Source organism: Sphaerisporangium sp. B11E5 (assembly GCF_039871875.1).
Lineage (GTDB): Bacteria > Actinomycetota > Actinomycetes > Streptosporangiales > Streptosporangiaceae > Sphaerisporangium.
Window position 1 is genome coordinate 56,292 of record NZ_JBDPMD010000019.1, and the last position, 57,671, is coordinate 113,962.

45 protein-coding genes (1 of these 45 only partly in view) are annotated in these 57,671 nt (G+C 71.6%); 30 read left to right on the top strand and 15 right to left on the bottom strand.

The window, feature by feature from the left end; all coding sequences use genetic code 11:
- The first annotated feature begins 94 nt into the window (after positions 1-94).
- Positions 95-3,328: a BTAD domain-containing putative transcriptional regulator gene (locus ABGB17_RS18760; RefSeq protein ID WP_347631175.1), complete on the top strand. Its 3,234-nt coding sequence runs from the start codon at positions 95-97 to the stop codon at positions 3,326-3,328.
- A 55-nt stretch (positions 3,329-3,383) separates the two neighbouring features.
- Entirely contained in the window at positions 3,384-4,535 is a 1,152-nt protein-coding gene (locus ABGB17_RS18765) for an FAD-dependent monooxygenase (RefSeq protein WP_347631177.1), read from the top strand.
- Between the two features lie 69 nt (positions 4,536-4,604).
- Here the strand turns inward: ABGB17_RS18765 and ABGB17_RS18770 are convergent, their stop codons facing one another.
- Positions 4,605-4,937: an RICIN domain-containing protein gene (locus ABGB17_RS18770; protein WP_347631179.1), complete on the bottom strand. Its 333-nt coding sequence runs from the start codon at positions 4,935-4,937 to the stop codon at positions 4,605-4,607.
- 714 nt (positions 4,938-5,651) lie between these two features.
- Here ABGB17_RS18770 and ABGB17_RS18775 point away from each other — a divergent pair.
- The 10 genes from ABGB17_RS18775 (at position 5,652) to ABGB17_RS18820 (ending at position 21,153) form a co-directional block, all read left to right on the top strand.
- Positions 5,652-6,869: a PHB depolymerase family esterase gene (locus ABGB17_RS18775; protein WP_347631181.1), complete on the top strand. Its 1,218-nt coding sequence runs from the start codon at positions 5,652-5,654 to the stop codon at positions 6,867-6,869.
- 75 nt (positions 6,870-6,944) lie between these two features.
- Positions 6,945-7,154, top strand: a complete 210-nt coding sequence (locus tag ABGB17_RS18780) for an acyl-CoA carboxylase subunit epsilon (RefSeq protein WP_347631183.1) — start codon at positions 6,945-6,947, stop codon at positions 7,152-7,154.
- 606 nt (positions 7,155-7,760) lie between these two features.
- A complete protein-coding gene (locus tag ABGB17_RS18785; protein ID WP_347631285.1) occupies positions 7,761-8,765 on the top strand; it encodes a DUF1702 family protein in 1,005 nt (334 codons plus the stop codon).
- 235 nt (positions 8,766-9,000) lie between these two features.
- The gene (locus ABGB17_RS18790; RefSeq protein WP_347631185.1) at positions 9,001-9,960 is read left to right on the top strand and encodes a DUF1702 family protein; all 960 of its coding nucleotides are present in this window, start codon (positions 9,001-9,003) and stop codon (positions 9,958-9,960) included.
- Entirely contained in the window at positions 9,957-11,915 is a 1,959-nt protein-coding gene (locus tag ABGB17_RS18795; protein WP_347631187.1) for a VCBS repeat-containing protein, read from the top strand. Before ABGB17_RS18790 ends, ABGB17_RS18795 begins: the two co-directional genes overlap by 4 nt.
- A gap of 5 nt (positions 11,916-11,920) precedes the next feature.
- On the top strand, positions 11,921-12,904 hold the full coding sequence (locus ABGB17_RS18800) for an enediyne biosynthesis protein (protein ID WP_347631287.1): 984 nt from the start codon (positions 11,921-11,923) through the stop codon (positions 12,902-12,904).
- The gene (locus ABGB17_RS18805) at positions 12,901-18,708 is read left to right on the top strand and encodes a type I polyketide synthase (protein ID WP_347631189.1); all 5,808 of its coding nucleotides are present in this window, start codon (positions 12,901-12,903) and stop codon (positions 18,706-18,708) included. Before ABGB17_RS18800 ends, ABGB17_RS18805 begins: the two co-directional genes overlap by 4 nt.
- 3 nt (positions 18,709-18,711) lie before the next feature.
- The gene (locus tag ABGB17_RS18810) at positions 18,712-19,152 is read left to right on the top strand and encodes an acyl-CoA thioesterase (protein ID WP_347631191.1); all 441 of its coding nucleotides are present in this window, start codon (positions 18,712-18,714) and stop codon (positions 19,150-19,152) included.
- A 34-nt stretch (positions 19,153-19,186) separates the two neighbouring features.
- Entirely contained in the window at positions 19,187-19,726 is a 540-nt protein-coding gene (locus ABGB17_RS18815) for a flavin reductase family protein (RefSeq protein WP_347631193.1), read from the top strand.
- Complete coding sequence (locus ABGB17_RS18820; protein WP_347631195.1) at positions 19,723-21,153, top strand: cytochrome P450; 1,431 nt, start codon at positions 19,723-19,725, stop codon at positions 21,151-21,153. The genes ABGB17_RS18815 and ABGB17_RS18820 overlap by 4 nt, the downstream gene beginning before the upstream one ends.
- A gap of 99 nt (positions 21,154-21,252) precedes the next feature.
- Here the strand turns inward: ABGB17_RS18820 and ABGB17_RS18825 are convergent, their stop codons facing one another.
- Entirely contained in the window at positions 21,253-22,020 is a 768-nt protein-coding gene (locus ABGB17_RS18825) for an AraC family transcriptional regulator (RefSeq protein ID WP_347631197.1), read from the bottom strand.
- 371 nt (positions 22,021-22,391) lie between these two features.
- On the opposite strand from ABGB17_RS18825, the gene ABGB17_RS18830 reads away from it, so the two are divergent.
- The 6 genes from ABGB17_RS18830 (at position 22,392) to ABGB17_RS18855 (ending at position 28,991) form a co-directional block, all read left to right on the top strand.
- Positions 22,392-22,952 (top strand): DUF5987 family protein, encoded by a 561-nt coding sequence (locus tag ABGB17_RS18830; RefSeq protein ID WP_347631199.1) that lies wholly within the window; start codon positions 22,392-22,394, stop codon positions 22,950-22,952.
- Positions 22,949-24,604, top strand: a complete 1,656-nt coding sequence (locus tag ABGB17_RS18835; RefSeq protein WP_347631201.1) for a GMC family oxidoreductase — start codon at positions 22,949-22,951, stop codon at positions 24,602-24,604. Before ABGB17_RS18830 ends, ABGB17_RS18835 begins: the two co-directional genes overlap by 4 nt.
- 10 nt (positions 24,605-24,614) lie before the next feature.
- Positions 24,615-25,655: a carboxymuconolactone decarboxylase family protein gene (locus ABGB17_RS18840; RefSeq protein WP_347631203.1), complete on the top strand. Its 1,041-nt coding sequence runs from the start codon at positions 24,615-24,617 to the stop codon at positions 25,653-25,655.
- A gap of 378 nt (positions 25,656-26,033) precedes the next feature.
- Positions 26,034-26,837 (top strand): TIGR03084 family metal-binding protein, encoded by an 804-nt coding sequence (locus ABGB17_RS18845; protein ID WP_347631205.1) that lies wholly within the window; start codon positions 26,034-26,036, stop codon positions 26,835-26,837.
- Between the two features lie 231 nt (positions 26,838-27,068).
- Entirely contained in the window at positions 27,069-28,106 is a 1,038-nt protein-coding gene (gene aroF / locus ABGB17_RS18850) for a 3-deoxy-7-phosphoheptulonate synthase (RefSeq protein WP_347631207.1), read from the top strand.
- Between the two features lie 12 nt (positions 28,107-28,118).
- Positions 28,119-28,991, top strand: coding sequence for a prephenate dehydrogenase (locus tag ABGB17_RS18855; protein WP_347631209.1), 873 nt, complete (start codon positions 28,119-28,121; stop codon positions 28,989-28,991).
- A gap of 14 nt (positions 28,992-29,005) precedes the next feature.
- On the opposite strand, the gene ABGB17_RS18860 is transcribed toward ABGB17_RS18855, so the two are convergent.
- Genes ABGB17_RS18860 through ABGB17_RS18870 form a run of 3 tightly spaced genes read right to left on the bottom strand, consistent with a single transcriptional unit; the run spans position 29,006 to position 30,629 of the window.
- Positions 29,006-29,980, bottom strand: coding sequence for an NAD(P)-dependent alcohol dehydrogenase (locus ABGB17_RS18860; protein WP_347631211.1), 975 nt, complete (start codon positions 29,978-29,980; stop codon positions 29,006-29,008).
- Entirely contained in the window at positions 29,980-30,180 is a 201-nt protein-coding gene (locus tag ABGB17_RS18865; RefSeq protein WP_347631289.1) for a helix-turn-helix transcriptional regulator, read from the bottom strand. Before ABGB17_RS18865 ends, ABGB17_RS18860 begins: the two co-directional genes overlap by 1 nt.
- Positions 30,181-30,203: 23 nt before the next feature.
- On the bottom strand, positions 30,204-30,629 hold the full coding sequence (locus tag ABGB17_RS18870; RefSeq protein WP_347631213.1) for a hypothetical protein: 426 nt from the start codon (positions 30,627-30,629) through the stop codon (positions 30,204-30,206).
- 160 nt (positions 30,630-30,789) lie between these two features.
- Between ABGB17_RS18870 and ABGB17_RS18875 the strand changes: the two genes are divergently transcribed.
- Positions 30,790-31,377 (top strand): hypothetical protein, encoded by a 588-nt coding sequence (locus ABGB17_RS18875; protein ID WP_347631215.1) that lies wholly within the window; start codon positions 30,790-30,792, stop codon positions 31,375-31,377.
- Between the two features lie 313 nt (positions 31,378-31,690).
- Here the strand turns inward: ABGB17_RS18875 and ABGB17_RS18880 are convergent, their stop codons facing one another.
- On the bottom strand, positions 31,691-32,938 hold the full coding sequence (locus tag ABGB17_RS18880; protein WP_347631217.1) for a cytochrome P450: 1,248 nt from the start codon (positions 32,936-32,938) through the stop codon (positions 31,691-31,693).
- Positions 32,939-33,180: 242 nt separating this feature from the next.
- Positions 33,181-34,782, bottom strand: coding sequence for an MFS transporter (locus ABGB17_RS18885; protein ID WP_347631219.1), 1,602 nt, complete (start codon positions 34,780-34,782; stop codon positions 33,181-33,183).
- Between the two features lie 304 nt (positions 34,783-35,086).
- Here ABGB17_RS18885 and ABGB17_RS18890 point away from each other — a divergent pair, with 304 nt between their 5' ends.
- A complete protein-coding gene (locus ABGB17_RS18890; protein ID WP_347631221.1) occupies positions 35,087-35,770 on the top strand; it encodes an HAD family phosphatase in 684 nt (227 codons plus the stop codon).
- 60 nt (positions 35,771-35,830) lie between these two features.
- On the opposite strand, the gene ABGB17_RS18895 is transcribed toward ABGB17_RS18890, so the two are convergent.
- Complete coding sequence (locus ABGB17_RS18895) at positions 35,831-36,943, bottom strand: DegT/DnrJ/EryC1/StrS family aminotransferase (RefSeq protein WP_347631223.1); 1,113 nt, start codon at positions 36,941-36,943, stop codon at positions 35,831-35,833.
- Positions 36,940-37,698 (bottom strand): class I SAM-dependent methyltransferase, encoded by a 759-nt coding sequence (locus ABGB17_RS18900; protein ID WP_347631225.1) that lies wholly within the window; start codon positions 37,696-37,698, stop codon positions 36,940-36,942. The genes ABGB17_RS18895 and ABGB17_RS18900 overlap by 4 nt, the downstream gene beginning before the upstream one ends.
- A 185-nt stretch (positions 37,699-37,883) precedes the next feature.
- Here ABGB17_RS18900 and ABGB17_RS18905 point away from each other — a divergent pair, with 185 nt between their 5' ends.
- Both ABGB17_RS18905 and ABGB17_RS18910 read left to right on the top strand, forming a co-directional pair.
- Positions 37,884-39,104: a class I SAM-dependent methyltransferase gene (locus ABGB17_RS18905; protein ID WP_347631227.1), complete on the top strand. Its 1,221-nt coding sequence runs from the start codon at positions 37,884-37,886 to the stop codon at positions 39,102-39,104.
- Between the two features lie 205 nt (positions 39,105-39,309).
- Positions 39,310-40,476, top strand: coding sequence for an acyltransferase (locus ABGB17_RS18910; RefSeq protein ID WP_347631229.1), 1,167 nt, complete (start codon positions 39,310-39,312; stop codon positions 40,474-40,476).
- Positions 40,477-40,540: 64 nt separating this feature from the next.
- Here the strand turns inward: ABGB17_RS18910 and ABGB17_RS18915 are convergent, their stop codons facing one another.
- Both ABGB17_RS18915 and ABGB17_RS18920 read right to left on the bottom strand, forming a co-directional pair.
- Positions 40,541-41,527: an NAD-dependent epimerase/dehydratase family protein gene (locus tag ABGB17_RS18915; RefSeq protein WP_347631231.1), complete on the bottom strand. Its 987-nt coding sequence runs from the start codon at positions 41,525-41,527 to the stop codon at positions 40,541-40,543.
- Positions 41,524-42,837 (bottom strand): nucleotide sugar dehydrogenase, encoded by a 1,314-nt coding sequence (locus tag ABGB17_RS18920; RefSeq protein ID WP_347631235.1) that lies wholly within the window; start codon positions 42,835-42,837, stop codon positions 41,524-41,526. The genes ABGB17_RS18915 and ABGB17_RS18920 overlap by 4 nt, the downstream gene beginning before the upstream one ends.
- Positions 42,838-43,254: 417 nt before the next feature.
- Here ABGB17_RS18920 and rfbH point away from each other — a divergent pair, with 417 nt between their 5' ends.
- The 3 genes from rfbH (at position 43,255) to ABGB17_RS18935 (ending at position 47,105) form a co-directional block, all read left to right on the top strand.
- Positions 43,255-44,559 carry a lipopolysaccharide biosynthesis protein RfbH gene (gene rfbH / locus ABGB17_RS18925; protein ID WP_347631237.1) on the top strand — a complete coding sequence of 435 codons (1,305 nt, stop codon included), beginning with the start codon at positions 43,255-43,257 and terminating at the stop codon, positions 44,557-44,559.
- Between the two features lie 104 nt (positions 44,560-44,663).
- Entirely contained in the window at positions 44,664-45,998 is a 1,335-nt protein-coding gene (locus tag ABGB17_RS18930) for a nucleotide disphospho-sugar-binding domain-containing protein (RefSeq protein WP_347631239.1), read from the top strand.
- Between the two features lie 39 nt (positions 45,999-46,037).
- Positions 46,038-47,105 carry a glucose-1-phosphate thymidylyltransferase gene (locus ABGB17_RS18935; RefSeq protein WP_347631242.1) on the top strand — a complete coding sequence of 356 codons (1,068 nt, stop codon included), beginning with the start codon at positions 46,038-46,040 and terminating at the stop codon, positions 47,103-47,105.
- A 198-nt stretch (positions 47,106-47,303) separates the two neighbouring features.
- Here ABGB17_RS18935 and ABGB17_RS18940 read toward each other — a convergent pair whose 3' ends face one another.
- Positions 47,304-47,873: a dihydrofolate reductase family protein gene (locus ABGB17_RS18940; protein ID WP_347631245.1), complete on the bottom strand. Its 570-nt coding sequence runs from the start codon at positions 47,871-47,873 to the stop codon at positions 47,304-47,306.
- Between the two features lie 93 nt (positions 47,874-47,966).
- Complete coding sequence (locus tag ABGB17_RS18945) at positions 47,967-49,079, bottom strand: serine hydrolase domain-containing protein (RefSeq protein ID WP_347631248.1); 1,113 nt, start codon at positions 49,077-49,079, stop codon at positions 47,967-47,969.
- A 537-nt stretch (positions 49,080-49,616) separates the two neighbouring features.
- Here ABGB17_RS18945 and ABGB17_RS18950 point away from each other — a divergent pair.
- From ABGB17_RS18950 to ABGB17_RS18960, 3 genes are all read left to right on the top strand, one after another.
- Positions 49,617-50,768 (top strand): epoxide hydrolase family protein, encoded by a 1,152-nt coding sequence (locus tag ABGB17_RS18950; protein WP_347631250.1) that lies wholly within the window; start codon positions 49,617-49,619, stop codon positions 50,766-50,768.
- A 128-nt stretch (positions 50,769-50,896) separates the two neighbouring features.
- Complete coding sequence (locus tag ABGB17_RS18955; protein ID WP_347631252.1) at positions 50,897-52,285, top strand: FAD-dependent monooxygenase; 1,389 nt, start codon at positions 50,897-50,899, stop codon at positions 52,283-52,285.
- A 114-nt stretch (positions 52,286-52,399) separates the two neighbouring features.
- Positions 52,400-54,709: an excinuclease ABC subunit UvrA gene (locus ABGB17_RS18960; protein ID WP_347631255.1), complete on the top strand. Its 2,310-nt coding sequence runs from the start codon at positions 52,400-52,402 to the stop codon at positions 54,707-54,709.
- A 115-nt stretch (positions 54,710-54,824) separates the two neighbouring features.
- On the opposite strand, the gene ABGB17_RS18965 is transcribed toward ABGB17_RS18960, so the two are convergent.
- Both ABGB17_RS18965 and ABGB17_RS18970 read right to left on the bottom strand, forming a co-directional pair.
- Positions 54,825-55,382 (bottom strand): hypothetical protein, encoded by a 558-nt coding sequence (locus ABGB17_RS18965; RefSeq protein ID WP_347631257.1) that lies wholly within the window; start codon positions 55,380-55,382, stop codon positions 54,825-54,827.
- Between the two features lie 350 nt (positions 55,383-55,732).
- Positions 55,733-56,290: a hypothetical protein gene (locus tag ABGB17_RS18970; protein ID WP_347631259.1), complete on the bottom strand. Its 558-nt coding sequence runs from the start codon at positions 56,288-56,290 to the stop codon at positions 55,733-55,735.
- Positions 56,291-56,414: 124 nt separating this feature from the next.
- Here ABGB17_RS18970 and ABGB17_RS18975 point away from each other — a divergent pair, with 124 nt between their 5' ends.
- Positions 56,415-56,987: a TetR/AcrR family transcriptional regulator gene (locus tag ABGB17_RS18975; RefSeq protein ID WP_347631261.1), complete on the top strand. Its 573-nt coding sequence runs from the start codon at positions 56,415-56,417 to the stop codon at positions 56,985-56,987.
- A 221-nt stretch (positions 56,988-57,208) separates the two neighbouring features.
- Positions 57,209-57,671 carry the beginning of a galactose oxidase early set domain-containing protein gene (locus ABGB17_RS18980; protein ID WP_347631263.1) on the top strand. It continues 2,063 nt past the right edge of the window, so the window shows 463 of its 2,526 coding nt (coding positions 1-463); it begins with the start codon at positions 57,209-57,211; its stop codon lies beyond the right edge, outside the window.

Genomic DNA, 57,671 nt, shown 5'->3' on the forward strand with positions numbered 1-57,671 from the left:
TGCCTTGCGCCGTGCGGCACCGGATGCCGGTGCCGCAGGCCGGCTCACCGGCCCTCGGCACCGGGGCCGGCCGTGATGGGTGAGAATCGTCGGCATGTGGTTCCGCGTACTCGGGCCGCTGGAGGTGCGGTCCGGTACGGGGGCGGTGGTCCCGGTGGAGGGGCATCGGCCGCGGGCCCTGCTGGTGATGCTGGCGCTGGAAGCGGGGCGGGTCGTCCCCGTGCCGCGGCTGATCGACGGGCAGTACGGTGACGATCCTCCCGCCGGCGCCGCCAACGCGCTGCAGGCCCACGTCTCCCGGCTGCGCCGCCGCCTGCCCGCGGGACTGATCGAGACGCACCCCGCCGGGTACCGCCTGGCGGCCGACCCCGGCGACGTGGACGCCCACCGGTTCGAACGCCTCGCCGCCGAGGGCCGCCGCCTGCTGTCCGAGGGCCGCCCCGCCGACGCGGCGGTGTCGCTGCGCGCGGCCCTCGCCCTGTGGCACGGCCCCGCCCTGCCCGACCTGCCCACCGCCCAGGCGCAGGCGGCACGCCTGGACGAACTGCGCCTGTCCGCCGCCGAGCACCTCGCCGAGGCCGAGCTGATCCTCCCCGGCGCCGACCCGGTACCGGAGCTGCGCCGCCTGGTGGCCGCCCACCCTCTGCGCGAGCGCCTCCACGGCCAGCTCATGCGGGCCCTGCATGCCCGGGGCCGCCCCGCCGAGGCGCTCGCGGTGTACGAACACGTCCGCCACCTGCTCGCCGACGAACTCGGCGCCGACCCCTCGCCCGAGCTGGCGGACATCCACCTGACGATCCTGCGCGGCGGCGCCCCGTCCCCCCGGCGGCCTGGGGCGCCGTCCGCCCAGGGGGACGTGGCGCCGTCCGCCCAGGGGGACGTGGCGCCGTCCGCCCAGGGGGACGTGGCGCCGTCCGCCCAGAGGGACGCGGCGTCTTCCACCCAGGGAGACGCGGCATCGTCCGTCCAAGGGGACGCGGTGCGCCGGCAAGGGATCGCGGCGCAGGTGAGCAGCTTCGTGGGGCGGGAGGAGGAGCTGGCCCGGCTGCGCGGCCTGCGGCACGCGCGGCTGGTCACGATCACCGGGCCGGGGGGCACCGGCAAGACCCGGCTGGCCGTCGAGGCCGCCGGCGGTGTCCCGGGAGACGTCTGTTTCGCCGACCTCGCCGGGGTGGAGCCCGGGGACGAGGTGGTGTGGGCGGTGCTCGGGGCCCTCGGCGCCAGGGAGGCCGGGTTCGCCCCGGGGGAGGCGGCCGCCCCGGTGGAGCGGCTGGTGGCGGCCCTGCGGGAGCGGGACCTCACGCTGGTGCTGGACAACTGCGAGCACGTGATCGGCCCGTCGGCGGCGCTGGTCCGGCGGCTGCTCGGCGAGTGCCCCCGGCTGCGTGTGCTGGCGACCAGCCGGGAGCCCCTCGGCATCACCGGTGAGACGCTGGTGCCGCTCGGCCCCCTGGCGGTGCCGCCCCCGGGCCGCCCGCCGGAGGAGGCGGTCGCGTACCCGGCGATACGCCTGTTCGCGGACCGCGCGGCGGCGGTGCGCCCCGGCTTCGACATCGCCGCCGACGTGGAGACGGTCGCGAACGTGTGCGCGGCCCTGGACGGGCTGCCGCTGGCCATCGAGCTGGCGGCGGCGCGGGTGCGGTCGTTCACCGTGGCCGAGATCGCCGGCCGGCTGGCCGAGCACGGCCGGTTCCGGCTGCTGTCCCGGGGGGACCGCACCGCGGCGGCCCGGCACCGCACGCTGCGGGCGGTCGTGGCGTGGAGCTGGGACCTGCTCACCGCCGAGGAGCGGGCGCTGGCCCGGCGGTTCGCGGTCTTCACCGCCGGCGCGTCGCTCGCGGCCGTCGAGGCGGTGTGCGACGTCGAGGACGCGGCCGGGGCGCTCGAAGGCCTGGTGGACAAGTCGCTGGCCGAGGCGTCCGGCGGCCGGTACCGGATGCTGGACACCATCCGGCTGTACTGCGCGGAGCGTCTCGCCGAGGCCGGCGAGGAGGAGGCGCTGCGGGCCAGGCACGCCCGCCACTTCCTCGCCCTGGCGCGGCGCGCCGACCCGCACCTGAGGCGGGCCGAGCAGGTGGAGTGGCTGGCCCGGCTGGCCGCCGACCACGGCAACCTGATGGCGGCGCTGCGCTGGGCCGCGCGCCACGACACAGAGACGGGCCTGCGGCTGGTGGCGGCGCTCGGGGCGTACTGGTGGCTGAGCGGGCGGCGCACCCAGGCCGGCGAGTCCGCCGCCGAGTTGCTGCGCGCCGTCGGGGAGCCGCCGCCCGGCCTGGTGGAGGAGTACGTGATGTGCGTCGTGCACGCCGTGCCCCGGGCCGCCGACGAGCACTGGGCACGTGCCGGGACGGCCCTCATGGAGCTCGGCCCGCCGCTGCGGCACTCCTTCACCCTGGCGCTGTGGGGCATGGCGGCCGGGCCGCCGGAGACGGTGGAGGCCGGGGTCACCGAGCGGTGGCTCGGCGACGACCCGTGGAACGCCGCGCTGATCCGGCTCAGCCTGGCGCTGCTGGCGATGTTCGACGGCCGTGCGGCCGAGGCCGAGGACGGGCTGCTGGACGTGCTCGCCGTGTTCCGGTCCCTCGGGGAGCGCTGGGGCACGGCGCAGGCGCTCGACGCGCTGGCGGTGCTCGCGGCACGCCGCGGCGTGTGGGACCGCGCCCGTGAGACGTGGGAGGAGGCGCTGCGCCTGCTGGAGGAGCTCGGCGCCCTGGAGGAGAGCGCCGACGTGCTGACGCACCGGGGGGAGGCGGCGGTCCGCGCCGGCGACCTCGCCCTCGCCGCCGACGACTTCCAGCGGGCCGCGGGCCTGGCCCGCCGCGCCGGGCGCCCCGACCCGCCCGCCCTGGCGCACCTCGGCCTCGGGGAGGTGGCCCGGTTGTCCGGCGACCTCGCGGCGGCGCGCGAGCACCTGTCGTCCGCGTCGCGTTCCACCGAGCCCGGCCTGTTCGGCGCGGACGGCACCCGCGCCCTGGCGTACGTCGCCCTGGCCCGCCTCGCCGAGGCCGAGGGCGACCTCGCCGCCTCCCGCCGCCACCTCGCGGCGGCACTGCGCGCCGTCCGCCGTTCACCGATCGTCACCGACCTCGCCGCCGTCGCCGAGGGCCACGCCGGGGCGGCCCTGGCGTCCGGCCGTCCCGGCCGGGCCGCGCTGCTGCTCGGCGCCGCCCTGTCCCTGCGGGACGGCCCCCTGGCCGGCGACCCCGACGTCACCCGCGTCACGGCCCGTACCCGCGATCTGCTCGGTCCCGCCGCGTTCACCGTCCTCGCGGCCCGGGGCGCCGCGCTCGGCCGCGACGCGGTGCCCGCCCTCCTCGGCGCGCCCTGACGCCGGAGCGGCCCCGTGTCAGCGGCCTGTCAGCGCCGGGCGGGACCGTCGAGGCATGGAAGAAATCTCTGTACTCGTCTCAGGGGCCGGTGTCGCCGGCCCGTCGGCGGCGTTGTGGCTGGCCAGGTACGGGTGCGCGGTGACCGTCGTGGAACGGGCGCCCGCCCCTCGCGAGGGCGGGCAGGCCCTCGACTTCAAGGGCCGGCACCAGATGACGGTGCTGGAACGGATGGGTGTGCTTGACGAGGTGCGGCGGCGCCAGACCGGCGGCACCGACCAGGTCGTGGTGGACGGGGACGGCCGGCGGCTGGCGGTCATCCCGGGGGAGTTCACCGGAGGTGAGGTCGAGATCCTGCGGGGCGATCTGGCCGGCCTGCTGCACGAGCGGACCAGGGACCGGTGCGAGTACGTCTTCGGCGACTCGGTCACCTCCCTGACCGAGGTGCCTGACGGGGTGCTGGTGACCTTCGAGCGAGGGGAGCCGCGGACGTACGACCTGGTGGTGGGCGCGGACGGCATCCACTCCACGGTGCGGCGGCTGGCGTTCGGCCCCGAGGAGGAGTGCGTGCGTTTCCTCGGGTACCACTACGCCCTCGCCGACCTCGGGGGTGAGGGCGGGGGCGCGATGTACAACGAGCCCGGACGCATGATCGCGGCCGGTGGCGCGGGCCCCGCCCTCTTCGTGTTCGCCTCCGAGGACCCTGAGCTCGCCCGCCGCGACGCCGCCACGCAGAAACGCGCGCTCCTGGACGTCTACGCGGGCATGGGCTGGCGCACCCGCGAGCTGATCGCCCGCCTCCCCGACGCGCCAGGCTTCTACCTGGACTCGATCAGCCGCGTGGAGATCCCGCGCTACACCAAGGGCCGCGTGGCACTTCTCGGCGACGCCGCCCACGGCAACACCCTGGGCGGCTTCGGCAACGGCCTGGCCGTGGTGGGCGCGTACGTCCTGGCCGGCGAGCTGGCCGCGGCGGGCGGCGACCACCGGGTGGCGTTCCCCGCCTACGACCGCACGATGCACGGCTACGCCAAGATCGCGAGGAGCGGCAACGCGGGCCCGTTCCTCGCCCCGCCGACCCGGTGGCGCATCCGCATGCGCAACGCCATGTTCAACCGCCGCCTGATGCTCCGCCTGATGCTGACGCTCACCGACCGTTTCGCGACAGACATCGTCCTGAAGGACTACCCGCTGCCCCGGCACGCCTAGCGTCCTTGTTCGGGGCACGGCACAGCACGGCCGGGTACGGCCCGGCCGCCGTGGCCGGGCCGCCCTGGGTCAGGCCCGGACGAACTGCCATTGCTGGTTGGTGCCGCCGTTGGCTGACCATTGCACGACTTGGGCCCCGTCGGCGGTCGACGCGCCGTACACGTCGGCCAGCAGCCCGCTGCTGTAGCTGGTGATCGTGTAGTAGCCGTCGCCGGTGGGCCGCAGGTACCACAGCTGGTTGTTGCCGTTGTTGGCGGTCCACTGCTGCAGTTGCAGGCCTTCGACCGTGCTACTGGCGTTGACGTCGAGGACCTTGCCGCTGGGGACGTAGCGCAGGGTGTACGCGCCGCCCTGGCCGGAGGTGACGGTCCAGCCGACCGGCCCGCCGGGGTGAAGCTCCACGTCCCGGCAAGATCGACCGAGGCGACCGCGGCGTTGCCCGCCGTGAAACCGTCGATGTCCCGAGTGGCGGCGGCAACCGTTGCGGTGGCCTCCGGAGGCGCGGACCGCTGTGCCGCCACAGCCGGCTGAGCCCCGATCGTCGCGACCAGTAAGGCCGCCACCACAGCCGGCCATCTGCTCACCGACCGTCGAGGGCGATGAGGAAGATCGCTGCGAGCCATGCGTAATCCTTCCGGGTGCATCCCAGTGCGATGTGCTGCGGATCGATTCGACGAATGCGCAGGGACCAGACGAAAGCGTCCCGGTTCCCCCTGTCAAGGCTCACGGTCGCCCAGAGATGGGATCACCGAGACTGTCTGACTTCATCAGGATCGATCGATGTGGCGACAAGCAGGGCAGCATGCAAGTTGCAGGGCATGCCGGCGACCTTGACATGGGATGTCTCGATGGTTCGAGGATGAGAGGCGCATGGGCGAAGATGTCCCGGTCGCGACGGATTCATCGCGAGGACCACGAATCGATTCGATAAAACCGGAAATGTCACCACCGGCGCGACACCGTCGTCCGGCGGCGGGTGAGGTGGGGGCCGCGGTGTGGAGCAAGGGGCCATGTGCGTGGGCGGAAGAGTGTGGTGCCGGGATATGTCCGGGGTGTTAACGGCGACCTACGGTGGGCGGAACGGGATGGTGAGCCAGGTCACACAAGGAGCACGCCATGGCTGTCCTTCGTCCTCGTCCTCTGCGCTTCTCGCACCCTCTCCTCCTCGCCGTGGCCGCCGCGGTGGTACTCCTCGCCGCCCTCCTGCCGGGCGGGGTGGCGCGGGCGGCGTCGCTGACGCAGGTGGGATCGTTCGGGAGCAACCCGGGGAACCTCGCGATGTACGCGTACCGGCCGGACGGGCTCGGCGCCGGGCGCCCGCTGGTGGTGTTGCTGCACGGCTGCACGCAGAACGCCACCGGGTACTTCACCAATTCCGGGTGGCGCAAGTACGCCGACCAGTGGAACTTCGCGCTGGTGTTGCCGCAGACCGGCAGCGCCAACAACTCCTCCGGTTGCTACAACTGGTTCCAGACCGGGGACACCACGCGCGGCCAGGGCGAGGCGGCCTCGGTACGGGCGATGGTGGCGTACGCCGTGGCCAACTTCGGCACCGATCCCGGCCGGGTGTACGTGAGCGGCCTGTCGGCGGGCGGGGCGATGGCGGCGGTGATGCTCGCCACCTACCCCGACGTCTTCGCGGCGGGGTCGATCGGCGCGGGACTGGCGTACCGGTGCGCGAGCAGCCTCACGCAGGCGTCCTCGTGCCAGTACGGCGCGACGAGCAGGACCCCCCGGCAGTGGGGGGACCTGGTGCGGGGGGCCTACCCGGGACACTCGGGCCCGTATCCGCGGGTGGCGATCTGGCAGGGGTCGGCCGACCACACGGTCGTGCCCGCCAACGCCGCGCAGCTGCGTGACCAGTGGACCGACGTGCGCGGCGTCTCGCAGACGGCCACGTCCACACAGAGCCTGACCGGCGGTACCACGCTGCGGACCTACGGGAACGACGACGTGCGCCTGTACGAGATCTCCGGGATGGGGCACGGCCTGCCGGTGGACCCGGGAAGCGGCGCCGACCAGTGCGGCGCCACGGCGGCGTACTTCCTGGACACGATCTGCTCGGCCTACCACGACGCCCGCTTCTTCCGCCTGGACGGCGGCGCGCCCCCACCCACCCCGACCCCTACTCCCACCCCCACGCCGACCGTTTCGCCTGTGTGCGCCACGTCGAGCAACTACGCCCACACGACCGCCGGCCGGGCGTACCAGTCCGGCGGCTACACGTACGCCCGCGGCTCCGGCGACGCGATGGGGCTGTGGAACGTGTCCGTCATCCACACGCTCAAGCGGACCGGGACCGACCACTGGGTGCTCGCCGACGGGCAGTGCTGACGCGCCGCACGACGGAAGTTGTGCCACGCCACCACCGGAGGCGACGCTCGAAGAGCCGGACTCCGGGAGGTTGGCGTGGCACATTCCCCGTACCTGAAGGTGACCCGCGGCGACCCCACCCCCGAGGAGCTCGCCGCCCTGATCGCCGTCCTCACCCTGGTGGAGGACCCCGGCGAGGCCACCCCCGAACCTCCCCGCTCCCTCTGGTCGGACGCCGCCCGCACCACCCGCCGCTCCCTCCCCACGGGCCGCGACGCCTGGCGCTCCAGCGGCTGGACGAGCTGACCGGCCCCCGGCCCCACGCCATGCTCCGCACAGGCGCCGGATCAGCCGCCCCACTTCTCACCGTCGCGGCGCCGAGCCGGGGACGACCGTAACCGGCCTGCCCGGGGCGGCCGGGGCCATTCGGGGCGGCCGGGGCTATCGGGGCGGCCGGGGGCCACCGGGGCGGCCGGGGGCCACCGGGGCGGCCGGGGGCCACCGGGCTGCCGGGGCCACCGGGCTGCCGGGGCCACCGGGCTGCCGGGGCCACCGGGCTGCCGGGGCCACCGGGGCCGCCGGGGCCGCCGGGACTGCCGGGGGCGACCGGGGCTGCCGGGGCTGCCGGGGCCGTCGGGGCTGCCGGGGCCGCCGGGGCTGCCGGGGGCGACCGGGCCGACCGAGGCGACTGCGCGGTCCCCAGCACCCCGACCCCCCGACGTACCACGGCTCGTTCACGGGCCCTGGTTCGTCTGCGTGTCCCGGGTGGGAGTGGGGTGGGGGTGGGGTTGTTCGGGGGTGGGGGCGGAATGCGGCATAGCACCGCAATACGGGAGATGTGGGATAACTATTCGGTATATGACGATGAAATGGTCTTGCTGGTGGCGCCAGGACGGCCATCGGGCCGCCGTGATGTTGAGGAGGCCCATTGTGCCGACCTTGCTGGGGTCGATTCGAAGGCTGTTGCTGACGCCCTCCATGGCGGATGTGACATTTGAGGTACGGGGATTTCCCGTGACGCCTTCTGAGGTCACGCGGCGGCTGGAGGCCATTCCGCAGTCCGTGGTGTGCGGTTTCGAATGGGGAATCGACGCGCGGGACCAGTGGGAGGTCGAGCGGCGGCTCGGGCTCGTGGAGCCGGAGTTCCGGGGATTCGCCTACGAAGGGGCCACCATGGCCTTCACCGTTCTGGACGCCATGGGCGGTGGGCGTGGGCATCGGACGCGTGACCTGCTGATGGGGCCGGGGCGGCCGCACATCTTTCTCACCTATATCGGCGTGGGGTTCGCGATGGCACGGCTGCCGCGGCCGTTGTGGAAGAAGGTCATGCCTGATCTGACCGGGTCGGACTACTACCCGGTGATGACCTGGCTGGCGGTGGACGGGTACGCGTTCGACCGCGCCTATTTCGACACCCGGCGGTACGTGGACGAGCAGCGGCCCCTGGCGCCGTACCCGTGGGAGGGGACGCCCGACTACTTCCCCCGGGCCGCCGACCAGGGCATCGGGCGCTCCTTGTGGTTCATCCACGGCGGGGACCCCCTCGCCGTCGCCGCCGCGGTGCGGCGGTTCGCCGGGCACCGGCACGCGGACCTGTGGAGCGGCGCGGGGCTGGCCGCGACGTTCGCCGGCGGCGCCACCCCGGACGGGCTGCGGGTCCTGCGCGACGAGGCCGGCGAGTACCTGCCCGAGCTCGCCCAGGGCTCGGTGTTCGCCGCCAAGGCACGCCACTACGCGGGCTTCGTGCCCGAGCACACCGAGGCCGCGGCGGCCGTGCTGGCCGGGCTCACGATCGAGGGCGCCGTCGCCCTCGCCGACACCACCGCGGTGGCGCCGCGGGACGCGGGCCAGGTCCCGGCGTACGAGATGTGGCGCGGCAACGTCCGCGGGCGTCTGGCCGCCGCGAACGTCTCCTGATTCCCCGCCGCCGTACACGGGCGGCGCTCATCTGATTTCGCGCGCCTGAAATCAAACAAATGCACAGGAGCTCATTTCGCCATGCCCGCGTGCCGGCCGTTCATCTTCTCTGGTGCGCACGTTCAAAGTGGCTGGAGAACGGCCCTCACGAGTACATCTATATAAAGAAATAACCCCATGGACAAGGGGTGAACCCCCGGGGGAGGAGAGGTACTTGGCCAGCGTTCTGCGTTCATTGAGACGCCGTATAATGACACCTGACGTCTCGGAGACGAAGCTCGCGACCCGTGGTTTCCACGTGAAGAGCGACGCGGCCCGGGAATTGCTTGAGACGGTCGGTGAGACTTTTCTCGCCGGTTTCGCGCACGCCGTCGAGGCCCGCACCACCGCCGAGGCGGAGGAGCGGCTGGAGCAGATCCCCCGGCAGTTCCGCGGGTTCGCCTACGAGGGCGCCGGCATGGGCTTCGGCATCCTCGACGCGATGCCGTTCTCCGGCGGGCGCAAGGTCGCGGACTTCCTCGCCGGCCGCGGCGACGACCACGTCTACATGGTGTACGTCGGGGTGGGCTGGGCGATGGCCCGCCTGCCCCGTTTCCTGTGGCCGAAGCTGCACGCCCCCGACCCGCTGCTGAAGTGGCTGGCGCTGGACGGCTACGGCTTCCACCAGGCGTACTTCAGGACCGCCCAGTACGTGCACGGGCAGTACCAGGACCCCGGCTTCACCTGGCCTGGCGGCGGTTCGCCCGTGTACGCCAACCGGGTCCTGGACCAGGGCATCGGGCGGGCCATGTGGTTCGTCGGCGGCACCGACCCCGACGTGGTCGCCTCGTTGATCGACAAGTTCCCCGAGCCCCGCCGCGCCGACCTGTACGCCGGCGCGGGCCTCGCCGCCAGTTACGCCTGCGGCGCCGAGGAGGAGGAGCTCCACCGCCTGGCCGAGCACGCCGGGCCGTACCGCCCCCATCTGTTCCAGGGGTCCGTGTTCGCGGCCGAAGCGAGGCTGCGCGCCGGGCTCGTCGTGCCCCACACGCTGCTCGCCACCGGCGTGTTCTGCGGCACGACCCCGGAGCACGCGGCGCGGATCAGCGCCGAGAACCGTCCCGACCAGCCGATCCAGGGTGATGTGCCCGCCTACGAGGTGTGGCGCCGGCGCATCGCCGACCAATTCGTCTCTCTTGGAGGTGTGAGCCAGTGACCGCGACAGTTGGCTGGCTGCGCAGGCAATTGCCGGGAATCGTCGCTCTGGTACTGATCACGAGCGTCTTCCTGATCGCCCGCCTGCCCACGTACTCGGCCGCGGAAACGGCGGGCATCGCGAGCAAGTACTCCTTCTCGCCGATGTCCATCGCGCTGCCCAGCGGATACACGCAGAAGACGGTCCGCGAGGTCAACAAGGACTACACGCACATCGACGCGTGGATCTCCTCGGTCGGCGCGGCCATCGCGATGAACGACCTGGACGGCGACGGCCTCTCCAACGACCTGTGCCTCGTCGACACCCGGATCGACCAGGTCGTGATCACCCCGACCCCCGGCGCCGGCTCCAACCGCTACGCGCCCTTCGCGCTGAGCCCCGGCACCCTGCCGACGAACGGCGTCATGGCCCCCATGGGCTGCGTCCCCGGTGACTTCAACGAGGACGGCCGCCGCGACCTGCTCGTCTACCTGTGGGGCCGCACCCCGATCGTGTACCTCGCGAACGCCTCGGCCACCAAGCTGGACGCCTCGGCGTACACCCCGCGCGAGCTGGTGCCCGGCGCCAACTCCTCCGGCGGCAAGTACACCGGCCCGCAGTGGAACACCAACGCCGCCACGGTGGCCGACTTCGACGGCGACGGCCACGACGACATCTTCATCGGCAACTACTTCGAGGACGGCCCCGTGCTGGACCCGAAGGTCGCCGGCGGCGTGCACATGAACCACTCGATGTCGGACGCCAGCAACGGCGGCGAGGACTACTTCTTCCGCTGGACCGGCGCGAGCGCGGACTCGGTGACGTACCAGAAGCTCGACGGCGTCCTGCCGGTGTGGGTCTCCAAGGGCTGGGAACTCGGCGCGGCGGCCAACGACCTCGACGGCGACCTGCTGCCCGAGCTGTACCTGGCCAACGACTTCGGCCCCGACCGCATGCTCTACAACCGCTCCACCCCGGGGAACATCAAGTTCTCCTTGGTGGCGGGCGTGCGGACCCCGCTGATCCCCAAGTCCAAGTCGGTGGGCCACGACTCGTTCAAGGGCATGGGCCTGGACTTCGGCGACCTCAACGGCGACGGCGTCTACGACATGTTCGTCAGCAACATCACGACCTCGTTCGGCATCCAGGAGAGCAACTTCCAGTTCGAGTCCACGGTGAAGGACAAGGCCGAGCTGCGCGCCAGGCTGCGCGACGGCAAGGCGCCCTGGGAGGACAAGAGCGCTCCGGCGGGCACCGCGTGGTCGGGCTGGGGCTGGGACGTCAAGATCGAGGACTTCAACAACAGCGGCGTCCCCGCCATCGCGCAGGCGACCGGCTTCGTGAAGGGCCAGATCGACCGGTGGCCGCAGCTCCAGGAGCTGGCCACGGCCAACGACCAGATGCTGCAGAACCCGTTCTGGTGGCCGAACGTCCGCGAGGGCGACGACATCGGCGGCAGCCAGACGCTGCACCTGTTCGCCAAGGGCCCGGACGGCCGGTACGCCAACGTGGCGCCGAGCCTCGGCCTGGCCGTGCCGGTGCCGACCCGCGGTATCGCCACCGGTGACGCCGACGGCGACGGCCGGATCGACATGGCGGTGGCCCGCCAGTGGGACGCCCCGGTCTTCTACCAGAACACCAGCCCCGGCGCGGGTTCCTTCCTCGGCCTGAAGCTGACCAAGCCCGGCGGCACCACCGCCGGTTCGTCCGAGGGCGCGGGCATCCCGGCCACCGGCGCGCAGGTCAAGGTGACGACCCCGGACGGGCGCGTGCACATCGGCCGCGTCGACGGCAGCAGCGGCCACTCCGGCCGGCGCAGCAGCGACGTGCACATCGGTCTCGGCGGCGGTGTCACCGGTGCGGTGAAGACCGAGATCAGTTGGCGCGACGCCGCAGGCAAGGTCCACCAGCAGGTTCTCCAGCTCACCCCGGGCTGGCACTCGCTCGAGCTCGGCCAGCAGGCCAAGGAGAAGTGATCGAGATGACCGACAAGAAGCCGAGCGCTCCGCCGCGGCACGACCCGAAGGTCGTCATCGCGCTGCGCAACTTCGCGATCTCCATCAGCGTCTTCAACATTCTCGGCTACATCCTCCTCGGTTTCGAGCAGCCGTGGTTGTGGCCGTTCATCGCCCTGGCCACCGGTTACTCCACCGAGATCGGCCTGGAGTGGATCGGCGCCAGGGTCGAGGGCCGCGCTCCCCGCTACGCCGGCAACGGCCTGCGCGGGCTGGTCGAGTTCCTCTACCCGGCGCACATCACCAGCCTCGCCATGAACATGCTGATCTACGTCAACGACCAAGTGCTCGTGATGATGTTCGGCGTGGTCGTGGCGGTCGGCGCCAAGTGGGTGCTGCGCGCCCCGGTGAAGGGCCGCATGCGGCACTTCATGAACCCGTCCAACTTCGGCATCGCCGTGATCCTGCTGGTGCTGCCCTGGGCGAGCATCGCGCCGCCGTACCACTTCACCGAGCACCCCGACGGCTGGGTGGACTGGCTGATCCCCGGCCTGATCATCGTCGGCGGCACCATGCTGAACGGCAAGCTCACCGGCCGCATGCCGCTGATCCTGGGCTGGGTCGGCGTGTTCGCCCTCCAGTCGATCGTCCGCGGCATCCTGTTCGACACCTCCATCTCCGGTGCCCTCGCCACCATGACCGGTGTCGCGTTCGTGCTGTTCAGCAACTACATGGTCACCGACCCGGGCACCAGCCCGTCACGGCCGGCGAACCAGGTGCTGTTCGGCGGCGGCATCGCCGCGCTGTACGGCCTGCTGATGGCGGTGCACATCCCCTACGGCCTGTTCTTCGCCACCGCGGGCGTCTGTGCCATCCGCGGTTGCTGGTTCTGGGGGCTGCACCTGGCCAACAAGGCCCGCGAGCAGCGTGAGGCCCAGGCGCTGCGCGCCGCGCAGGCGACCGTGGACAAGGCGCCGGCGACCGCCCAGAAAGAGGTCGCTGCGGTATGACAAGGATCGCGATCGTCGGCATGGCGTGCCGCTACCCGGACGCGGCCTCGCCGAAAGAGCTGTGGGAGAACGCTCTCGCAGGCCGGCGCGCCTTCCGACGGCTTCCCGACGTGCGCATGCGGTCGGAGGACTACTGGGATCCCGATCCGGGGGCCCCGGACCGTTTCTACGCGCGCACCGCGGCCGTCATCGAGGGCTACGAGTTCGACCGGATCGGTTACAAGATCGCGGGCAGCACGTACCGCTCGACCGACCTCACCCACTGGCTCGCCCTCGACATGGCGGGCCGCGCGCTCGCCGACGCCGGCTTCCCCGGCGCGGAGGGCCTGCCGCGGGAACGCACGGGCGTCGTCGTCGGCAACACCCTGACCGGGGAGTTCACCCGGGCGAACGTGATGCGGCTGCGCTGGCCGTACGTGCGGCGCACGGTCGGCGCGGCCCTGAAGGACCAGGGCTGGGACGACGACCGGCTGGCGGCGTTCCTCGCCGACCTGGAGGCGGGCTACAAGGCCCCCTTCCCGGCCATCGACGAGGACACCCTGGCCGGCGGCCTGTCCAACACCATCGCCGGGCGCATCTGCAACCACTTCGACCTCAACGGCGGCGGCTACACCGTCGACGGCGCGTGCTCCTCGTCGCTGCTGTCGGTCACCACCGCCTGCAAGGCGCTCATCGACGGTGACATCGACGTGGCCGTCGCGGGCGGGGTGGACCTGTCCATCGACCCGTTCGAGATCGTCGGCTTCGCCAAGACCGGCGCCCTGGCCAGGAGCGAGATGCGGCTGTACGACCGCAACTCCAACGGCTTCTGGCCGGGCGAGGGCTGCGGCATGGTCGTGCTGATGCGTGAGGCGGACGCCGTGGAGCAGCGGCGCCGCGTGTACGCGAGCGTGGCCGGGTACGGCATCTCCTCCGACGGCAAGGGCGGCATGACCCGCCCCGAGGTCAGCGGTTACCAGCTCGCACTCCGGCGCGCCTACGAGCGCGCCGGGTTCGGCATGGACACCGTCGAGCTGTTCGAGGGGCACGGCACCGGCACCGCGGTGGGCGACCTCACCGAGCTGACCGCGCTGTCGCGCAGCCGCGCCGCGGCGGGGCCGGCCGAGCGTCCGGCCGTGGTCACGTCCATCAAGGGCATGATCGGCCACGCCAAGGCCGCGGCCGGCGTGGCCGGCCTGATCAAGGCGGCCATGGCGGTGCACGACCAGGTGCTGCCGCCCGCCATCGGGTGCGTGGAGCCGCACCGGGTGCTCACCGAGGACGGGGCCGCGCTGCGCGTGCTGCGCAACGCCGAGCCCTGGCCGTCGGGGGCGCCGGTGCGGGCGGGTGTCACCGCGATGGGCTTCGGCGGCATCAACACCCACGTGGTGCTGGAGCGCAGCGGCCCGCGCCGCCGCGTGCCGCTGTCCACCCGCACCCGGCAACTGCTGCGTGCCGTGCAGGACTCCGAGCTGCTCGTCGCCGACGCCACCTCCCCGGAGGCGCTGCGCGAGCGGCTCACCGAGCTGGCCGCGTTCGCCGCCACCGTGTCGTACGCCCAGCTCTCCGACCTCGCGGCCACCCTGCAGTCCGAGCTGCGCGACCTGCCGTACCGGGCCGCCGTGGTGGTCACCTCGCCACAGGACGCCGAGCAGCAGTTCCAGAAGGTGATCGCGGCGCTGGACGCGGGGGAGACCCGGCTGCTCGCCCCCGGCGGCCGGGCGTTCCTCGGCCACGCCGAGGGCACCGGCCGCGTCGGCTACCTGTTCCCCGGCCAGGGCTCCGGCCGCGGCACCAGCGGCGGCGCGCTGCGCCGGCGTTTCGCCGAGGTCGAGGAGATCTACGAGGAGGCGGCGCTGCCCGCCGGCGGCGACATGGTGGCGACCGCGGTGGCGCAGCCCCGCATCGTCACCGGGTCGATGGCCGGTTTGCGTGCGTTGTCCCTGCTCGGGGTGGAGGCCGACGTGGCGCTCGGCCACAGCCTCGGCGAGTTGTCGGCCCTGCAGTGGGCCGGCGCGATGGACGAGACCACGCTGCTGCGGATCGCCGCGCTGCGCGGCCGGGCCATGACCGAGCACAGCGCCTCGGGCACCATGGCCGGGGTGCGGGCGGCGCCCGAAGTGGTCGCCGACCTGCTCATCGGCCTGCCGGTCGTCATCGCCGGGTACAACGGGCCGGACCAGACCGTGATCGCCGGGCCGGTGGACGCCGTCGAGGCCGTGGGGCGCCGCGCCGCCGAGGCGGGGCTCACCTGCACGGCCCTCGCGGTGTCGCACGCCTTCCACTCGCCGCTGGTCGCCCCCGCGGCCGAGGAGTTCGGCACGGCCCTGGTGGACGAGGAGTTCGGGCCGGTCACCCGCCGGGTCGTCTCCACGGTCACCGGGCAGGTGCTCGCGCCCGCCACCGACATCCCGGCGCTGCTGCGGCGGCAGATCACCGACCCGGTGCTGTTCAGCCAGGCGGTGCAGCTCGCGGCCAAGGACATCGACCTGTTCGTCGAGGTCGGCCCCGGCCGGGTGCTGAGCGGCCTCGCCGCCTCGGTGTCCGACGTGCCCGCCGTGGCGCTCGACACCGACGACGAGTCGCTGGCCGGGCTGCTGCGGGTCGCCGCGGCGGCGTATGTCACCGGCGTGCCCGTGGTGCTGGAGGAGCTGTTCCACGGCAGGCTCACCCGGCCGCTGGAGGTGGGGACCGAGTTCTCGTTCTTCGCCAGCCCGGTCGAGCAGGCGCCGGAGATCCGTGTCGGTGCCCGCACCGCCGCGCCGATCCCGCGGCCCGCCGCCGTCCCCGCCGGGACCTCCACGCCCGCGGGCGAGGAGACGGCCGGGGAGTCCAGCGTCGACCTGCTGCGCCGCCTCGCGGCCGAGCGGGCCGAGCTGCCGCTGGAGATGGTGCGCGAGGACAGCAGGCCGCTGGACGAGCTGCACCTCAGCTCGGTCACCGTCATGCACATCATCGCCCAGGCCACCCAGCGGCTCGGCGTGCCCGCCGGGCAGGCGCCGACCAACCTCGCCACCGCCAGCCTGCGCGAGCTCGGCGAGGCGCTGGACGAGCTGGCCAAGGGCGCCAAGCAGGGCACCGCGGTGAGCACCGCGGTGGCCGGCGCGGCGGCCTGGTCGCGTCCGTTCACCGTGGACCTCGACGAGGTGCGCCTCCCGGCGAGGACCGCGCCGCGCGAGGAGGGCCGCTGGCAGGTCTACGCGCAGGACTCCCCGATCGCCGAGCCGCTGCGGCAGGCGCTGGAGCGGGAGAACCTCGGCTCTGGCGTGCTGGTGTGCCTGCCGCAGGACTGCGCCGAGGAACACCTGGCGCAGGCGCTGCTCGGCGCGCAGAAGGCCATCGGCGGCGCCCCCGGCACACGGTTCGTGCTGGTCCAGCACGGGCACGGCGCCGCGGGCCTCGCCAAGACGCTGTCGCTGGAGGCGCCGCACCTGCGCGTCACCATCGTGCACCTGCCCGCCGCCGCCGACGCGACGGCGCGGGTGGTGGCCGAGGTCGCCGCGACCAGCGGGTACGCCGAGGTGTACTACGACGCCGCGGGCGTGCGGCGCGTGCCGACCATGCGCGCCATGCCGGTGCGCGCCGCCGTCACCGAGCAGCCGCTCGGCGACGGGGACGTGCTGCTGGTCACCGGAGGCGGCAAGGGCATCACCGCCGAGTGCGCCCTCGCCGTGGCCGCCGACACCGGCGCGGCCCTGGCCGTGCTCGGCCGCTCCGACCCCGCGGGGGACCCGGAACTGGCCGGGAACCTGCGGCGGATGGCCGGCACCGGGGTCGCCGTGCACTACGCGCGGGCCGACGTCACCGACGCCGAGGCCGTGCGCCGCGCGGTCGCCGAGGTGGAGGCGGCCCTCGGGCCCGTCACCGCGGTGCTGCACGGCGCCGGGCGCAACGAGCCCGCTGGGATCGCGAGCCTGGACACGGCCGCGTTCCGCCGCACCTTCGCCCCCAAGATCGACGGCCTGCGCAACGTGCTCGGCGCCGTGGACGAGGGCCGGCTGCGGCTGCTGGTGACGTTCGGCAGCATCATCGGCCGGGCCGGGCTGCACGGCGAGGCGCACTACGCCACCGCCAACGAGTGGCTCGCCGAGCTGACCCGCCAGGCGGGGGAGCGCAACCCCGGTTGCCGCGCCATCTGCATGGAGTGGTCGGTCTGGTCCGACGTCGGCATGGGCGAGCGCCTGTCGGTGGTGGACGGCCTGGCACGCAAGGGCGTCACCGCGATCTCGCCCGAGCAGGGCGTGGCCATCATGCGGCGGCTGGTCTCCGACCCGGCGACGCCGCCGGTCGTGGTGATCAGCGGGCGCACCGAGGGCATCGACACCGTGCGGTACGACCTGCCGCCGCTGCCGCTGCTGCGGTTCGTCGAGAAGCCGCTGATCCGCTACCACGGCGTGGAGCTGGTCACCGAGGTCGAGATGAACGCCGGGACCGACCTCTACCTGGCGGACCACCTGCTGGACGGCAACCTGCTGTTCCCCGCGGTGTTCGGCATGGAGGCCATGGCCCAGACCGCCGCGGCGGTCACCGGGCGCGACGTCGTGCCGGTCATCGAGTCGGCCGAGTTCATGCGGCCGATCATCGTGCCCCCGGCCGGCAGCGGCACCATCAGGATCGCCGCCACCGTCGTCGACGACGACACGGTGGAGGCGGCCATCCGTAGCTCGGAGACCGGCTTCGACGTCGAGCACTTCCGCGCCACGCTGCGGCTCACCGGGGAGGGCGCGCCCGACGGCCCGCCGGACCAGGCGGGCGACGGCCTGCCGCCGGTGCCGATGGACCCCGCCACCGAGCTGTACGGCGACGTGCTGTTCCAGGGCGGCCGGTTCCACCGGCTGCGCCGCTACCACCGGGGCGCCGCACGCCACGTCGACGCCGACGTGGCCGCGCTGGACGCGCGGGACTGGTTCGCCGGGTACCTCCCCGGCGAGCTGCTGCTCGGCGACCCCGGCATGCGCGACGCCCTCATGCACGGCAACCAGGTCTGCGTGCCGGACGCCACGCTCCTCCCGGTCGGGATCGAGCGCGTCCACCCCGGCGGCGCCGCCCTGGCGGAGTCAGGCGAGCTGCGGTACTGCGCCACCGAGCGCAGCCGCGAGGGCGACACCTACTTCTACGACATCGCGGTGCGCACCCCCGCGGGCGAGGTCGTGGAGCGGTGGGAGGGCCTGCGGCTCCAGGCGGTGCGCAAGAAGGACGGGCGCGGCCCCTGGCTCGCCCCGCTCCTCGGGTCGTACCTGGAGCGCACCCTGGAGGACCTCACCGGCACCCGGGTCGCGATCGCCGTGGAACCGCACGGCGCCGGCGACACCGCGGGTCCCACGGAAGCGGACACCCTGGCGCGGGCCCGTACGGCCGTCGCCGCGGGCCGCGCGCTCGCCGGGCCCGCGGAGATCGGCTTCGCGGCGGACGGCCGGCCCCTGCCGTACGACGGGCGGGCGGTGTCCGCGGCGCACGGCGCGGGCGTCACCCTGGCCGCCGTGGCGGCGGACGCCGGGCCGGTGGGCTGCGACGTCACCCCGGTCACCGGGCGCACGGCGCAGGAGTGGACGGACCTGCTCGGGGAGCGCGCCGCGCTCGCCGGCGAGGTGGCCGCGGTCACCGGCGAGTCGCCGGACGTCGCGGGTGCCCGCGTGCTGGCCGCCGTCCGCTGCCTCACCGCCGCGGGCCTCGGCGAGGCCGTTCCCCTCACCCTCACCCCGGCCGGGCGGGACGCGTGGGTCGTCCTCGCCGCGGGCGGCACGCGGGTCGCGACGCTCGTCACGACGCTGCGGGACGCCCCCCAGCCGGTGGTGTTCGCACTCCTCACCGAAGGGCGGTCCTAGGCCATGGCCGGCGGGTCGAGCAACTACTTCGAGTACCAGCACACCGTGGGATTCGAAGAGACCAACATCGTGGGCAACGTCTACTACGTCAACTACCTGCGGTGGCAGGGCCGCTGCCGCGAGATGTTCCTCAAGGAGCGTGCCCCGCAGGTGCTGGACGAGCTCCAGGACGACCTGAAGCTGTTCACCCTGAAGGTCGACTGCGAGTTCTTCGCCGAGATCACGGCGTTCGACGAGCTGTCCATCAGGATGCGCCTGCTCGACCTGGCGCAGACCCAGGTCGAGTTCACCTTCGACTACGTGCGGCTGGACCCGGGCGACGGCGAGACCCTCGTCGCCCGGGGGCGCCAGCGCGTGGCCTGCATGCGCGGCCCCAACACCCGTACGGTCCCCGCCAGGGTTCCCGAGTCCCTGGTCGCGGCCCTCGAACCGTACGCCGCGTAGGCGCGGATCCGAGAAAGCAAGCCAGGAGGTAAGCGTGAAACTCAGCGACACCGTGCCCTATCGCGAGGTGACGGACGTCAAGACCCTGCGGCGCGCGTTCGGGACGTTCGCCACCGGCGTCACGGTGGTGACCACCGGCGGGCCGAGCCCGCACGCCATGACCGCCAACTCCTTCACCTCGGTCTCGCTGGAGCCGCCGCTGGTGCTGATCTGCGTGGACCGGGGCGCGGTCATGCACCAGTGCCTGAGCGACGCCGGCGCGTTCGGGGTGTCGGTGCTCGCCGCGCACCAGGAGCCGGTGGCCATGCACTTCGCCAACCGCTGGCGCACCCTCGGCGCGGCGCAGTTCGACGCGGTCGACTGGCTGCCCGGCGCGGCGACCGGCGTGCCGCTGCTCAGCGGCACGCTCGCCAGCTTCGAGTGCGAGCTGTGGCGCACCTACGACGGCGGCGACCACACCATCTTCATCGGCAAGGTGCTGTCGCTGCACCAGCAGACCGACCAGGAGGCGCTGCTGGTGTTCAAGGGCCGGTTCCGGCAGGTCGGGCCGGACTGGAGCGAGGTGATCACATGACGATCACCGGGGCGCCGCCCGCGGCGGCGCCCCCCGCGGGCCCGCGCAGAGTGCCGCCGGGGCCGTCCCGCTGGTCGGGGCCCGCCCTGTTCCGCAAACTGGCGGGGGACCGGCTCGGGCTGATGTCGGTCGCCGCGTCGTACGGCGACGCGACGCTGCTCAGCATCGGGCCGAAGAAGATGTACTTCTTCAACCACCCCGACCACGCCAAGCACGTGCTCGCCGACAACGCCGCCAACTACCACAAGGGCGTGGGCCTGGTGCAGGCCCGGCGGGCCATCGGCGACGGGCTGCTCACCAGCGAGGGCGAGCTGTGGCGCAAGCAGCGCCGCACCATCCAGCCGGTGTTCCAGAACAAGCGCATCTCCCAGCAGGCCGGCGTCATCGCCGCCGAGGCGGCCACGCTGGTGGACCGGCTGCGGGCCCACCAGGGCAAAGGGCCGGTGGACGTCGTCAGGGAGATGACCGGGCTCAGCCTCGGCGTGCTCGGCCGCACCCTGCTGGACGCCGACCTCGGCGCGTTCGGCTCCATCGGGCAGTCGTTCGAGGCCGTGCAGGACCAGGCGATGTTCGAGCTGGTGACGCTCGGCATGGTGCCGCTGTGGGCGCCGCTGCCCAAGCAGCGGCGTTTCCGCAAGGCCCGCGCCGAGCTGCAGCGCGTCGTCGACCACCTGACCGCCGAGCGCCTCGCGCGCACCGGCACCGGCGGGGACGACGTCATCTCCCGGCTCATCGTCTCCACCCGCGAGGAGGCCGACCCGCGTGTCGGGCGGCTGCGGATGCGCGACGAGCTGGTCACGCTGCTGCTCGCCGGGCACGAGACGACCGCGAGCACGCTGTCGTGGACGTTCTCGCTGCTGGACAAGCACCCCGAGGTGCGGGAGCGGCTGCGCGACGAGGCCGTGGAGGTGCTCGGCGACCGGCTGCCGGTCTACGAGGACCTGCACCGGCTGCGGTACACCGCGATGGTCGTCGAGGAGGTCATGCGGCTGTACCCGCCGGTGTGGATGTTGCCGCGCGAGGCCCAGGGCGACGACGAGATCGGCGGGTACCACGTGCCGGCCGGGTCGGACGTGCTGATCAGCCCGTACACGCTGCACCGGCACCCGGCGTTCTGGGAGGAGCCCGACCGGTTCGACCCCGGCAGGTTCGACCCGGACCGGCCCTCCAGCCGTCCCAGGTACGCGCACATCCCGTTCGGCGCGGGGCCGCGCTTCTGCGTCGGCAACCACCTCGGGATGATGGAGGCCACGTTCGTGATCGCCATGGTCGCCCGCGACCTGCGGCTGGCCACGGTGCCCGGCTACAAGGTGGTCCCCGAGCCCATGCTGTCGCTGCGCATCCGCGGCGGGCTCCCGATGACCGTCCACCCCGCCGAGGGGTCGTCGTCCGCGAGCGGGCGGCGGGTCGCGGGGCTGGCGGGCTGACCGGCGCGTGAACGCCGCCCGGACCTTCGGGTCCGGGCGGCGTACGCGCGCAGCGGGTTCTCGTGCGGGCCCTCGCGTGCCCGCGTGGTGCCGTCCGGGTCACCCCGCCTGGCGGACCGCCTCGTCCAGCAGGTCGCGCAGGGCGAGCAGCACCGGGGGGTCGAACGGACGCATCGGGCGGAGCTGGACGTCCGCCGGCCGGGGCACCGTGCCGGGGCGGATCGTGATGGGTCCGTGCCGGCCGACGCACAACGCCTCGTCGCCGCCCGGCGGGTGGTTCATCGCGTCCTCGCGGCCCGCCGCCACCGACTGGGCGATCAGGTGCCATTCCCCCTGCGGCACGTCCTCGAGCACGTAGGGGCCCGGCCGGCCCAGGATGGTGTACCGCACCGGGCGGCCCTCCAGGATGCGGTCGGGGAACAGGCCGGCGAACACCGGCCGGTCGGGCAGCGGCGAGGTGATGGCGCCGCGCACCGTCGAGGTGAAGCCGTTCCTGGTGCCGTTCCGCGCGCCGATCAGCGTCGGCCCCGGCACGGCGCCCTCCAACTGGCGGTACTTGGTCGGCGAGACGCCCACGCTGCTGGTGAACCGCGAGCTGAACGTCCCGACGCTGGAGTACCCCACCCGGTGGCTGATGTCGGTGACGGTCAGCGACGTGGAGGCCAGCAGCCGCTTGGCCTCCTGCAGCCGCACCGCCGACAGGAACCGGCCGGGGGACAGGCCGGTGACACGCTGGAATACACGGGAGAAGTGGAACTTGCTGAACATCGCCGTGCGTGCCATGTCGTTGATGGTGAGTTGTTCACTGAGATTCTCATGCATGCTTTTGACGACGCGCATGACGGCCTGTTCGAGTTCCTTCTCCATCGCCCCTCCCGCGCATCGGAGGTGAAACACGCCCGCCTGGATCGAACGGGGGAAATGAATGAATTCCGCCCGTCTTTGGTGTGAGACCCGGGAAAAGCCCGAACACGCCACATCAACAGCACGGGGCCGATGCCATCAACAATTGGCCGCCAGGGGGGGCAGGGACAACCCCTACCAGCCCCCTTCCTGCTGATATGCGGCACATCGGGCCTGAAAGAGGGCATGGTCATTACGCGGGAAGAGGACCCGGATAGTGGTGTCAGGGTTACCCCAGTCAATGCGCGCAGGGCAACGCGGAAGATGCACCGGCATGACGCCGAGCCGACGATGTACGAGTACCCAGCGGGACTTCACGCGTGAGGAAAACGCCTATGCGCACCCCAGAGGAAGAGCTGCGGACGATGACGCTCGAGGCGTTCGCGGACACGATCGTCCCCGGCGAGAAGCGTTCTCCCGGCGACCGTGCCGTCGCCGGCGCGTCCACCGGCGGCGGCGCCGTGCAGGCCGGCGCCATCGAACTGCTGGAATGGGACGCGACCGGCCTCACCGAGGGCCTCGACGGCTTCTCGTCCGCGCTGGACGCCCACGCCCTGGCCTACGCCGCCGAGCGCGGCGTCACCCTGGACGAGACGGTGCCGCCGTTCGTCGCGCTCGACTTCGCGCAGCGCACCGAACTCGTGCGCCTGCTCACCACACCCGGGCACCCCGAGAAGGCGCTGTGGGTCAGCCTCGCGCTGTTCAGCAACATGGCCTTCGACTCGGCGGCGCACATGCACACCGTCGACGCCCTCGCCGCCGGGCACCCCGGCCTGCTGGCCCTCGGCATCGAGAAACCCGGCCCCGACGGGTTGTGGCGTTTCCCCGAGTTCTCCTACGGCCGCGAGCTGGCCGACCTGCACCCGGACACGACCCCCTCAGGGAGCCCCGCATGACCGGCATCGAACGCACCGACGTCCTCGTGGTCGGCAGCGGCTTCGGCGGCGCCATCGCGGCCTACCACCTCGCGGCCGGCGGCGCCAAGGTCGTCGTGCTGGAACGCGGGCCCTGGCTGACCGGCGAGGACTTCGACCAGAACTACAAGCTCGGGTCGTCCTACACCCGGGCGTTCGACTTCGTGGTCGGCGACGGCATGAGCATCCTCGGCGGCAACTGCGTGGGCGGCGGCAGCGTCGTGTACTTCGCCGCGATGCCCCGCGCGCCGCGTTTCGTGTTCGAGCGGCACGGCAGCATCGGGCGGCGCATGTGGCCGTCCGCGATCAGCCGCGACACCCTCGACCCGTGGTACGACCGGGTGGCCGAGTCCATCCCGATCACCCAGCAGACCTGGAGCGACGTCCCGTACGCGGGCGGGTTGTGGGGGGCGGCCTGCCGGCACGCCGGGCGGACCGCCAACCCCGTGCCGGCGGCCATCGACGTCACCAAGTGCGTCAACTGCAACTGGATGATGGCCGGGTGCCGCTTCGACGCCAAGAAGTCGCTGCTGTTCACCTACCTGCCGGCGGCGCTGGCGCACGGGGCCGAGATCCGGCCGCTGCACGAGGTGCAGAAGATCGAGCGCAACCACGACGGGTCCTACCGGGTGCACTACGACCTCATGGACGACGAGGACTACCGCATCAGGTCCGAGGGCGGCGCCATCGACGCCAAGATCATCGTGCTGGCGGCCGGCGCCGGGGCGACCCCCGTCATCCTGCAGCGCAGCGAGCCCACGCTCGGCGCCATGCCGCACGCGGTGGGGCGGTACTTCTCCGGCAACGGCGAGCGGCTCAACACCGCGATACTCAACGAGGACAAGGTGCGCGAGGTGCTCGGCCTGGACCGGGGGAACGGCCTGGCGTACGAGGCCAACCAGATCGGTAAGGGCCCCGTGGTGGCCAACTGGGACCGCCTCGACGGGTCCCTGCCGGAGTACGAGCGCTTCTCGCTCGAACAGCTCTACTTCCCGCCCGGCCTCGGCACCATCCTCGCCCAGGTCCCCGGCGCCACCGAGCCGAGCTGGTTCGGCGTGGACAAGAAGGAGATGCTCAAGCGCTGGCGCTCCTGGCTGATCATCTTCCAGATGACCGAGGACGACAACGAGGGCGTCTTCGGCCCCCCGCCCGAGCGGGGCAACGCCGACCGCCTGTCCCAGCAGATGCTCGGCGTCGGCCGCCTCCGCTACGACCCCACCCCCAACACCCTGCGCGGCTGGGCCCTCGCCGACGCCGAGTGCAAGGACATCCTCGAACGCGACGGCCTGGCCGAGGTCGCCCCCTGGACCAACGACGTGGTGGGCGCCTACACCGTCCACCCCCTGGCCTCCTGCCGCATAGGCGACGACCCCGCCACCTCCGCCCTGGACGACCGCCACGAACTCCGCGGCCACCCCGGCATCTTCGTCACCGACGGCTCCGCCGTCCCCGGCGCCCTCACCGTCAACCCGGCCATGACCATCTCCGCCCTGGCCGAACGCGCCATCCCCGCCATAGTGAGCGCCGCCCAAGCCCGCGGCGTGAACGTCACCTACGGCGCCCCCGCCCCCAACGGCTCCACCGACGGCCGCCGCGGCGTGGCCGACCTCCTCCCCGTCCTGACCCGGCGCTAGGGGGCGGCTGATGGGCGGCATGCTGACCCGGCTCACCCTGCCGGGCACGATGTCCCAGGTACGGCACGTCACGCCGGTGCGTCCGCGTGGCGCGTCCGAGGCCGTGCGGAAGGTGTACGCGCAGATCTCGCGGGACTTCGGGATGCTGGCGCCACCGTTGCTGCTGCACTCGCCGGCGCCGGGGACGCTGGCCGCGTCCTGGTCCGTCCTGCGGGAGTCGCTCCTTGCCAACGGGCGGGCGTCCCGCGCGGCCAAGGAGGTCGTGGCGACCGTCGTCTCGGAGGGCAACACCTGCCCGTACTGCGTGGACGTCCACCAGGCGACGCTCAGCGGGCTCGGGCACGACGACGACCCCGAGGTGTCGCGGGTCGCCGAGTGGGCGCGCGGCCTCGGCACCAGGGACGGCGCGGCGCGCGGCGCCGACTTCCCGGAAAGGGAGCTGGCCGAGCTGACCGGGGTGGCGGTCACGTTCCACTACCTGAACCGCATGGTGAACGTCTTCCTCGGCGACTCCCTGCTGCCGCCCCAGGTGCCCACCCGGGCACGCGGCGGGATGTTGCGGATGTTCGGCCTGGTCATGCGGCCCATGGCCCGCAGGGGGGCCACGCCGGGCGACTCGCTCGGCCTGCTGCCCGCGGCGCCCCCCGCCGCCGACCTGGCCTTCGCCGGGGGAGCGCCGCACGTCGCGGGAGCCTTCGCGCGGGCCGCGTACGCCGTCGAGGAGGCCGGGCGCCGCTCGGTGCCCGAGCCGGTCCGCGCCGTGGTGTCCGCCGAACTGGCCGCCTGGGACGGCACGCCCCCCGGCCTCGGCCGGGGCTGGGCCGACGGCCCGCTGTCCGGCCTGGCCCCCGCGCACCGGCCCGCCGGACGGCTGGCGCTGCTCACCGCGATGGCGTCCTACCAGGTGGACGACGCCGTCGTGGCGGCCTACCGCGAAGGAACCCCCGGGGACCGGGAACTGGTGGAACTGACGGCCTGGTCGGCCATGGCGGCGGCCCGTACGGCCGGCGCCTGGACCCGGGCCGTCCGCGCGGAGCCCCGCTCCGCGTGACGGCGCGTTCCGCTGGACCCGGTTCCGCGCGAGCGCGCGTTCCGCCGGACCCGGTTCCGCGCGAGCGCGCGTTCCGCCTGACCTCGTTCCGCGTGACTGCCTGTCCCCGCCGGACCCCGTTCCGCGTGACCCCGTGATCCGAAGGGCCGCCCAGGCGATTTCGTGCACCTTTTCCGGGTGGCCCCCGATGTCGTTCCGCAACAGCACACACGAAGTAGCCGCGGCCTTTTACCCGGATGCATTCTGGAGGGGACCGCATTCCTGGTGTCCATATCGAATCAGGTCCGTGGCGGGCATTCCGGTTGTCGCGGGTCGCGCCACATGAGACGTGGGCGCTCGACACCTCGAACCATCAGATTCCAGTGAGAGGACAGACGCGTGACCGACCTGGACGTTGTGCTCAGGGACCTCACCGCGGACGGCGAGCAGTTGGACCGCCTCGTGTCCGGGCTCTCCCCCGAGCAGTGGCGCCTGCCCACCCCCGCGCCCGGCTGGACGATCCACGACCAGATCGCCCACCTGGCTTTCATCTACCGGCTGGCCCGCCTGGCGGCGGCCGAGCCCGAGACGTTCACCGCGCTGGCCAAGAGCGCGGAGAAGAACTTCAACGGCGCCGTCAACGCCGCCCTGGCCGACTACGCCTCCGACTCGCCGGAGACGCTGCTCGCCAAGTGGCGCGCGGAGCGGCGTGACGTCGTCACGGCCCTCGCCGCGGTGCCGGAGGGCCAGGTCGTGCCGTGGCTGGTCAACCCGCTGCCGCCCATCATCCTCGCCTGCGCGGGCATCATGGAGCAGTTCGCCCACGGCCAGGACATCGCCGACGCCCTCGGTGTGACGCTGGAGCGCGGCGCGAGCCTCGCGCACCTCACGGTGTTCGCCGTGCTCACCAAGGACTTCGGGTACCTCTCCCGCGGCGAGACCCCGCCGGCCGCCGAGTTCCGCTTCGAGATCACCGGGCCGTCCGGTGAGCTGTGGGCGTACGGCTCGGAGAACGCCACCGAGCGGATCAGCGGCCCCGCCGAGGACTTCTGCCTGCTCGCCACCCGCCGCCGCCACCGTGACGACGTCGCGGTCACCGCCGTGGGCGCCGAGGCCGACCACTGGCTGGACATCGCCCAGTGCTACCGCGGCCCCGCCGGCGCCGGCCGGGTGCCCGGCCAGTTCACCCCGGCGGCCGCGTAGCCGCCGGTGCGCATCGCTCACGGCCGGACCGCCGATCGACGGTGGTCCGGCCGTACGCCGTCCACCGGCTTTTTCTCCGCGATTTTCCACCCGGCCGCTGGCAGGAAGCGGCAACGGGTCGGCATTTTGCTGCCTTGATTATTCCTCGTCCGGCGGCCGCGGGGCGTGCACAGTTGTGGTGAGGAAAAAAGCGATCGGCCCCTGATCGGCCGAGAAAAGGGTGAAGAGAATATGGTAATCGTGATGGCTCCGGACGCCACGCCTGCGGACATCCAGGCGGTCGTGTCGATGGTGGAGCTGGCGGGCGGTGAGGCGTTCGTCAGCCGGGGGGTCAGCCGGATCGTCATCGGCCTCGTCGGTGACGTCGACCTGTTCGCCACGCTGAACCTCGGCGCGATGCGCGGGGTGAGCAGCGTCACCCGCATCTCCGCCAAGTACAAGCTGGTCAGCCGTGAGCACCACCCGGACCGCACGACCGTCCAGGTCGGCGGGGTGCCGATCGGGCCGGACACGGTGACCCTGATCGCGGGGCCGTGCGCGGTGGAGACGCCGGACCAGACGCTGGAGGCGGCGCTGATGGCCAAGGCCGCCGGCGCGACCCTGCTGCGCGGCGGCGCCTACAAGCCCCGCACCTCTCCCTACGCCTTCCAAGGCCTGGGCGAGGCAGGCCTGCGCATCCTGGCCGACGTCCGCACCGAGACCGGCCTGCCCATCGTCACCGAGGTCGTCGCCGCCGACGACGTCGACACCGTCGCCGAACACGCCGACATGCTCCAGATCGGCACCCGCAACATGCAGAACTTCCCCCTGCTCCAAGCCGTCGGCGCCGCCGGCCGCCCCGTCATGCTCAAACGCGGCATGAGCGCCACCATCGAAGAATGGCTCATGGCCGCCGAATACATCGCCCAGCGCGGCAACCTCGACATCGTCCTGTGCGAACGCGGCATCCGCACCTTCGAGACCGCCACCCGCAACACCCTCGACATCTCCGCCGTCCCCGTCGTCCAACGCCTCTCCCACCTCCCCGTCATCGTCGACCCCTCCCACTCCGGCGGCCGCCGCGACCTCGTGCTCCCCCTGAGCCGCGCCGCGATCGTCGCCGGCGCCGACGGCATCATCGTGGACGTCCACCCCTACCCCGACATCGCGCTCTGCGACGGCCCCCAGGCCCTGGTGGAGGAGGACCTGACCGTCCTGGCCGCCACCGTGCGCGACCTCACCGGCTACATGGGCCGCCGCACCCCCGCCTCCACCCCGATCGCCGCCTGACCAGGCCGACCCATGAAGCTCCCCACCCCCCGCAAGGTGCGCCGCGTCACCGTCGTCGGCACGGGCGTCATCGGCACATCGGTGGCTCTGGCCCTGCAGCGCTCCGGGGTGCGGGTCTGGCTGACCGACCACGACGAGGAGGCCCTGTCCGAGGCCGTGAGAATGGGCGCGGGCACCCCCCTGCCCGACCCCGCTCCCCGCGCCGACGTGGTGGTGGTGGCCACCCCGCCCTCGACCGTGGCGACGGTCCTGTCCGACGCCCAGCAGCGCGACCTGGGCACGGTGTACACCGACGTGGCCAGCACCAAGTCCCGCATCATCACCCAGGTCGAACAGGCCGCCTGCGACCTCACGTCCTACGTCCCCGGCCACCCCATCGCCGGCCACGAGCTGTCGGGCCCCACCGCCGCCCACCCCGACATGTTCGACTCCCGCCCCTGGGTCCTGTGCCCCCACCCCGCCACCGCCCCCCAGGCGCTGCGCACCACCGCCTCCCTGATCACCCTGTGCGGCGCCCGCCCCACCATCCTTTCCCCCGAAGTCCACGACCAGATGGTGGCGGCGGTCTCCCACGTCCCCCACCTGGTCTCCGCCGCCCTGGCCGCCCGCTTCGCCGCCGCCGACGAACACACGTTGTCCCTGGCCGGCAAGGGCCTCCAGGACACCACCCGCATCGCCAGAGGCGCCCCCGCCCTGTGGCGCGACATCCTCCAGCACAACGCCCACCCCATCGCCACCGTCCTGGAAGCCATCGTCCACGACCTCTCCGAGGCGGCCCAGGCCCTCCGCGCGACCGACCAGGAGGCCCTCACGGACCTCCTGACCCGAGGCAACCGGGGAAGGGAACACATCCTCAACGTCCTCCATCCGACATCCACCGGGTGACTCGCGGACGTGCGCTAAACAGAGATGACGATCTTGCCGGTGGCGTGGCCCGCGGTGAAGCGGTGGAGGGCGGCCGGGGCGTCGGACAAGGGGTAGACGCGGTCGATGAGCGGGGTGACGGCGCCGGAGTCGATGAGGCCGGTCAGGTCGTCCAGCGGGGCGAAGCCTTCCTTGGCGCCCAGCATGCGGAGGGTCTGGGGGACGAACCAGGAGACCACGGGGGCGCGGAGGCTACGGCCGAAGCCGCCGAGTACCGGGGCCTTGTTGTAGCCGCCGCCGGCGAGGACCAGGGTGCCGCGCTTGGTCAGGGCGCGGCGGATGAGGGACAGGGGACGGTCGCCGGCGATGTCGATGATGACGTCGTACACCGGGCCGTCGCGGTCGATCTCCTCTCTGGTGTAGTCGATGACGTCGTCGGCGCCGAGGGAGCGGACGGCGTCGGCCTTGGCGGGGCCGCACACTCCGGTCACGTGGGCGCCGAGAGCCTTGGCGATCTGGACGGCGTAGGAACCGACGCCGCCGGAGGCGCCGATGATCATCACCCGCTGCCCCTTCTCGACGCCGGCGAGATCGCGGACGCCCTGGAGGGCCGTGACGCCGGAGACCGGTACCGCGGCGGCCTGCTCGAAGGAGAGGCCGGCGGGCTTGCGGGCCAGGAAACGTTCCGGCGTGGTGGCGTACTCGGCGAACGAGCCGCCCTTGGAGGTGCCGTACACCTCGTCGCCCGGCGCGAACCGGGTCACCTTGGACCCGACGGCCTCCACCACCCCGGCCAGGTCCCGCCCGCGCACCGGCACCTTCGGCTTGCGCAGCCCGAAGAAGGGCCGCACCACGTACGGCCGCCCCGTCATCAAGATCCACACCCCCGCGTCGACCGCCGCCGCCCGCACCCGCACGAGCACCTCGTCGTCCCCGGGCACCGGCTTGGCGACGTCCCGCAGCCTCAGCACATCGGCCCCGCCGTACACGTCCTGCACGATCGCCTTCATCACGTCTTCTCCTCTTCCTCCGGATACTGGAACACGTCATCGAGCGGCACCCCGAAAACCCGGGCGATCCGGAACGCCATCTCCAGCGACGGCGAATACCGCCCCTGCTCGATCGCGATGACCGTCTGCCTGGTCACCCCGATCCGCTCGGCCAGCTCGGCCTGCGTCATCTCGTCACACGCGAACCGCAACACCCGGATGCGATTGGTGACCCGCGTCGCCCTCACCACTGCGGGAAGCCCTTGCGATAGAGAAAGATCTTCGCCACCGCCGCGAGCACCGCCGACAACACGAAGCACAGATAAATGACGTTGGCGATCCAGAACCCCTCCCACTCCGCCATCGCCATGAGCATCGCGGCGACCCCGCCGACCACCAGGAACGCCTGCCCCGTGTGCTCCCCGAACCGCTCGATCTCCCGATCCCGCTCGTCCTTGACCAGCGACCCCGGCCGCACGATCCCCAGCACGATCTCGATCAGCATCGCCGCGACGATCCCCCCACCCACCGTCCAGAGAAGCACCCCCGCATAGGCCACCTCAGCCAGCGGCCGCCCCCCCGCCCGCCCCAACACGACCACCAGATAAACGACGTATCCGACCACGCTGACCACCAGCCTGATCCACGCCCGCTTCTCTTCGAGAGGCATGACCCCGACCCCTTCGATGTACAGAATTCTTTACACCGCCAATGTAGCCAATCCTTGACCTGGTGTCTAGAAACTTTTACATCGATCGCGACCCGGACACGGCCCGGCCAAGGAGGGAAAGCGGTCGCCAGAGCGGGGCCCATGCCCGAGAATCGGGTGCATGGACGTTCCCGAGCTGCTCGGACGCGCGACGGACCTCGTCCCCGCGGACGCGAGGAACACCCTCGGCCTCGCCGCGGCCGATGTGCGCGACCTTCTCGGTGAGGGTGACTGGGACGTCGCGCTCGGGGCCCTCCAGGAGTTCGAGGGCGTCGAGTGGCAGCCCGTCGAGTTCTGGACCGTCCTCGCCGACGTCGCCGATCAGATGGCGCTCCCGCGCGACGCCGCGTGGTGTCACTGGCGCGCAAGCGAGACCCGTGCCGGCCTCTTCGCCGCGGACCTCAGGCTCGTCCCCCCGGACGCGGGCGGCAGACGTATTCCGCTTCGCGGCGGCCTGCGTCCCATGTGGGCCGTCGGCTGCCCGTCCCTCCCCGAGGGCCTCGCCGACCTGCACGTCGGTGTCATCCGGGTGGAGGGCGCCCCCGCCGTCCCGCCCGGAGGGGAGGGGCGCGTCAGGCTCGGACCGCTGAGCCCGGAGAACTGGTGGCATCTCAGACCGGGCGACACCATCACCATGCACGAGTCCCGCCCCGTGGCGGCCACCGCGACGATCACAGAGGTGAGGCTTCCCCGGCGTGCCCGCAGGTGATCCACGACCGGGCGCGGGTGCTCGGGCAGGGGTGGTCGGCCGATGCGGCGAGCGACGATCGCGTCGACGTCGAAGCCTGCGGCGCCATCGCTTGCGAACGCCGCCGGGCCAGGAGCCGGGCGGCGTTCGAGAAGCGGACGGTCACGGGCTGGTGCGGGTCACCCCCGTCTAGCAGGTGTTGTCCGGCGGGCTCCGTGACGGGCGCGGAAACTTTCGAACCGGCGCCGAGATGATTCACTCCCCCGCCGGGGCCTGAGGCGTCCCGGGCGGGGGAGTGGGGGGCCACCGTCGCGGTGGTCCGGACGGGGGAGGGTCAGACGGACGCGGTGGCGGGGACGGGGGCCTTCAGGTGGACGGGGAGGGAGCGGTGGCCGTTCATGATGAAGGTGGGGAGGGGCTGGAGGTCGGACTTGTCGACGGCCAGGGTGAGGTCGGGGAAGCGGTCGAAGAGGGTGCTGAGGCCGGTGGCGGCGACCATGCGGGCGATGCCGGCGCCCAGGCAGTAGTGCGGGCCGTGGCCGAAGGAGAGGTGTTCCTTGTTGGGGCGGGTGATGTCGAACGTGCCCGCGGTCTCGCCGTGGAGGGCCGGGTCGCGGCCCACGGCGCTGTAGTTGATGAGGATGGGGTCGCCCTTGGGGATGGTGACGCCGTCCAGGTGGATGTCCTCGACCGCGTAGCGCAGGGGGAGCTGGGCCAGGGGGGACTCCACGCGGAGGGTCTCGTCGATGACGTCGTCCCAGGAGACCTGGCCCGACTTGACCAGTTCGAGCTGCTCGGGGTGGGTGAGCAGCGCGGTGATGGCGTTGTCGAAGAAGTTGATGGTGGTCTCGGAGCCGGCGCCGAGGATGGCGAAGATGGTGTCGGTCAGCTCGGCCTCGCTGAGGCGGGAGCCGTCCTCCTCGCGGGCGGCGATGAGGTCGCTGGTGATGTCCTCGCCGGGGTTGGCGCGCTTGCCGGCGATGAGGTCGGCCATGGCGTCGCGCCAGCCGCCGAGGATGGCGGCGGCCTGCTCGGGGCTCACGGTGGTGTCGACCATCATCTCGATGACGGTGGCCGTCTTGGCGAGGGCCTCCTCCGACATGCCGATCAGCTCGGCGACGATGCGGGCCGGCAGCGGGTAGGCGAACCGCTCGCGCAGGTCCACGGCCTCACCGGGCGGCACGGACTCGAGCGCGTCGAGCAACTGGTTGGTGAGCTCCACCACGCGGGGACGGATGGCCTCGGTGCGACGGCGGGTGAACGCCTTGCCGACCAGCTTGCGCAGGCGGACGTGCTCCTTGCCGTACGCGGTCACCATGTTGTCCATGGCGATCCAGCTGATCATCTCCCAGTCCGGCGGGATCTCGCCGTTGATGAACTTCGGCCAGTGGTTGCGGGCGCTCTTGGTGACCCGGGGGTCGGTGAGCAGGTCCCTGATCACGTCGTGGCTGTTGATCGACCAGGCGAGGACGCCGCCGGGCAGTTCGACCGGGGTCGCCTGGCCCATCGCGCGCAGCTTGTCGGCCTCGGCGTGGATGTCGCGGCCAGTGGTGTCGAGGGGGACGGGGCGGCCTTGTTCCATCGGAAGTCTCCCGAGATCTCGTCGCTGGGAATGAAAGGGATGCCCGGGGAAAAGGAAGGGAGATACCCGCGCGAGGTACTTATTGATTTCCAGGCATCCGTGCTTTCGTGTTTCGATTTTACGTCCGCGCCACCGGCCCGTATATGTGGGTAGGGGGCACCCTGCCGATATTCCGCACGATGGAAGACGCCATGAGAAAGGCGCCGGGCGGAAATCGCCCGGCGCCTTTGTCGTGAGCAGGGTCAGGAGACCTTCGCGGTCTCCTCGGCGGGCGTCTCCAGGGTCTCCTCGGCGGGAGCCTCGCCGCCGCCGCCGTGCATGTCACCCGTCGGGGCGACGTGCCGCAGCGCGATCACCGCGATGGTGGCGAGCGTCAGGGCGATCGCGGCGCTGACCCCGGCCGAGGTGTTCATGGCCGTGGTGAACGCCTCGCGCGCCGCGGCGAGCAGCGCGGCCCCGGCCTGCCCGGTGAGCTCCGCCGCCGCGCCGAGCGCGCCCGCGATGCTCTCCATGGCGCCCTCCGCGGCCCCGGCCGGCGTCCCGGCGGGCACGGTGAGCTGGCTCTGGTACACGGCGGTGCCGACGCTGCCCAGGGTCGCGATGCCGAGCGCGATGCCGAGCTCGCCGCCGGTCTCCGACATGGCCGCCGCCGACCCGGCCTTCTCCGGCGGCGCGGAGCCCATGATCAGCCCGGTGCCGAGACCCGCCATGGGCCCGGCGCCGAACGCCGCGAGGTACAGGCCGGTGAGCAGCAGCGGCAGGCCGGACGCGGTCGCCACCTGGCTGACCAGCAGGTACCCGATGCCGGCCAGCACCAGCCCGCCCGCGATGGCGTACGCCGGCCGCACCTTGCGCGCGATGGCCGGCGCCATCATCAGGCTGATCACGGTGACGATGGTCTGCGGCACCAGCAGGAGCCCGGCGTTGAGGGGGGACAGCCCCTCGACCGTCTGCAGGTAGAGGTTGACCAGCAGGTAGGTGCCGCTCATCAGCCCGCCGCCGACCATGATGGCCAGGGCCGCGGTGAAGGCCCGGTTGTTGAACAGCCGCAGGTCGAGCAGCGGGTTGGGCAGCGAACGCTGCCGCCGCACGAACGCGACGCCGACGATCACGCCGACCACGATGCTCGCGATCGGCACGGCCTCGAAGCCGTTCTTGGCCAGCTCCTTGAGGCCGTAGATGAGCGGGAGGATGGTGCCGAGGGACAGCGCCACGCTGGTCAGGTCCAGTTTCCCTGCGCCGGGGTCGCGGTACTCGGGCAGCAGCTTCGGTCCCGCGATGAGCAGCAGCGCCATGACCGGCACGCTCAGCAGGAACACCGAGCCCCACCAGAAGTTCTCCAGCAGGACGCCGCCGACCACAGGGCCGATGGCCATGCCGCCCATGAAGCAGCTCATCCACACCGCGATGGCGGTGCCCATCTGCTTGGGGTCGGTGAACATGTTGCTGATCAGCGCCAGTGTGGACGGCATCAGCGAGGCGCCGGTGATGCCCATGAGCGCCCGGGTGGCGATCAGCATCTCGGGGCTCGTCGAGTACGCGGCCAGTACCGACGCGGCGGCGAACGCGGCCCCGCCGATCATCAGCAGCCTGCGCCGCCCGATGCGGTCGCCGAGCGTCCCCGCCGTGACGAGGAATCCCGCGATGAGGAAGCCGTAGATGTCGGTGATCCAGAGCTGCTGGACGTGGCTGGCGCCGAGATCGGTGCTCAGCCGGGGCAGCGCGAGGTACAGCACGCTGGAGTCCAGGGCGAGCAGCAGCGTCGGCAGGGCCAGCACGGCCAGGCCGGTCCACTCCCGCCGCCCGGCCCGCGTACCGGACCCGGCTACGGCGTTGGCATCCATCTAACGTCCTTCCGTCTGTGGTCTGCGGGCCGTTCCTTACGTCAATTTCGCCATGTCACGATTTATCGACAGGAATCGCTGGAATTTAGTCCTATCAGCGGGAAACCTGGCACGGCATCTCCGAGGGTGCGCGAACGGCACGCCCCGTCCACCTTCGACGATAGGGTGGTGCGTCCCCCTTGGGAATGACCTCTGTGATATGCCGGGTAGCGACTAGGGGTGCCGTATAGGGGTGGGGCATAGGGGTGGTGACGCCGCATTTCCAAAGATGCGGCCGCAGCGGCCCGGTGTGACGCTGGGCGGCATGACCGGATTAGCCGGGCCCGTCCCGCACGACGCGGTCGTGTTCGACTGCGACGGCACGCTCGTGGACACCGAGACCTCCTGGAACAGCGCGTACCGGACGCTGTTCGACCACTACGAGGTGCCGCTGGACCCCCGGGCCCGCACCCGGCTGGTCGGCCTGCAGCTCCGCGAGCTCGGGCACGCCCTGGCCGACCTGCTCGGCCACCCGGCCGCGCCGGAGACGCTCGGCCGCCGGGTGTACGAGCTGGTACGGGGCGACGTGGGCTCCGGTGTCACGGCCCTGCCAGGCGCGGTGGAGCTGGTCACGGCGCTGCACGGCACCCGGCCGCTCGCGGTGGCGACCAACACCCCGGCCGAGATCGTGGCCGACTACCTCGACGGCATCGGCATCCGCGCCGCGTTCGACGTGGTGGTGGACTGCGTCACCGCCGGCGCCCCCAAGCCGTCCCCGGTGCCGTACCTGCGGGCCTGCGGCGCGCTCGGCGTGACACCGGGCCGCGCCGTCGCCGTCGAGGACTCGGCCAACGGCGTGGTCGCGGCCCGCGCGGCGGGGATGTACGTCATCGGCGTGCCGTCCCACCCCGAGGTCGTCCTGCACGCCGACCTGCGTGCCGGAACCCTGCTCGACCCGCCGGTGTGGCGCACCCTCGGCCTGCCGGCCCCGGCCCCGGTGCCCGCCTGACCCGGCACGCAGCCACCGCGGGCATCGAAGCCACCTCGGGGCGCGACAGCCGGGAACGGCTCACCACCCCGAGCGGATCGTCTCCACGACGTACTCCCGGTCCCGCTCCGACACCCACCACCCGACCGGGATGTGCACCACCCGGTCGTGCACGGACTCCAGCCCCGGCAGCGCCGGGTCGTACACGTCGCGGACGCAGGTGTGCGTGTCGTTGCGCCGCACCACCGCGCTCACCGTGACCCCCGCCGCGGTCATCTTGCGGATGAACCCCGCACGGTCCGCCACCTTCACCGGGTACAGCCAGAACGACGACTCCAGCCCTTCCTCCCGGGTGGTGAGCTCGACCCCGGGGACCCCGGCCAGCGCCGCGTCGTAGTACGCCGCGTTGCGCCGGTGCAGCTCCACCCGCCCGTCCACCGACGCGAGGTTGGCCAGCCCGACCGCCGCCCCGAGCTCCCCGAGGTAGAAGTTGTACCCCCACTCCGGCACGTCGTAGTCCCCGTTGACCCGGTCGGCCTTCCGGTCGATGCCGAAGAACCGCAGCCGCAGTGCCCGCCGCAGCGTCTCCTCGTCCGGCGTCACCAGCATGCCGCCGGTGCCGCACGCCAGGTGCTTGGTGGCGTGGAAGCTGAACGCGCAGAGGTTGCCGTGGGCGCCGACGGGCCGGCCGCGGCAGACGGTGCCCCACGCCTGCGCGCAGTCCTCGATCACCGCGGGCCGGGACCCGTGCGCCGCCTCGGCCTCGTCCAGCACGGACGACAGCCGGTCCAGGTCCACGGGGTGCCCCGCCCAGTGCACCACCATGACGGCCCGCGTCTCGGGGGAGATCTTCTTGGCCAGGTCGTCCAGGTCCATGGTGAGCGTGCCCGGGTCGACGTCCACCCACCGGATCCGCAGCCCGTTCGCGAGGATCGCCCAGTTGGTCGCCTCGAAGGTGTACGGCGTGGTCAGCACCTCGCCGCCGCCTCCAGGCTCCGCGGCGAGGCGCAGCGCCAGGTGCAGCGCCGAGGTGCCGTTGTTGAGCGTCGCCAGGTACGGCACGCCGAGCCGGGCGCGCAGCGCCTCCTCGAACTCCTCGCCACGGGGCCCGTGCCCGAGCACCCCGGTGCGCAGCGCCTCCGCCACCAGGGGGCCGGCCCCCGGGTCGACCGCGACCTTGAACAGCGGGATCATCGCGACCTGACGCCGACGAACAGCCCGCGCCCGGCCAGGATGTCGTCCCGCTGCACGTACTCGGCCGTGCACCCGGCCCGCTCGAACGCCGCGACGTACTGCTCCGGCGTGAACAGCGTGAAGACCTGCACGTGCTCGAAGTGCCGGATCCCGTCCCCGTCCGCCACGATGTAGTGCGCCTCCTGCCGGACCACGTCGCCCGAGCGCACCGACCGCGCCACCCGGGTCACCGTGCGGGAGCCGTCGCGCACCAGGTCGCTGCCGACGTGCCCGTCGGTGAACCGCTCAGGGAAGTACCAGGGCTCGACGACGAGCACCCCGCCGGGGGAGACGTGCCGGGCCATGCTGGCCACCGCGGAGTCCAGCTCGGCGGTGGAGGCCATGTACCCGACCGTGCTGTACAGGCTGGTCACGGCGTCGAAGGTTCGCCCGAGGTCGAAGTCACGGATGTCGCCGGGGTGCACGGCGACGCCGGGCAGCTTGGCACGGGCGGCCGCACGCATGGTGTCGGACAGCTCCAGGCCCTCGACGTGCGAGAACCGGCCGCGCAGCGACCGCAGGTGCTCCCCGGTGCCGCAGGCCACGTCGAGGGCCTGGAGCGAGTCGGCGTCCGGCTTGCGCGAGCGCACCAGCGTGACGACCTCCCCGGCCTCCTGCTCGTAGTCCTTGCCCCGCAGCTTGTAGACGAGGTCGTAGACCTCGCTCACCTCCGACCCGTAGACGTTGGTCTCCCGTGCGGGTGTTTCCGTGGTCATCGGTGACTCCTCACTGGGGCGGGTGCACGTTGACGGCGGACGGGCGCGCGGAATTCCGCCATGCGGCGAGCTTCCCGTGCGTGCCGCGCGCGTCGCATCTTCAAAAGTGCGGACGACGTGCGGGCCGCCCGCCGCACGGCACTCCTGGAGAAGAACCGGAGAACTCCCGTGGTTAATCTGAGCGCATGGAGAGCCCCTGTAGGATTTGCGGCGGCGTCGTCAAGGAATCGATCGACCTCGGGCGGCAGCCCCGGGGCAACGGTTTCCTCCTGCCGCGGGACATCGAGAACGAGTTCTTCTTCCGGCTCGCCGTCGGCATGTGCGATTCCTGCACGATGACCCAGCTGATGGAGGACGTGCCGCAGGAAATCCGGTATCACGACGCGTACCCTTATCACGCGTCCGGATCCGCCGTTCACCGCAAGCACTTCGAGCAGAACGCCCGCTATTTCCTGGAGCACGAGCTCACCGGTCCCGACCCGTTCATCGCCGAGATCGGCAGCAACGACGGCGTCATGCTGGCCACCATCGCGGCGGCGGGCGTGCGGCACCTCGGCATCGAGCCGTCCGCGGAGGTCGCGGAGATGTCGCGGGCCAAGGGCGTGCGGGTGCTGCCCGAGTTCTTCGACGAGACGACCGCCGCCAAGATCCTCGACGAGCACGGGCCGGCGGACGTGGTGTTCGGCGCCAACTGCATCGCGCACATCGCCCACCTGGCCTCGGTGACGCGCGGCGTGGAGCTGCTGCTCGGGCCCAACGGCGTGTTCGTCTTCGAGGAGCCCTACTTCGGTACCGTCGTCGGCAAGACGGCCTTCGACATGATCTACGACGAGCACACGTTCTATCTGGCGGTGCGCTCGGTGAAGGCCATGGCCGAGCTGTACGGCCTGGAGCTGGTGAACGCCGAGCCGCTCGCGCTGCACGGCGGCACGATGCGCTACACCCTCGGCCGTCCCGGCATGCGCACCCCGGCGCCCGCGGTCGCGGAGTTCCTCGCGGAGGAGCAGGAGCGGGGCCTCGGCGAGCACGCCGCGCTGCAGCGTCTCAGCGCCTCCATGGAGCAGATCCGCCACGACCTGAAGTCCCTGCTGGTCAAGCTGCGTGAGGACGGCGCCACGGTCGTCGGCTACGGCGCGCCGGCCAAGGCGGCGACGGTGACCAACTACTGCGGCATCGGCCCCGACCTGATCCCGTTCATCGTGGACAACACGCCGTCCAAGCAGGGCCGCCTGGTGGCGGGCTCGCACATCCCGGTGGTGGCGCCCGAGCGGTTCCGCGACGCCGACCCCGACTACGCGGTGCTCTTCGCGTGGAACCACGCCGAGGAGATCATGGCGAATGAGACCGTGTTCCATGCCCGCGGCGGGCGCTGGATCCTTTACGTGCCCGACGTCCACATCGTCTGACCCGACCCCCAGCATGCGGCCGGCCTTCACCGGCCGCATTTCCATGGGACCGCCCGCGTGGTTCAGCACGTGGGGAGATGCGGCGGACGTGGCGCGGCGCGAATCATACGCCTAGATAGTTCTTTTCGCGAATATCCGGCCAGGACCGTCTAGGAAAGAGGACACCACCTTGTCCGCGATAACGAGTTCACCGCAGATCCCCCCATTGAACGAACGCCAGCGAGACCTTCCCGCGCTGACCGGAATGCGCATCATCGCGGCCCTTCTGGTGTTCCTCTGCCACGCTGTGTTCCCGCTGAGCCCGGGCAACCAGAACCCCACGACGCCGTTCGCCGACCCCGGGATCACCGAGGACCTCTACTGGTTCTTCTCGCCCGGCGCGTCCATCGGCGTGTCCTTCTTCTTCATCCTCAGCGGCTTCGTGATCACCTGGTCCTGGCGGCCGGGGCAGCGGACCGGGGCGTACGTGCGCCGCCGCCTGGTGAAGATCATGCCGAACCACGCCGTGACGTGGGGCCTCGCGATGCTGCTGTTCGCCGCCGCGTTCACCCCGGCGTGGGGCCTGCCGAACCTGTTCCTGGTGAACGCCTGGAGCTCGGACCCCAACTACTGGGGCGGGGCGAACATGCCGGCCTGGTCGCTGTGCTCGGAGATCCTGTTCTACCTGCTGTTCCCGCTGCTGATCATCCCGATCCGCAAGATCGCCGACAACCGGCTGTGGTTGTGGGCGGCCGTCACCGTGGCGGCCATGGCGCTCACCTGCGTCGCCACCCTCACCCTGCTGCCCGCTGAGCCGCGCTTCCCGGGCGAGCCGCTGGCCCTGCCGCAGTTCTGGTTCATGTACATGTTCCCGCCGGTGCGGCTGCTGGAGTTCGTGCTCGGCATGATCCTCGCCCGCATCGTCATCCAGGGCCGCTTCCCGCGCCTCGGCCTCACCCCCGTGGCGCTGCTGGTGGTCATCGCGTACGCCGGGACGCTGATCGTGCCGTCGCCGTGGAGCCTCACCCTGGTCACCGCGGTGCCGTTCGCCCTGGCCATTGGCGCGTTCGCCACGGCGAACCTGCGCGGCCGGCGCACCGTGCTCGGCACCCGGCCGATGGTCTGGCTCGGCAACGTGTCGTTCGGGTTCTACATGACCCAGGCGCTCGTGCTGTTCTGGCTCGTGCCGACGGTGCTCCCCGGCGCCTCCTACGGCGTCGTCGGCGGCACGCTGCTCGTCATCGGCCTCACCGCGGTGAACGTGGTGGCCGGCTGGCTGCTGTACAAGCTGGTCGAGCAGCCCGCGATGAAGCACTGGAGCCGTTCCAAGAAGACCCCGCCGCCGGCCCCCCGCCACCGGGTCGAGGACCCCTCGGTGGGCGTGCCCGCCTGACACACGAGAAACCGGCGCCGGCCGGGGCGTGAGCCCGGGCCGGCGCCGGTCGCCGTGGAAGGCGTCAGACGGCGCCGCTGTCCGGCAGCGCCAGCCACCAGGGGTTCGCCCGGGCCCAGGCGATGGTGGCGGTGAGGCCGTCCTGCAGGGTGGTACGGGGCTCCCAGCCGAGGATCCGGCGGGCCTTGGCGTTGTCGGGCACGCGGCGCGCCAGGTCCTCGTACGCGGCGCCGAGCCGCTCACCGGTGTCCACGGCGATGGCCGGCGCGTCGGCCCCGGTGAGCTTGGCGATCAGGTCGAGGGCGTCGGCGATCGTCGTCTCCACCATGGTGCCGAGGTTGAACGACTCGCCGACCGCGCCCGGGTGGGCGGCGGCCAGCAGGGTGCCCTCGACGGCGTCGCCGACGTAGGTGAAGCACCGGGTCTGCCGGCCCTCGTCGTAGTTCACCACGGGCAGGCCGTTCAGCGCGCGGTGCACGTTGCGGCTCACGATGTACGCGGGCCGCTGGCCGGGGCCGTAGGCGTTGAAGTAACGCACGATCGTGGCGGAGAGCCCGTGCTGGCGGCCGAACGCGAAGGTCAGGTGCTCGGCGAGCGCCTTGGCCGAGGAGTACGTCCACCGGTCCACCGACGTCGGCCCGAGCACCCGGTCGCCGTCCTCGGGCCACGGCACGACGGGGTTCTTGCCGAACACCTCGCTGGTGCTGGCCACCACGACCCGGGCCCCGGCCCGCGCGGCGAGGTCGAGCACGTTGCGGGTGCCGGAGAAGTTGATGTCGATGACGTCCAGCGGCCGGGCCAGGTACTGGTCCACCCCGACGACCGCCGCCAGGTGGTACACGACGTCCACCCGTGAGGTGATCGCCGCACCCAGCGCCGCGGGGTCGCGGATGTCGCCCTGGACGTACCGGGTGTCCGCGGACGGGTGGCGCGCCGGCGGCGGCCCGCTGTCGAACACCGTCACCTCGTCGCCCCGGGCGAGCAGCCGGGCCACCAGGTGGCCGCCGATGAACCCGGAGCCGCCGGTCACGACGGCACGCGCGCCGCTCACCGGCCGACCCCGCGGTAGACGTAGCCGAGTCGCCGCAGCGACGCGATCTTCTCCTTGGAGAAGTACGCCCGGCCGTCCAGGATCAGGCACGACGTCGCGACCGGCAGCTCGGCGAACTCGATGCCGGCGAACTCCCGGTGCAACGTCATCAGCGCCACGCAGTCGGCGTCCTGCACGGCCTCACGCAGCGTCGCGGCGGGCTTGATGTCCACCAGCTCCTCGGCCTGCACCGGGTCGACCAGCGGGTCGTACACGCGCACCTGCAGGCCGGCCTTCTTCAGGGCGGTGACCGCCCCCTCCACGGGCGTGGCGCGCAGGTCGCCGGTGTCGTTCTTGAACGCGAGGCCGAGCACCGCCACGGTGGAGGCGTCCGGCCGCTTGCCGAGCCGCACCAGCTCGTCGATGATCAGTTGCGCGGTGTACTCGGGCATGCTGGCGTTGACCTCGCGGCCGATCGGCGCGGTGAGGATCTCCAGGCCGCGCTCGCGGGCGGCCCGCCACACCATCCAGGGGTCCTTCACCAGGCACGAGCCGCCGACGCCGACGCTCGGCAGCAGGATGTTGATGTTGCCCTGGCCCTTCGGCACCGTGTTGGCCGCCTTGATGACGTCCAGCACGTCCACGCCGAACAGCGCGCAGAACTTGGCCAGCTCGTTGGCGAGCGCGATGTTCAGGTCGATCCACCAGTTGTCGGCCAGCTTGACGATCTCGGCGGACTCCGGCGACGCCAGCGGGTACACCTCGACCTGGAACGTCCTGCGCCAGAACTCCGCGGCGGCGTCCGTGCTCGCCGCGTCGAGGCCGCCCACCACGATCGGCAGCCGGCGCAGCTCGCGCAGCGCGGTGCCCTCGGCGAACCGCTCGGGGGTGAACGCGAGCCCGAAGTGCTCGCCCGCCGTCAGCCCGCCCCGCTCCAGCAGCGGCCGCACCAGGGTGCGGGTCGCCCCGGGCGGCACCGTGCTCTTCACCATCACAAGATGACCGGCTCGCAGGTGGCGGCCCACCTCGGCGCACGCGCCGCTGAGCTGGTCGTCCACGAGGGAGCCGTCGGCGCGCACCGGTGTGCCCACCGCGATGAGCACGACGTCGGCCTCCCGCACGGCGGCGTAGTCGGTGGTGACCCGCAGCCGCCCGGCCGCCACCCCGGCGAAGAGCAGGTCGGCGAGCCCCTCCTCCTGGTACCGGCAGTGGCCCGCGCCGAGCTCGTCGATGAGCCGGTGGTCGTTGTCCACGCCGATGACGTCGCACCCGCGGTCCGCCAGCATCGCGGCGAAGCACGAGCCGACATAACCCAGTCCGACAATGGCCACTTTTGGATTCTGGTGCTCAGCTAGAAAACGCATGTACGCTCCCGTCGAGGCTAATGAGACACGATCACTTGTGATCGGGGCGCGGCGCCGTTTATCTCATGCGGGCATGGACCGCCCCGGGGTCGTCCCCTGCACGAGCACATAGTCATTCGCTGCCGTTACGCAGCGCATCTCCTGAAATGCGAGGCAGCAGGACCGCGCGCGAAACAATGCGTACCGCACTCCAGGAGATGCGCGCCGATCCACCCGAGAATGATCCTGTTGTCAGTGCGTCGCGGACCTTTTCCGGGGCGCTGTCCGGAATGTTTCTCGCGACGCCGCGCCTCGGGCCATGCCGACGATGCCGCCGTCTCGTGCGACCTTTTTTTCTCCGTCACGACCGCCGAGCACCGCCGACCGATGAGTAAAGGACCGGAGATGAATGACCACAAGGCGCTGATCCTGGACGAGGTCCGCAAGTACCACCAGGACACCTTGAGCGACGAGGGGTTCGTGCCGGGGGTCAGCGAGGTCTGGCCGACCGGCGCGGTGCACGACGTCGAGGACCGTGTCGCGCTGGTCGAGGCGGCCCTTGAGCTCCGGGTGGCGGCGGGCACGCGGGCACGCAAGTTCGAGTCGGTGTTCGCCCGCAAGATGAAGCGGCGCAAGGCCCTGCTGACCACGTCAGGCTCGTCGGCCAACCTGCTGGCCGTCTCCGCGCTGACCTCGCACCGCCTGCAGGACATGCGGCTGCGCCCCGGCGACGAGGTGATCACCGTCGCGGCGGCCTTCCCGACCACGGTCAACCCGATCCTGCAGAACGGCCTGGTCCCGGTGTTCGTGGACGTCGAGCTCGGCACCTACAACCCGACGGTGGACATGGTGGCCGCGGCCATCGGCCCGAAGACCAAGGCGATCATGATCGCGCACACGGTGGGCAACCCGTTCGACGTCGTGGACATGGCCGACCTCGCCGCCCAGCACGAGCTGTTCCTCATCGAGGACAACTGCGACGCCGTCGGCTCGTTCTACGACGGCGAGCCCACCGGCACGTTCGGCGACCTCGCCACGGTGAGCTTCTACCCCGCGCACCACATGACGATGGGCGAGGGCGGCTGCGTGCTGACCTCCAACGTGGTGCTGGCCCGCATCGTGGAGTCGCTGCGCGACTGGGGCCGCGACTGCTGGTGCGAGCCCGGCGAGAGCAACACCTGCCTCAAGCGCTTCAGCTACCAGATGGGCACGCTGCCCGAGGGCTACGACCACAAGTACATCTACTCGCACGTCGGCTACAACCTGAAGGCCACCGAGCTCCAGGCCGCGCTCGGTCTCAGCCAGCTCAACAAGGTGGACGACTTCTGCGCGACCCGGCGGCGCAACTGGCGCCGGCTGCGCGAGGGCCTGGACGGCGTGCCGCACCTGATCATGCCGGTGGCCACGCCGCGCAGCGACCCGAGCTGGTACGGCTTCGTCATCACCGTCGAGCCGTCCGCGCCGTTCGCCGCCGCCGAGCTGATCGACTTCCTGGAGAACCGCAAGATCGGCACCCGGCGGCTGTTCGGCGGCAACCTGTTGCGCCACCCGGCCTACACCGACGTGCCGCACCGCGTCGTCGGCGATCTGACCAACACCGACATCATCATGACCCAGACCTTCCACGTCGGCGTCTACCCCGGGCTCACCGACGAGATGATCGACTACGTCGTCTCCTCGATCAAGGAGTTCGTGGAGGCGCGCGGATGACGCGTGCCGGCCGGGGCCGCCGCCCCCTTCCGCCCCGGCCGGCACCGCGTGCGTCTCGTGCGCAGCCGCACGCTCACGGCAAGCCATATCGCTAGGAGACAGCAATGCGTGTCATGATCACCGTCTGGCCACACATGTGCCATCTGTATCCGATCATTCCGTACGCCCAGGCGTTGCAGAACGCCGGACACGAGGTCTGCGTCGCGGGCCCCGAAGGCGCGACCGAGCAGATCGTGGCCGCCGGGCTCACCGCGGTGGTCACCAAGGGCGACCAGGCACCGCAGACGGCACAGGACTGGGCGCGGCCCGACCTGGTGATCGACCACGTCGAGATGGACCGCCAGGCGGCGGCCCTCGGCGTCACCGACGGCGAGCGTGACAACTGGGATGTGTACTCCCATTTCCTGCTGTTCGGGGTGCGTTTCCACCTGCCTCCCGAGCCCAGCACGAACAACGTGGAGCTGATCGAGTTCGCCAAGGCGTGGAAGCCGGACCTGGTGCTGTGGGACCCGTGGTTCCCCGCCGGCGCGGTCGCGGCCAAGGCGTGCGGCGCCGCGCACGGCCGCATGCTGATGGCCCCCGACTACAGCGGCTGGGTGGGGGAGCGGTTCGCCGCGTACCGTGAGACCGGCGGGGCGCCGGAGCTCAACCCGCTGGTCGAGGTGCTGCGTCCCCTGGCCGACCGGTACGGCGTCGAGGTGGACGACGAGCTGGTGTTCGGCCAGTTCTCCCTCGACCCGATGCCCGACGAGATGCGCCTGTCCACCGGCATCGCGTCGGTGCCGGTGCGCTGGATCCCGTACAACGGCGGCGGGGTCAAGCCCGAGTGGCTGTACGGGAGCCCCGAGCGCCCGCGCGTCGCGCTGTCCCTCGGCGTGTCCACCCGCATGTACATGAAGGGCGAGTGGCGCACCCCGAAGATCTTCGAGGCGGTCGACGGCCTGGACGTCGAGATGGTGGCGACGCTGAACAAGGACCAGCTCCAGGACATCGGCACCATCCCGGACAACGTGCGCACCGTGGACTACGTGCCGCTGTCCCAGCTCCTGCCGACCTGCGCGGTGAGCATCAACCACGGGTCCAGCGGCACGTTCTGGGCGTCGCTGGCCAACGGCCTGCCGCAGCTCATCACCGACACCGACGAGCGGCAGAGCCAGAGCACGGAGGGCGAGGGGGAGAACACGCAGTTCAAGCTCCCCGAGCGGCACATCCTGTCCCCGATCGCCGCCCGGTACGTCACCGGCCACGGCGCCGGCATGCGGCTCAACCACCAGACGCAGTCGGTGGACGAGATCCGCAGCCAGATCGTCAAGCTGGTCGACGACCCCTCCTACAAGGACGGCGCCGCGGCACTGCGCGACGACTGGCTGGCCCGCCCGGCCCCTGCCGAGATCATCCCGGACCTGGAGAAGCTGACCGCCCTGCACGGGCGTGGCTGAGCCCCGGGCGATCCCGGGCGCGGGAAAGAGAGACGGTTGATGAAGGCTCTGGTCCTGTCGGGCGGGTCGGGCACCCGCCTGCGCCCGTTCAGCTACTCGATGCCGAAACAGCTCATCCCGATCGCGGGCAAGCCCGTGCTGGAGTACGTCCTGGAGAACATCCGGGACCTCGGGGTGACCGAGATCGGCGTCGTGGTGGGGGAGCGGGCCCACGAGATCATCGAGGTCATCGGCGACGGCTCGCGTTTCGGCGCCCGGGTCACCTACATCACGCAGGACCGCCCGCTCGGGCTGGCGCACTGCGTGGCGCTCGGCCGCGGGTTCCTCGGCGACGACGACTTCGTGATGTACCTCGGCGACAACATGCTGCCGGACGGCGTCGCCGGGGTCGCCGCGGAGTTCCGCGCCGCGCGCCCCGCCGCGCAGGTCGTGGTGCGCCGGGTGCCGGACCCGCGCGACTTCGGGGTGGTCGAGCTGGACGACAGCGGGGCGGTGCGGCGGCTCGTGGAGAAGCCGCGGCACCCGCGCAGCGACCTCGCCATGCTCGGCGTGTACTTCTTCACCGCGGCGATCCACGAGGCGGTGGCCGCCATCGGGCCGAGCGCCCGCGGCGAGCTGGAGATCACCGACGCGGTGCAGTGGCTGCTCACCGAGGGCGCCGACGTGCGGGCCAGCGAGTACACCGGCTACTGGAAGGACACCGGCCGCGCCGAGGACGTGCTCGCCTGCAACCGGTGGCTGCTCGCGGGGTTGCGCCCCTCGGTGTCCGGCCTGGTGGACGCGCAGAGCGTCGTGGAGGGCCGGGTCGTGGTCGAGCCCGGTGCCCGGGTCGTGCGCTCGCGGGTCACCGGCCCGGCGATCATCGGCGCGGGCAGCCTCATCGAGGACAGCCACATCGGGCCGGGCACCTCCATCGGCCCACGCTGCGTGGTGCGGGGCACCCGCATGGCCGACTCGATCGTGCTGGACGGCGCGGCCATCTCCGGGGTGTCGGGCCTGCTCGGCTCGCTCATCGGCCGCTCGGCCACCGTGGTGCCCGCCGTGCACGGCGACGCCCAGCACTGCCTGGTCGTCGGCGACCACACCCGCATCGAGATCGCCGCCTGATGCCGGGCCGCCGCCCCAGGCACGGCCGCCCACCCCGCAGGCCCGCCCCTCCGCGCTGCGCGGTGCCGGACCCCCGGTGCCGCGGGACCGGCGGGGCCCCTGACGGCCCGGAGGATCCGGGCGGCCCCGATGCCCCCGCTGTTCCCTTGGAACATGGAACCGCCCCGGACCGGCACGGGGCCGGCCGGGGCGGGGAGTTCACTCGCCGGCGGCGGGGCGGTACGACAGCACCACGATGCCGGACCGGAAGGTGGTGGACTCGGCGAGCTCCAGGCGGGCCTTGCTGCCCTCCTGGACGATGAGGCTGCCCGGCGTGGTGACGCCGACCAGCACCGGGTGCACCCAGATCTCCAGCTCGTCCAGCAGGCCGGCCTCCAGCAGGGAGTGCGCGAGCCGCCCGACGCCGTAGATCAGGATGTTCCCGCCCGGCTGGTCCTTCAACTTGGCGATCTGGTCGATCACGTCGTCCTTGATGACCGTCACCGGGCCCCACTCGGCCTTCTCGATGGTGGTCGACACGACGTACTTCTGGATGCTGTTCATCCGCGCGGCGAAGTTGTCCGTGGCGGGGCTGTCGTCGGACGTCATGGTGGGCCACGCCTCGGCGAAGCCCTCGTAGGTCCCCTTGCCGAGCAGCAGGGCGTCGCTGGAGAACAGCGTGGCGGTGGCCCGCTCCCCCGCCTCCTCGTTGAAGTACGGCATCGACCACTCGGGGTTCTCGATGACCCCGTCCAGCGAGGCGTACACGACTGCGATGATCTTGCGCAACTTGACTCCTCGGAGCGCGCCGGCCGCCGCGCCGGACCCGGGAGATCCGGCTCCGGCACGGCGGCCGCCGTCGGGTGGCGTGGAGGCCCGCGATCAGGCCGGCGTCAGTGACTTGGTGACGATATCGGAGATCACTCCGATGGTGGTGTAGTCACCGGGGGTGAAGCTGACCTTGGTCACCGCCAGGGCGGTGCCGGTGCCGAGGTCGGCGTCGGCCAGGCTGCCGCCCGCGCCGGGCCAGCCGATGACCGGGCCCGCGGGCGGGCTGGCGACGGGGCGGGCCATGTTGTAGCCGAGGGCGTAGGCGGTGGGGTAGCTGAAGACCTCGTCGATGCCCTCGGACGACGGCTTGGCGATCATGTCCAGCCGCTCGGGGGAGATCAGCCGGACGCCGTCCACCGGCCCGAGCAGCGCGGCGTAGATCTTGGCGACGCCGCGGGCGGTGACGGTGCCGCCGGCCGGGATGTCGGCGCTCAGGTAGTCCGTGCGGTTGCACATCTCCGGCGTGAGCTGCACCGCCCGGGGGGCGATCTTGAAGAACGCCGGCATCATGGCCTCGAGCTGGTCGAAGTCGATCGGCGGGCCGGACGCCTCCAGCTTCGCCACCTTGGCCAGGTGCTCGGCGGGGACGCCGAGGAACACCTCGTCGGCGACGCCGAGCGGGCCGGTGACGTACTCGGCGAGCACCGTGGAGAGCGGCTTGCCCGTGACGCGGCGCACGACCTCGCCGGCCAGCCAGCCGAACGTCTGCGGGTGGTAGCCGACCTTGGTGCCCGGCTCCCACCACGGCTCGCTGTCGGCCAGCACCGCGGTCATCTTGTCCCAGTCGATCAGGTCCTCCGGCGTGGTGTCCGCCGGGACGCCGGGCAGGCCGACGGTGAAGTCGAGCACCTGGCGCAGGGTGGCGCCCTGCTTGCCGTGCGCCGCGAACTCCGGCCACACGTCCGCGATGGGCGTGTCGTAGTCGAGCACGCCCTGCTCGGCGAGCACGTGCACCACGGCCGAGGTGAGGCTCTTGCCGGTCGAGGAGCTGTAGATGGGTGTTCCGCTGGTCAGCGCCCGCCCGGTCTCGGCGTCGGCCAGACCGGCCACCGCGTCCACCACGAGCTCGCCGTCCTTGTACACCGCCACCTGTAGCCCACGCTCGGTACCGGAGGCGACCAGCTCGTCGATGGCGTTCTGCACCTGCTGCTGAAGATCGCTCATTGTCTTTCCTCTGCGCTGGATGTCATGGCAGGCCGCCGGGCCCGTGAAGGCCGGCGGCGGGATCGTCGGATACCGATCGCGAAGTCCTCCCGTGCGGGACACTCACGATTTTGTCCGGGGAGGTGACGAGCGACAACGCGATGGAGGCACAAAGCATTCTGCGATAAAGACGGCCGGGCGGGGCCGAAGGAGACGCGCCACACCCGGATGCCCTGGTCGCGTGCCGATTCCGAATGATGCTCGGCTTCTGGGCGGGCGGCGAGATTTCCGGGGCGCACTGGGGTGACCCCTAAACCCCCCATTTAGCGCATTACGGGCGGACGGCTCGAACCGCCTGGCTGGACGGCCCCGAAGGCCGCGGTGCCGCCGCACCCCAGGCAGGGGTACGGAACCGGACGAGCCGGGAATGGCGCCGGCGCGGACTGCGCGAGACGGTAAACGCGGCATGACGGAAATATCGCATTTACAGAGATGCCTGGCGCGGGTGCGCCGAGTGACGATATTCGGCGGACCCATCACTAAAGAATCAGGTGCTCAATGCGTCCCTTCCGTATTGAAATTCCGCAGGCCGACATCGACGACCTCAAGGCGAGACTCGCCAACACCCGCTGGCCTGGGGAGATCCCCGGCCTCGGCTGGCAGCGCGGCGTTCCGGTGGAATACCTCAAGGAACTGGCCGAGTATTGGCGCACCGAGTACGACTGGCGCGCCGCCGAGGAGAAACTCAACGCCTTCCCGCAGTTCGTCACCGAGATCGACGGCGCGAACGTGCACTTCCTGCACGTCCGCTCGCCCGAGCCGGACGCCACCCCGTTGATCATCACCCACGGCTGGCCGGGTTCGGTCGCCGAGTTCACCGGCGTCATCGGCCCGCTCACCGACCCCCGCGCGCACGGCGGCGACCCGGCGGACGCGTTCCACGTGGTCATCCCGTCCATCCCCGGCTACGGCTTCTCCGGCCCCACCAACGAGCCGGGCTGGGACGTCGGCCGCGTCGCCCGCGCCTGGGCCGAGCTGATGAGCCGCCTCGGCTACGACCGGTACATCGCGCAGGGCGGCGACTGGGGCAAGCCCATCTCGCTGCAGCTCGGCCTCGCCGACCCCGAGCACGTCGCCGGCGTGCACATCAACATGCTGGTCACCTTCCCGCCCGGCGAGGCCGCCATCGCCGAGCTGGACGGCGCGGACATGCAGCGCCTCATGCACGGCGGCCACTTCGCGCAGGACGGCATCGGCTGGCAGAAGATCCAGTCCACCCGCCCGCAGACCCTCGCGTACGCGCTCACCGACTCGCCGGCCGGGCAGCTCGCCTGGATCGTGGAGAAGTTCTACGAGTGGACCGCCGCGGACAAGGCGCCCGAGGAAGTCGTCGACCGCGACGAGATCCTGACCGACGTCTCCATCTACTGGTTCACCGCCACCGCCGGCTCCTCCGCGCAGCTCTACTACGAGGCGTCCTACGGCGACGAGGCGTTCGCCCGCACCTGGGGCGGGCCGTGGCCGCTGGAGATGCCGGCCGCGGTGGCCGTGTTCCCGTCCGACGCGACCCGGCCCATCAAGCGCTGGGCCGAGCAGACGCTGCCGAGCCTCACCCGGTGGACCGAGTTCGAGGTCGGCGGCCACTTCGCCGCCATGGAGCAGCCCGGGCTGCTGGTCGGCGACATCCGCGCCTTCGCCCGTTCGCTCTGATCAGCACTCCAAGAGATGCGCAGCACGGCTACGCGTCGTGACGATGTGGTGGGAATCAGCGGATCCACCGGCAGGCCGGGCCACGTGCCCGAAACCGGGTCCGCGGGACTTTTAGGGAGGTGACCGCCATGGGCAACCTCGTGGGAGACCGCGCGGTCGTGCTGGGCGGGAGCATGGCGGGTCTGCTGGCGGCGCGGGTGCTGTCCGAGGCCTACGCCGAAGTGACCGTCGTGGACCGCGACAAGCTGATCGGGGTGACCACCGCACGGCGCGGCGTCCCCCAGGGCCGGCACGTGCACGGCCTGCTGGCCCGCGGCCAGCAGATCCTCGAAGAACTGTTCCCCGGGTTCACCGCGGGCGCCGTCGCGGCGGGCGTGCCGACCGGCGACCTCGGCGAGCTGCGGTGGTACTTCAACGGCGTCCGGCTCAAGCCGGGCACCACCGGCCTGACGTGCGTGTCCGCCGCCCGCCCAGTGCTGGAGGCCCACGTGCGCAAGGGCGTCGAGGCCCTGCCCAACGTGTCGTTCGTGGAGGAGACCGACATCGTGGGGCTGGTCGCCACCCCCGATGGCGACCGGGTGACCGGCGTCCGGGTGCAGCGGCACGCGGAGGGCAGCACCGAGGAGGTGCTGGAGGCCGACCTGGTGGTGGACTGCACCGGGCGCGGCTCGCGTACGCCGGTCTGGCTGGAGCAGCTCGGCTACGAGCGTCCCGCCGAGCAGCAGATCAAGATCAACCTCACGTACACCACGCAGGTCTTCCGGCTGCCGGACGAGAGCATCCTCAACGGCGACCTGTCGATCAACCCGGTGTCCTCGCCGTCGCACCCGCGCGGAGCCTTCTTCTCGCGCATCGAAGGCGGCAAGTCCGCCGTGTCCATGACCGGCGTCCTCGGCGACAGCGCACCCGCGACCCCCGAGGGATTCATGGACTTCGCCAGGTCCCTGCCGGTCCCGGACGTCTACGACGTCATCAAGGACGCCGAGCCGCTGGACGACCCGGTGGCGTTCCGGTACCCCGCGAGCGTCCGCCGCCACTACGAGAAGCTCGACCGTTTCCCCGACCGCCTTCTGGTCATGGGTGACGCGGCGTGCAGCTTCAACCCCGTGTACGGCCAGGGCATGACCGTCGCGGCCCTTGAGTCCCTGACCCTGCGCACCCACCTCGCCAAAGGCACCCCGCCTGACCCGCGCGCGTTCCTCAAGGACATCGCCGCCGTCATCGAGGTGCCCTGGGGGATCTCCGCCGGCGGCGACCTGTCCTACCCCGAGGTCCAGGGCCCCCGGCCGTTCATGGTCCGCATGATGAACTCGTACATGGCGAAGCTCCAGGCCGCCGCCACGCAGGACGGCCGCATCACCCGCACCTTCATGCGGGTCGCCGGCCTGGTCGACCCGCCGCAGGCCCTGATGAGCCCCGGCATGATCTTCCGGGTCCTGCGCAACGCGGGCAAGGCGCCGCGCAACGTGGTGGTGTCCCCCGCCGAGGAGCCGGCGTCCGCGACGACCGGTCCCTAGGACCGCACGCAGGAAGATGCGGCCCCCTCGCGGGGCCTGTGAGGCTGACGGGGACCGCGCTCGGGCCGGGCGCGGTCCCCGTCGTCCTTGCAGTGAACGAGGAGGAGATGTCCTATGAGCGCCACCGCCGACACGCCCGAGCCCGACGGCATCCGGATCTCCGGGGCGCGTGAGAACAATCTCAAGGACGTCTCCCTGACCCTGCCCAAGAACAAGATCACGGTGTTCACCGGCGTCTCCGGGTCCGGCAAGTCGTCCATCGTGTTCGACACCATCGCCGTGGAGGCGCAGCGTCAGCTCAACGGCACCTTCCCCGCGTTCATCCGCAACCAGCTCCCGAAGTACGAACGCCCCCGCGCCGACGCCATCGAGAACCTCACCGCGCCCGTCATCGTGGACCAGAAGCCCGTCGGCGGCAACGCCCGCTCCACGGTCGGCACGATGACCGACATCTACTCGATGATCCGCGCCCTGTTCGCGCGCTACGGCTCGCCCACCGACGGCATGGTGTCCACGTACTCGTTCAACGACCCCAAGGGCATGTGTCCCGAGTGCGACGGCCTCGGCCAGAGCGTACGCGCCGACGTCGATCTGATGCTGGACAAGACCAAGTCGCTCAACGAAGGCGCCATCAGGCTCCCCAACTACAGCGTCGGCACCCCCGACTGGCAGTTGTACGGCAACTCAGGGAAGCTGGACCCCGACAAGCGCCTCGCCGACTACACCCCCGACGAGTGGCAGTTGTTCCTGCACGGCAGCGGCTTCAAGGTCGAGCTGAAGACCAAGAGCGGCGCCTACAAGACCAACTACGAGGGCGTGGTCGACCGCTTCACCCGCCTCGGCGTCAAACGCGACCTCAGCACGGTCAGCGAACGCACCCGCGAGGCCATCTCCAAGTTCATCACCGAGGGCCCCTGCACGTCCTGCGGCGGCGCACGCCTCAACCCCACGGCACTGGCCACCGAGATCGACGGCCGCAACATCGCCGACTGGTCCCGCATGCAGATCACCGACCTCATCGCGGTGCTCGCCGCCATCACCGACCCGGTCGCCGCCCCCATGGCCACCGCCGCGCGCACCGCGCTCGAACGCGTCGCCGCCATCGGCCTCGGCTACCTCAGTCTCGACCGTGCCACCTCCACCCTGTCCGGCGGCGAGAGCCAGCGCCTCAAACTCGTCCGCCACCTCGGCAGCACGCTGACCGGCATGACGTACGTCTTCGACGAGCCCAGCGTCGGCCTCCACCCCCGCGACGTCGGCCGCCTCAACGACCTGCTGCGCGCGTTACGCGACCAAGGCAACACCGTCCTGGTCGTGGAGCACGACCCTGACGTCATCGCCATCGCCGACCACATCGTCGACGTGGGCCCGAGAGCCGGCGCCAACGGCGGTGAGATCGTCTACCAGGGCACCGTCGCAGGCCTCCGCGCCGCCGACACGCGAACCGGCGAAGGCCTCCGCCGCGCCGTCCGCACCAAACAGACGTTCCGCGCCCCCACCGGCACCCTCCCCGTCCGCGACGCCACCCTCCACAACCTCAAGAACGTCTCCGTGGACGTCCCCACCGGTGTCCTCACCTCCGTGACCGGTGTCGCGGGCTCCGGCAAGAGCACCCTGATCGCCGAAGTCTTCGTGAGAACCCACCCCGGCACCGTCTACGTCGACCAGTCCGCCATAGCCGCCTCCTCCCGATCCACCCCCGCGACGTACCTCGGCCTGATGGACCCCATCCGCACCCTGTTCGCCAAGTCCACCGGCGCCGCCGCGGCCCTGTTCAGCTTCAACTCCGAAGGCGCCTGCCCCGAATGCCAGGGCCGCGGCGTCATCATCACGGAACTGGCCTACATGGACCCCGTCACCACGCACTGCGACGCCTGCGAAGGCCGCAGATTCAAGGACGAGGTCCTGTCCCACAAGGTCCGCGGCAAATCCATAGCCGACGTCCTGGAACTGACCGCGGAAGAGGCCACGACCTTCTTCACCGAAGCCCCCCTGCGCCGCAAACTCCGCTCCCTCATAGAGGTAGGCCTCGACTACCTGACCCTCGGCCAGCCCCTGAGCACCCTCTCCGGCGGCGAACGCCAGAGAATCAAACTGGCCACCCAGCTCACCGCCACCGGCACCGTCTACGTCCTCGACGAACCCACCACCGGCCTCCACATGTCCGACGTCGACACGCTCCTGACCTTGTTGAACACCCTCGTGGACAAGGGCAACACCGTGATCGTCATAGAACACAACCTGGACGTGATCCAGCAGTCCGACTGGATCATCGACCTGGGCCCCGACGGCGGCAAACAAGGCGGCCAGATCATCTTCACCGGCACCCCGGCCGACCTCCTCACCACCGCCGACTCCCTCACCGCCGAACACCTCCGCCACCACCGCGCCACCCACACCCTCGAACCCGCCGTCACGGTCTGACGGCACACCGGGGGTGTCTCCTGGTCCTTCTTTTCGCGAAACGCTCGGCCGGGACATCCGGCCGAGCGCCTCGAAGGTGGGATCGGTCATCGCGGCCGATGCCCTGATCTGTTGATCAGCAGATATCGATGTAGAACACCGGGGACCAGTTGTAGGAGAACCTCTCCTGCGGGGCCGTGGAGTAGCCGATCGGGCTCTTGGCCCCGTTGAGGAAGGTCGCGACGGTGCCACTGGTCTGGTGATTCCACCAGGATCCCGTCGTGGACCAGGGGATGGTGATCAGTTCGCTGCAGTAATACTCGGAACGCTTGTCCCCGGTGAAGTTGGGGCCGCTCCATGCGCAGAAATCGCCGTAACCGCATGTGCCCGCGACGGCGACCGGCTCGCCGAGTTCGCGGGCGAACCGCTCTCCTGGCAGGCTGAGCAGGAGGTGGCCGCCTGTCTCGTACTCGATCTTGTTGGCCGCGACCTGCTTCCCGCCGTGCTCGGTCAGGTACTTGTCAACGCGCTTTTGCAGATTTTCGGCCTCGGTGGCCGACAGTCCCGCGGCCCTGGCATCAGCCCGGAAATCCGGGTCAGAAGCGGTACCGGCGTTGGCCGATGCGATCGGCGCGAATATCGCCGTCAATCCGAGTACGAGAGCGCCGACCATGAGTAGCAGGGAACGCCGCATTGTTCATCCTCGTTTCTTATCGTGGAGGGCACCTCCTGTTGAGGCCGCTCCGCCATCCCCACAGCAGGTGCGTGTGGATTCGCAAGACGGGTGAGAATCGGTCGCCGCGGTGCCGGTGGATTCCGTCGGGTTTTCCAAACAATCACCCTCTTGCGGACTAGACGATAGGAACGTCGAGGGGGGCGGATTTGACCGTTCGCGCACGGCTCTTGCCTGTCCGCGCTCGCCGGACGTGCCCGCCGGAGGACGGGGACCCTTCGGTCCGGCGTTCTCGCCGCGCCGGCGGATGAGGCGGCGACGGCGGCGTTCTGCTCGTTCTGGCTGGTGGCGCGTGCCGCAGCGGACGGGGTTCAGGCGCTCTTCGCGGTGCGGTGCAGGCGCAGGGCGGAGACGAGGAAGAAGACGCCGCCGACGGTCGCGTACCCGGCGAGGTTCGTCAGTGACGCGGCCGGTGTGCCGGCCTGGAGGACGAAGGCCGTCCCGGCGATCGTGGAGATCGCCCCGCTGAGGATCATGGCCCATTGGCCGCCGAGCCTGCGGCGGCCGACGGCCACGACGAGCTGCACGATTCCGGCGGTGATCGCCCAGGCGCCCCAGACGCGCAGCGCCGCGGGCGCGCCCGAGCCGGCCGTGGCGGCCAGACCGGCGGCGGCGAGCAGGCTGAGGACCAGGTTGACGTACAGAGCCGCGGCGGGGCGCGCAGTCGTCGAGGACCGCAGGTCGGCGACGGCCGCGGCGACGTCGAACAGCGGGTAGATCACGAGCAGTGCCACGCTCACCGGGCCGGAATCCGGTCCGATCAGGAACAGCAGGACCGCCCAGAGGAGGGCGAACCCGAAGCGCACCACGTACAGGTTCCGCAACGCCACGGCGGTGCGACCGGTGTTCGTGTCGGTGACGGTGGTCATTCTCTCTGTCTCTTTCGGTAGCGGATTAGGTAGAATGACTAGTAACTCTACCGCGCTGGACACTAGCCCGCCGGTGAGGTCCGGCGCAAGAGGCGGAGGAGGAGGGACGCGTATGATCTCGAGCATGAACAGCCCCATGCGTGAGCGCCTCCTTGAGGCGGCGACCGAGCTGTTCTACGCGCACGGGCTCCGCGCGGTGAGCGTCGACAAGGTCATCGACCTCGCCGGCACGACGAAGGTGACGTTCTACCGGCACTTCAAGAGCAAGGACGACCTCCTCGTCGCCTACCTCGAACGCCGTGCCGCCCTCGAACGGGACGGCATCGGTGAGGCGATCAAGCAGGGCGACGGCGATGTCGACGCCACCCTGCGGGTGATCTCCCAGGCGATCGGCGTCATCGCCTGCGCCCCCGGCTTCCGCGGCTGCCCCTTCATCAACGCCGCCGCCGAACACCCCGACCCGGACAGCCCCATCCGCAAGACCGTCGACGCGCACCGCCGCTGGACCAAGACGACGTTCGAACAGCTCATCGCCCCGCTCGGCATCACGAACGCCGCAGAGGTCGCCGACGACCTGATGCTGATCCGCGACGGCGCCATGGTCGCCGGATACCTCGACCAGCCGGCGACCGTCGCCGCCTCGTTCCTCCGCAGCAGCCAGGCCGTCATCGGCACCGGCGGCGTGACCAGGAAATGAGCCCGCCGCCCGGAGGCGGGCGGCCTGCTGATCAAGCGCCGGGGAATCCGAACATCACATCGCGTTAACCGCTGACGATCATATGTCGTGCCGGTCCGTTGATCTGTTCGTCAACGGCGGTCTCATTCGGCGTTCCAATCGCTCATTAGAGTCCCCGGAGTCAAGGTCGTGAAAAACGGGAGCGGGGGTCAGCCCGAATGAGATTCCGATTAGGGAATGTGATGGCCGTGGCGACGGTCGTCGCCGGGTCGGTGCTGGTGAGTGCCTCGCCGGCCACGGCGGCGCTGGACGCCACCGGGCAGTGGGGGGCGTTGCTTCCCTGGCCGGTGGTGCCGATCAACAGCGCGTTGACGGCGGACGGCAAGTTGATGACGTTCGGCACGGACAGTGGCGGTGTCCAGGGCGGGCAATGGAACTTCGATGTGTGGGATCCGGCGACGAACACCCACGTCACACCCCCGAACACGACGTTCACGGATCTGTTCTGCTCGGCGCAGGTGTACGACCCGATCCGCGACGTGGTGTTCACCGTCGGCGGGGACGACAGGCGTGACGTGGAGGTCTCCGGGCCGTCCGGTGTGACCAGTTACTCCGCGGCGGCGGGCATCCTCGACGAGGCGCCGATGAACATGGCCCGGTGGTACCCGACCGCGACGGTGATGCCCAGCGGGGAGATCGTCGCCG

What these genes read in the sequence shown, in the direction of transcription:
- ABGB17_RS18775 (WP_347631181.1), top strand. Translation starts at nt 5,652, where the DNA reads ATGGCTGTCCTTCGTCCTCGTCCTCTGCGCTTCTCGCACCCTCTCCTC.
- ABGB17_RS18890 (WP_347631221.1), top strand. Translation starts at nt 35,087, where the DNA reads ATGACCGGATTAGCCGGGCCCGTCCCGCACGACGCGGTCGTGTTCGAC.
- ABGB17_RS18965 (WP_347631257.1), bottom strand. Translation starts at nt 55,382, where the DNA reads ATGCGGCGTTCCCTGCTACTCATGGTCGGCGCTCTCGTACTCGGATTG.
- ABGB17_RS18930 (WP_347631239.1), top strand. Translation starts at nt 44,664, where the DNA reads ATGCGTGTCATGATCACCGTCTGGCCACACATGTGCCATCTGTATCCG.
- ABGB17_RS18880 (WP_347631217.1), bottom strand. Translation starts at nt 32,938, where the DNA reads ATGGAACAAGGCCGCCCCGTCCCCCTCGACACCACTGGCCGCGACATC.
- aroF (WP_347631207.1), top strand. Translation starts at nt 27,069, where the DNA reads ATGGTAATCGTGATGGCTCCGGACGCCACGCCTGCGGACATCCAGGCG.
- ABGB17_RS18825 (WP_347631197.1), bottom strand. Translation starts at nt 22,020, where the DNA reads ATGGAGAAGGAACTCGAACAGGCCGTCATGCGCGTCGTCAAAAGCATG.
- ABGB17_RS18960 (WP_347631255.1), top strand. Translation starts at nt 52,400, where the DNA reads ATGAGCGCCACCGCCGACACGCCCGAGCCCGACGGCATCCGGATCTCC.
- ABGB17_RS18935 (WP_347631242.1), top strand. Translation starts at nt 46,038, where the DNA reads ATGAAGGCTCTGGTCCTGTCGGGCGGGTCGGGCACCCGCCTGCGCCCG.
- ABGB17_RS18900 (WP_347631225.1), bottom strand. Translation starts at nt 37,698, where the DNA reads ATGACCACGGAAACACCCGCACGGGAGACCAACGTCTACGGGTCGGAG.
- ABGB17_RS18810 (WP_347631191.1), top strand. Translation starts at nt 18,712, where the DNA reads ATGGCCGGCGGGTCGAGCAACTACTTCGAGTACCAGCACACCGTGGGA.
- ABGB17_RS18945 (WP_347631248.1), bottom strand. Translation starts at nt 49,079, where the DNA reads ATGAGCGATCTTCAGCAGCAGGTGCAGAACGCCATCGACGAGCTGGTC.
- ABGB17_RS18875 (WP_347631215.1), top strand. Translation starts at nt 30,790, where the DNA reads ATGGACGTTCCCGAGCTGCTCGGACGCGCGACGGACCTCGTCCCCGCG.
- ABGB17_RS18785 (WP_347631285.1), top strand. Translation starts at nt 7,761, where the DNA reads ATGTTGAGGAGGCCCATTGTGCCGACCTTGCTGGGGTCGATTCGAAGG.
- rfbH (WP_347631237.1), top strand. Translation starts at nt 43,255, where the DNA reads ATGAATGACCACAAGGCGCTGATCCTGGACGAGGTCCGCAAGTACCAC.
- ABGB17_RS18870 (WP_347631213.1), bottom strand. Translation starts at nt 30,629, where the DNA reads ATGCCTCTCGAAGAGAAGCGGGCGTGGATCAGGCTGGTGGTCAGCGTG.
- ABGB17_RS18885 (WP_347631219.1), bottom strand. Translation starts at nt 34,782, where the DNA reads ATGGATGCCAACGCCGTAGCCGGGTCCGGTACGCGGGCCGGGCGGCGG.
- ABGB17_RS18765 (WP_347631177.1), top strand. Translation starts at nt 3,384, where the DNA reads ATGGAAGAAATCTCTGTACTCGTCTCAGGGGCCGGTGTCGCCGGCCCG.
- ABGB17_RS18840 (WP_347631203.1), top strand. Translation starts at nt 24,615, where the DNA reads ATGGGCGGCATGCTGACCCGGCTCACCCTGCCGGGCACGATGTCCCAG.
- ABGB17_RS18950 (WP_347631250.1), top strand. Translation starts at nt 49,617, where the DNA reads ATGCGTCCCTTCCGTATTGAAATTCCGCAGGCCGACATCGACGACCTC.
- ABGB17_RS18835 (WP_347631201.1), top strand. Translation starts at nt 22,949, where the DNA reads ATGACCGGCATCGAACGCACCGACGTCCTCGTGGTCGGCAGCGGCTTC.
- ABGB17_RS18800 (WP_347631287.1), top strand. Translation starts at nt 11,921, where the DNA reads ATGACCGACAAGAAGCCGAGCGCTCCGCCGCGGCACGACCCGAAGGTC.
- ABGB17_RS18975 (WP_347631261.1), top strand. Translation starts at nt 56,415, where the DNA reads ATGAACAGCCCCATGCGTGAGCGCCTCCTTGAGGCGGCGACCGAGCTG.
- ABGB17_RS18820 (WP_347631195.1), top strand. Translation starts at nt 19,723, where the DNA reads ATGACGATCACCGGGGCGCCGCCCGCGGCGGCGCCCCCCGCGGGCCCG.
- ABGB17_RS18895 (WP_347631223.1), bottom strand. Translation starts at nt 36,943, where the DNA reads ATGATCCCGCTGTTCAAGGTCGCGGTCGACCCGGGGGCCGGCCCCCTG.
- ABGB17_RS18955 (WP_347631252.1), top strand. Translation starts at nt 50,897, where the DNA reads ATGGGCAACCTCGTGGGAGACCGCGCGGTCGTGCTGGGCGGGAGCATG.
- ABGB17_RS18805 (WP_347631189.1), top strand. Translation starts at nt 12,901, where the DNA reads ATGACAAGGATCGCGATCGTCGGCATGGCGTGCCGCTACCCGGACGCG.
- ABGB17_RS18855 (WP_347631209.1), top strand. Translation starts at nt 28,119, where the DNA reads ATGAAGCTCCCCACCCCCCGCAAGGTGCGCCGCGTCACCGTCGTCGGC.
- ABGB17_RS18905 (WP_347631227.1), top strand. Translation starts at nt 37,884, where the DNA reads ATGGAGAGCCCCTGTAGGATTTGCGGCGGCGTCGTCAAGGAATCGATC.
- ABGB17_RS18970 (WP_347631259.1), bottom strand. Translation starts at nt 56,290, where the DNA reads ATGACCACCGTCACCGACACGAACACCGGTCGCACCGCCGTGGCGTTG.
- ABGB17_RS18760 (WP_347631175.1), top strand. Translation starts at nt 95, where the DNA reads ATGTGGTTCCGCGTACTCGGGCCGCTGGAGGTGCGGTCCGGTACGGGG.
- ABGB17_RS18860 (WP_347631211.1), bottom strand. Translation starts at nt 29,980, where the DNA reads ATGAAGGCGATCGTGCAGGACGTGTACGGCGGGGCCGATGTGCTGAGG.
- ABGB17_RS18830 (WP_347631199.1), top strand. Translation starts at nt 22,392, where the DNA reads ATGCGCACCCCAGAGGAAGAGCTGCGGACGATGACGCTCGAGGCGTTC.